This is a genomic window from Hoeflea prorocentri (genome assembly GCF_027944115.1).
GTDB lineage: Bacteria > Pseudomonadota > Alphaproteobacteria > Rhizobiales > Rhizobiaceae > Hoeflea_A > Hoeflea_A prorocentri.
Map to the genome: position 1 here is coordinate 283309 of NZ_JAPJZI010000001.1, position 57671 is coordinate 340979.

A 57671-nucleotide genomic window follows, 5' to 3' on the forward strand; every position below is an offset into this window, starting at 1 on the left:
CCTAAAGGGATTGGCACGCTCAGAATGAGGCCGAAAAACCCCGAAACAATGAGTGGAAATATCAAGCCAACAACTGCGTAAGAGGTTAGGTGCGCGCGTCCAGACAACTTCAGCAACCCTATCCCCACAACGGCGCCTGCGAGAGGTAAACCGATCAAGTAAGAGAGTGGCAGGCTTGCAAGTAACAGCAACAATCCAAGAAACTCGTTTAGTGATACAGCGCCGAACCGTGTGGTTAATTCGGTGTTTCGTGCACCAGCTCGAAATGTTCCCACAAAACCTATGATCGCAAACAGACCAACAAGTATTGTGCTGCAGTATGCGAGGAAACGTGGGCTTGATGGGTCAAAGACTGACCCATCATTGTCCGCCGGTAAATTGATGCCATAGGGAATTCCGATGGCGGAAAATCCCACTGAAATGGCGAAAAGCGAGACGTAAAGTAGGCCATCACCGCTAATTTTGGTCTTCATGGCTTGGCCTTCCCCGCCTCGCTCTTCGCCTTGTTGAGCGGTTTATTTTTTAGGAATGCCTGCAGTGTTCACGACATCATTCCACTTTGCTAATTCATTTGCCACATGCGCGCGCAGATCTTCAGGCGAACCGCCGTCAATTGTTGCTGCTCGACTTACGGCGAAATCCCGGAAGTCATCCGTTTCAAAAACCGCGTTAAGTGCCTTATTGATCTCTGCGACCTTTTCGTCTGAGATTCCCTTTGGTGCAAACATCCCGAACCAAGCCTGAACTTCGAAATCCGACATCGAAGCTCCGCCGACTTCTTGGATCGTTGGGACATCTGGAAGCTGAGGAGAGCGCTCCGCAGTAGTGACCGCCAGCGCTTTTACTGCACCTGACTGGATATGTTTGATAGCAGAAGGCGCGTTGTCGAACATCATATCGACCTGTGCACCAAGCAAAGCTGGAATGGCTTCACCACTACCTTTGTAGGGAACGTGAACGATATCAAGGCCCGTATTGGCCTTGAATAGTTCGCCGGACAAATGAACGGAACTACCTACGCCTGAGGAAGCAAAAGTGAGCTTCTCTGATTTAGCGAGTTCGAGCAATTCTTCATAAGTGTCTGCGGGAGAACTCGCAGGTACAACCAAAACGTTCGGGACGGAATATACCCGCCCGATAGGCTCAAAGCTGTCGACTGGATCATACTGCAATGAGGTGTAGATCGCTGGAGCGATGCCATGGGATGAGATCTGACCCAAGAAGAGGGTATTGCCGTCATTAGGCGCGCCAGCTGCTTTTGTTGTTCCGAGCGTGCCGCCTGCGCCTGGAAAATTCTGAACGACAATGCTCTCACCCGTCTGACTTGACAAAATGTCTGCAATTTTGCGGGCGGTCGTGTCCGTTGAACCACCGGCTCCATAGGAGACGATCAGTTCTATTGTTTCTGTTGGCCATTCATCCGCGGCGGATACCGCTGGGAACATCATTGTCGAGGCAATGATTGCTGCACTTAAACTCTTAACTGTTAGCTTCATATTTTTCCTCCCTAACGAAACAAAGTTCCGATAAAAGTTATTTTATATTTATATCAGGTGTCAAGTTCCGCGACATTGGGTCCAAAGATTTTCGATGTTTCGGACAAGCAGAACGTCCTTGAACAATGCTCAACGGAGTGATCGTGAGACAAATTTATGTAGTTGGAACAAACTTGCACCGGTGCCTGCGCGGTTAACAACGCAATGTCAGACCGCCATCTATCACGAGTTCTGTGCCCGTTATTGATTTCGCTCGATCCGAGGAGAGGAAGGAGACTGCGTGCGCCACATCCCATGCATCTCCCATTTTTCCGATAGGGACTTTACTATCGCGCTCGGCGATGAATTTTACTGCCTCTGAGGGGTCTTTGTTTTTCATCAATCTCTCTGTGACCAATGGAGTATTCATAAGACCGGGAATGACAGTATTGATGCGAACACCTTGGCGCGCGACACTTATTGCGGACGATCGGCCCAATTGGATGAGTGCGGCCTTTGCAGCCGAATATGCCACGGCATTGCTCTCTAGGCATCGGATGCCAGCGATTGAACCAACGTTGATTACCGAGCCGCTCTTCCGCTTTATCATAACAGGCAATACAAGCTTCAAGATTCTGAAGACGTAACCAACATTAAGCTCGAACTGCCGTAGCCAAGCTTCGGGAGCGAGTGTTAAAATATCGCCCGGAACCGAGCCGCCTACACAGTTCACCAGAATGTCTATCTGCCCGAGATGCCGCTGCGCGGCCAAAACGGAGTTTTCTAGCTCGTGTTGGTCGATGACATCGCAAACGATCTTTTCGAACGCCCCCACATATCGTTCCGTTTCCTGCAAGGCGGAAAGGTTCTGATCTATCCCGCAAACAGCTGCACCTTCAGCGCGCAGTACTGAGACTATCGCACGTCCATTTCCCCACCCGCTTCCGACTGATCCAGCCCCAACAATAAGTGCGCGTTTACCCGTTAGCATTGCGCCAGGCTTGTAATTTGTATCTTGCATTCTCTCCCCTGTCTGTCGTCTCGCGTTATGCAGTGCTCAAATATCTGCAATTCCGGCAGTCAAACCGCCGCAGACATAGAGTGTTTGTCCGGTGATGAAGCCTGAGGTTTCTTCAAGGAAGAACTGAACCGCCCGAGCAACATCAGCCGTCGTGCCTAACCGTCCCACTGGAATTGACGACACGAGTGCCCGCTCTTGTGGGCTTCCCTTGGGGTTAACTTTTTCAAAGAGTTCAGTTGAAATCGGGCCAGGGCCGACGGCATTTACGGTTATGTTGTGCTGTGCGAGTTCCAAAGCCCAAACCCGGGTCATCGAAATCATCGCGCCCTTCGTTGCGGCGTAAGCTGTCCGATTGGACTTCCCGAGCGCCGCCCGGCTCGAAACATTTACAATGCGCCCCCAGCCAGCTTCCTTCATTGTCTCTGCCACTGCCTTTGCGCAATAAGCCGGACCAACCATGTTCAGAGGGACCAGTTTCTCAAAATCAGCATCGGTGGTCTCTGAAAGCGAATGGGATATCGAAAATCCAGCATTATTGACCAACCCAACAATGCTGAATTCTTCCTTTAATTCTCCAACGGTATTCTCAATCTGATGCGCGTTCGTGAGGTCGACACGACGAAAAACGCAATCCTGGTCATCGCTGGGTTTTGCAATATCAAAATTGATGACGCTTGTGCTGGAGTCTGCCAGCGCCGCAATGACTGCAGCGCCAATCCCGCGTGATCCGCCAGTTACAATCACAGCGTTCGGTTTTTGACTAGCCAAAGATTCTCCCCCTCCTTCTAAGGTCGGTCCTATGCCAGGCGTTCCTGGCGTCGGATGGTCTAGATTCCGCTCGAACTTCATTGAGTAAATCGAGTGAAAATAGGAAATATTCCGTTTAACAGAACTTTTTCCCGTTGAAAAGGTATCCGAAGTGGTTCAGTATGCGTCGAATTTTGAGGCAGAGTTTCTCTGCACGGTATCAAAAGGGAGGAATATGGCCTTGCAAAATAACCCCATAGACAGCGCTGACACTGTCACCATGACAGGCGCTGAGGCGATAGTAGAAATTCTGGAATGCGCCAAGGTTGGCCCAATGTTTGGGATGGGTGGGTTTCAACTGCTTCCTTTCTACGAAGCAGTGCGCGTTAAGGGATTGAACCACCATCTGATCAATGATGAGCGCTGCGGATCCTTTGCTGCAGATTCCTATGCGCGCGTGTCTGGTCGGCCGGGAATTTGCGACGCAACTCTGGGCCCAGGAGCAACCAATTTTGTTACGTCATTGGTAGAAAGTTTGAATGCGGGCATCCCTCAAGTCGTTTTCATCGGGGATACCCATCGGGATCACTCCTGGAAAAATATGACTCAGGAATCCCGTCAGGTGGACATTCTGCGTCCTGCTGCAAAAGAAGTGATCCGCATCGAGAGGGCTTCACGTGTTCCTGAGCTTGTGCGCCGAGCATTTGCGGTGGCCACCTCTGGTCGACCGGGTCCTGTTGTCGTGGATGTGCCCGAAGATATCGCACATGATACTTACGAGTATCCTCTTTCCGATTTTTGGATCGACCTAACCACAACCCGCTTTCCCGCATACCGTTCCCGCCCAGATGCGGCGGATGTGGCGAAAGCTGCGGTAGCAATCGCAAAATCAAAGCGTCCTTTGATCTTGGCCGGTGGCGGTGTGCACATTGCACAGGCATATGACGCCCTGCAGGCTTTTGCTGAAGCACAAGCTATCCCAGTGGCGCACACTTTGTCAGGTAAGGGTGCGATTGCTTGTACCCATCAATTGTCTGTCGGCCTATTTGGTCGCTACTCGCGCATCGCCAATGCTCTCGTTGAGAAGGCTGATTGCTTTATTGTCGTCGGCTGCAAGATGGGAGAAATTGCGACCAAACGTTTCCAACTGTTCAATGACCCCTCTATTCCTGTCGTGCACCTTGAAGTGTTGCCCGAAGAAATAGGGCGAACCACGAAGTCTGATTTTCCTTTGATCGGTGATGCGAAATGCGGGCTGGAAGATCTCACCGCCGCACTCAGTCATTATGGCGCGGCCGCGCAGCGTGATCGGGCCGAGTACATACTTGAAATCGCGCCGCGCATGGAAAAATGGCGCAACGCCGCCAAAGACAAACTGCATGGTACAGGTAGCCCGATTGGAATGGGGCGCATGCTGACTGAGCTGAACAATGAAATGCCAGCGGAGTCCGTTCTGATCGCAGACGGTGGCTTCGCTGCGCATTGGGGTGGCCTTTTGTATGACACCAAAAAGGCCGGACGTCGGTTTGTAGCCGATCGTGGCTTTGCCTCGATCGGTTATGGTCTGCCCGGCGCAATGGGGGCCCAGCTTGCTGTTCCAGATCAGCCCGTTGTGGCCATTACAGGAGATGGTGGCTTCAACATGGTTCTTGGCGAGCTTGAAACCGCCATTCGAGCTAAAACACCGTTCACGCTGATGATCGTGAACAACGCGGCATCGGGTTATATCAAGTCGCTACAGCACGCGATGTATGGGTCCTATCAGTCCTCAGATCTTGTTGAAATGAACTATGCCGAAATCGCTAAATCCTTCGGCGCGCATGGCATTCGTGTTGATGATCCGGAGAAGCTTGCACCCGCCATTCGCGAGGCGAATGCCGAACGGTCGAAGCCATCAGTCATCGACGTCGTGGTCACTCGCGATCCAGCGAAGATGCTGCCAGGTGTTGATAGCAGAACAATCAAAGTCAAGAAGGGCGATCGACCCGTCTAGCATCCATCTCAATGGTGAAGCGGCAGCAACTTGCGTCGCGTCACCCTTAGCTTTCAACTTAACCGCATCCTTTCTCCATGACCGAAAACTCAAATAAATTGCCCGGAACTCTCAAGAACAGTGAACTTCTCTGCAACAGCGCGCTCATTGGTAACCGCTGGGTCCAAGCAGATGAAGTCCAGGTATCCTTCAAGGTCACGAACCCGTCGACTGGTGCTGTTCTTGCGACGTTGCCTGATCTAGGTGTTTCGGAGACGCGGGCTGCAATTGATGCCGCCCATATTGCTCAAAAGTCCTGGGCGGCGAAGACGGGTAAAGAACGCTCAGTGGTGCTGCGGCGGTGGCACGATCTCATGGTCGCCAATGTCGATGATCTCGGCGCTATCCTCTGCGCTGAGATGGGCAAACCCCTTGTCGAAGCCAAGGGAGAGATCCTCTACGGTGCGAGCTTCATCGAATGGTTTGCCGAGGAGGCAAAGCGCATCTACGGCGACATCATTCCCGGCCATCAGCCCGACAAACGCATCATGGTCCTGAAGCAGCCCGTAGGTGTTGTCGCATCCATCACGCCATGGAACTTCCCCAATGCAATGATCGCGCGTAAAGTGGCTCCTGCCCTTGCGGTCGGCTGTGCCTTTGTTGCTCGACCCGCAACTGAGACACCCCTTTCGGCACTGGCCATGGCCAAACTCGCTGAAGATGCCGGGCTGCCGGCAGGGCTCTTCTCGGTCATCACATCGACACGGAGTGCGGAGATCGGACAGGAGTTTTGCTCCAATGAAAAGGTCCGCAAACTCACTTTCACCGGTTCAACCGAAGTCGGTCGCATCCTGATGAAGCAGTCCGCCGATCAGGTGATGAAGACCTCCATGGAACTGGGCGGCAACGCCCCCTTCATTGTCTTTGACGATGCTGATCTTGATGCGGCCGTAGAAGGCGCGATGATATCGAAATACCGCAACAACGGGCAGACCTGCGTATGCGCAAACCGCATATATGTTCAGGCCGGAGTCTATGACGCCTTTGCCGAGAAGCTTGTTGCTGCCGTCGAGGAGATGAAGGTCGGCGACGGATTTGAGGATGGCGTCACTGCCGGCCCGCTGATCAGTGAGAAGGCTGTCGACAAAGTCGAGGACCACATCAAAGATGCGATCTCCAAAGGCGCATCGATTGTGACGGGTGGCAAACGACACGCGCTCGGTGGAACCTTCTTCGAGCCAACCGTGTTGAGGGATGTCACCCGAGAGATGTTAATTGCATCTGATGAGACTTTTGGACCAGTTGCTCCGCTCTTTCGCTTTGAAACCGTCGAAGATGTGGTCGAACAGGCCAATGATACGATCTTTGGCCTCGCATCTTACTTCTATGCCAATGATCTTTCGAAGGTCTGGCGTGTGGCAGAAGCGCTTGAATACGGCATGGTTGGTGTGAACACAGGATTGATCTCTACCGAGGTCGCGCCCTTCGGAGGCGTCAAGCAATCGGGCCAGGGACGTGAGGGTTCGAAATATGGTGCCGATGACTATCTCGAACTGAAATATCTCTGTCTTGGAGGCCTTTAAGCAACGAGCTATCCCTGAACCGCGTGCTCATCTTCCCAAGCAGCATGGCCACTCGGCCGGTGGGTAAAACCTCTTCCTGCTCACCGGCTTTTTTGGCGGAGACCATTGGTCCGGAAACGACGAGTCAACGTTCACATGTCTTTCTGCGCTGACGTCGATCAATTCTTCGCCGGGTAGGAGACGACGACCCGTCTTCCGGGCCTCAATCAGCGCACAACGCCTGAGTTGAAGGGTAAGGTTTTGATGGTCTCCGCCGAAACCAGCCGCTATGAACTCACAGTTGCCGCTTTCTTCACCGCCCGCCTCAAACTCCAGCCGGGTGAGGAGGAAAAGGCCAGCGGCAATATCCTGCTGCCGGGCACGCCCGTTGAGGCCCCCATCACAACCGACGACCGCACCATCCTTTCCTACCTCGTCAAACCTATTCAGGATCAAATCGCACGAGCGCTAAGGGAAGAGTGAGGGGTGAAGAGAAATGCAATGGCTGTTGGCAGAGGGCGTCCGTAAGCGGTTTGTCGATCCGCCGCTCTGCCAACAGGTTGCCAAACGCTTTTGTGGGACTGCGAAGGGTTGGCTTTTTGAAGTCTGACAGACAGGTATTTGACGTTGATGTTCCAACGCCGGATGACCAGGACGTCTCGATGACAAACTTCCCGAGCGGCGATACGACGGCCGATCCGGAAAGGGATCAAACCCGCCCCTGAAGCCATTAGATTGATAAGACTATCGAGTGTCGGTCTCGGTGGTTGCCAGCCCCCGCAACCCAGTTTGGTCTAGGAATATCCAGTTGGATCAAATATCAACCAAAACGGTTGGTGGTCTGCCATTTGTTGTTTGACCAGATATCCGTGATTTGGCAAGTGGATTCAGATTGTTCTGCAACCAACAATTCTTGAGATCATTGAAGCCGGAGTGGTTTAGGATGTCTACGCATTAAGTGCGGACAACCCGGAAGCACTTGAGAGAGGTGCACGGTATGACTATGCGAGATGTGTAATTTCTACCATTGAGCACCCGAGAAACGAGTAAAATTGTCTGCTTGATGCAGGATACGTCTTCACGGCTATACATACTGCGTTTCTACCTATGCGATTGTAGATAGCGAGTCCAGCGATTAAGTCACTTTCTTTCAATAATTAGAGCATTTGGGTGGGCAGACGTGGTGTTCTGTTGTTTCGTGGGCGTTCGCATGGTGCGGGCCGCCATAAATCAAGTTTGAGTTAAATCTCTTAAAAACAAAGATTTAAAACCTGCCCGGTTACTCAAATTCATCCGGGGTCAATAGAATTTCATTCTTCCTATATGACGGAATCATGAAGATCAGCTTGGTTTTCAAGCGCCGCCTGTGACATTTTACGTGTTGAAACACGGTGTAACCGCGCTGAAGTCGATTCCCTTATTGCAACCTTGAATTTTATCCCTAAGGTTGGCGGCGAACGAATCAGATGGGATTGCCGATTACTTGCGTTTGAAACTCGTTCGTCCCGCCAATTAACTTTGAAAGAGCTGAGATGTGATCTCTTTTTCAGACATTAAGATAGTTGTTGCAGTACTTATTCGAGAACCGTTTTTCTACCTGGCTATTTCTATAGTATCATTGAATACAATTATCAGCAATAAATATATATCAATTATTACTATATTTATATCAATTTCATTTTCTTATTCATATAAAATGTATCTAAGGTGCAATTCAAAAAATAGAAGCGGAATAGCTTCTAATGTTTCTGTAATAGTGATTTCTTCTGTTGTATATTTTTATATGATTATGTCGTATAGGAGTATTGCGGTGCAATTATTGGTCGCAATGTCTCTTTTGATGCCAGTAATATTAGTTATGCCCGATTTAAGGGCGAAGAATAACAAGTAAAAATAAATATCAAGGATATCCGGAATGTCATTCAATCAAAATGATCTAGATTCTGTTTCTCAATGGATGGACAATTACTTTGAGAATGAATTTCCGATAGATAATCCGCCATACTCCTTAACAAATTTCGCAATTTGGACGGCCGATATTTTAGCTGCAGTTGTGGATATCGGATCACATAGCATTAACACACCGCAATCGCTTGCGGCGCTCTCTCGCTTCCAGAACTTGATGGCGACGGCGGGGTTAGTGGGAGCAGTCAGTCTAGACGCAATTGCTGCAGTTCAAGCATACCATGCTGGCGATAAAGGACTAGTTGATGCCCATCTGACAAAAATTGCCACAGGTTTGGCAGGTGCCCTTGTGGCTGCAGCCACGGCCGTGGTTTTCGCTCCGGCCGCATCCGTGATTACCTGGGCCGCTGTCGGCTATGCGATTGCTACAATAATATACGACTATTGGGAATTTTCGCCGGACGAAATGCAGAGATTCGTGCATGGAATCGAGCTGGCTTTTCAGGATAGCTGGGCGTGGCTTCTAGATCAGATAGATTTTAGCTTCCTGAGTGCCCTGTTCTACGATCCTCTCGTTCTCGATCTGGATGGGGATGGCGTCGAGCTTTCATCTCTTAACGGTTCTAACGTCTATTTTGATTTTGACGCAGACGGACGTGCGGAGCGAACAGGCTGGGTAGCGGCCGATGACGGGTTGCTGGCAATTGATCTCAACGACAATGGCATTGTCGACGGCATAGGCGAACTCTTCGGCTCGGCGCAGACGGACGGTTTTGCAGTGCTGGAAATGTTCGACAGCAATGGCGACGGCATGATCGATGCCTCGGACGAAGCCTTTTCCAAGCTGCGCATCTGGCGTGACCTCAATCAGAACGGTGTGTCCGATGCCGGCGAACTGATGACACTTGCCGAAGCGGGCATTGAGAGCATCTCGCTGATCAGCAGTGAAGTGAATGGAACCAACAACGGCAACACGGTGGCGCGGCAGGCGGTCTTCAACTTCGTCAACGGGTCGACCGGCACAATCCAGTCGATCTTTTTCCAGACTGACCGTCAGGATACGGTCCTCGACAACACGCCTATCTTTACGGTCGATCCCGAGGTTGCCAAGCTGCCATCGCTACCGGGTTCCGGTCAGATTCACTCCACAGCCTATGTAGCGACCAACGATGCGGCCTTCGCTGCTGACTGGGCGGCGCTCACGAATGCCGCACCAAGTCTCACACACACGGAACTTCGCTCGCAGTTCACGGAATTGTTGCTGCGCTGGGCCGGTGTAGACGGCGAGATCGAGGGCTCTCGCGGTATCTATGTCGATGCGCGGCACCTCGCCTTTGTCGAAAAGTATTTTGGCAATACCTATCGTGAGGTCGATCCTCGTGACAACACTTTGACAAACTCGCCCGGTGTTCAGCGGTTCGGCGGCTATATCGAGTCAAATTTCCAATCCCTCGTGGATATCATGCTGACACTGTTCACAGCGCAGACTATGCCGAGTGCCATCCTGCGTGGCGTTGATATCGCTGATTTCCTTACCGGGCCATACTTTGCGCATGGTGTGCTCAACTTTTCTGCAGAACTGCCGGTGGATGCAGACCCATCAGCCACGCTCGGTAATGTCGGTGGCGCCGCCCAGTTGATAGCAGGCAATGTGCCTGCCGGACACGGAGACGCTGTCGCCTTTGTAGAAAAGGCCTTTGCAGCGCTCGAAGGTATGGTGCACATCTCCTTTGGCGGTGATCGAGCTGCTTATTCAGCTGCGATGGCAACAGGCATCGCCGCGATCACCGATGCTGGAGCGCGCGCAGTAGCGCAGTCGATTGTCGACGGCAAAGCGGTCTTCGGCTCGGATGATGCGGACGCCATCGTCGCTTTTGCAGGAGACAATGTTTTTTCAGGTGGGCTCGGGGACGATGTGCTTGTCTCCCATGAGGGCAATGACAGCTTCATTTACCGTAGCGGTGACGGAACCGACTACATCCGGGAGCTCTCAACCTCCCAGGCCGAAACCGATATGCTGGAACTCGTCGATCTGCTTCCCGATGCGCTGACCTTCGAGCGGGTTGGCGACACACTGCATATACTGACCGGCAATGCCGGCGACAGGATTGTTGTCGAGGATTTCTTCAGAAACTGGGGGTCTGAAAACCGGGGTATCGACCTGATCCGTTTTTCCGACGGTTCGGAGATGGACCGGGAGGACATACGCGCAAAGACCGTCACGGTCAGCGACGGGCGCAACAACACGGTTGTCGATTCAGCGAATGACGATGTGCTGCGCGGCGGCACCGGTCACCAGCAACTGCAGATTTCGACCGGAAATGATACGATCCTTTACGCAGAAGGGGACGGCCACGACACGATTGTCGATTCAAGCGGGCTTCAGGCCGAAAACGACACGCTCAAGCTGGCCGGGCTTTTGCCGGAAGACATTCAACTGTCGCGAGCCGGAGATTCGCTCATCATAACCGTTGTCGCCAGCGGCGAGACCATAACCGACACCAAATTCTTCCTGGAATCGGGCAACCCGGACAGCGTGAGCGGCTGGAATAATCACGGCTGGGGTATAGATCGTATCGAATTCGCAAACGGGGTGACCTGGAACCGGGAGGCGATTGCCCAGGAAACGGTGATCATGGGCAACGACAAGGTCAACGGGCTGGGCGGGTCCGGTCTCAACGACACCTTTGACGGCGGTGGCGGCAATGACGGTTTTTCCGGCGAAGGCGGAAGCGATACTTATCTCTGGTCCAAGGGCGACGGATCGGATTCCATCAGCGATGATGAAGCCTCGACAGTCCCGGTCGACAAGCTGGTGCTTCGGGATGTTGCTGTCAGCGAAGTCGCGATCTCGCGTGCGGGCAATACTTTGCGTGTTACTGTTCTTTCAACCGGAGAGGTGATTTCGGTCAGGGACCAGTTCGCCGGCATGGCGTCCATGACGGCCGATCCGTTCGCCAGCGGCAAGGGTATTGAATATCTGGAGTTCAAAAACGGGATAAGCTGGGACCGCGCCACACTCGCGGACAAGACGAAATATGGGTCCGTCGGAAAGAAGATCGATATCAAGACGACCTATGATAGCGGTAGTACTAGCGTCGGGATTCGGTATTTCGAAGACGAGTTCGGCCGTTATGGCGATATCGTTCTTGCAGATGAGACTGTCGGCGCGGCCGGCACCGGTGGAGGCGGTTCCCCCAGCAGCGGTGTCAGCACAATTTCGATGGCGGCGGCCGGTATTCAGGTTGGCCAGGACGCCGTAGTAGACGATCCAGGCCTAAGCATCACCATGCCGACAAATCCGGATGGTCCGCTGAACACAATAGCGATCGGCAGCGAAAAGCACGATCTGATGGTTTGGGGATGGACGGGCGCAGACCCGGGACCCATTGATCCTTATGATCCGGGGTCTGCGGAAACAGGTAGCGGCGGCAGTGGTACGATTGAATACGGCCCAACGGAAATCGAATTCAATTTCGACAACAGCGGTCACAACGTCATTTATGGCAAAGAAGGAAACGATACCCTTGTCGGCGGCGAGGGTAATGACACCCTGTTTGGCGGGGCCGACAATGATGTTCTGTTCGGCGACGGAGCTGTTGCCGGGGACACATCGCATGTCGGCCACGATATTCTCCACGGCGGGGATGGCAATGACATGTTGTTCGGTGGCGCCGGAAACGATGTCCTGAAGGGCGGCTATGGTGCCGATGTGCTTTATGGCGGCGACGGCTCGGATTACCTGGAAGCCTTTGGTGTTGAAAGCGATATTTTCCATGGCGGCCGCGGGGACGACCATATCAAATCGGATGGTTTCGGAGCGCAGGGCAGCGGAAGCGACATTTACGTGTACCGCAGCGGCGATGGCAACGATATTCTCGAGGAGACGGCATCAATCAGCGGTGAAACAGATGTCTTGAAGCTGGTTGATATCAATGCTGATGGTATCGAGCTGTCCAAGGCCAGCAACAATGATGACCTACTTATCAAGGTGATTGCAACCGGCGAAATTATCACCGACATAGATCACTTTCTGGACCTCGATTACACCAGTCCCGGGATTGAATTGATTGAATTTGCCGATGGATCAAGCTGGGACCGCGCGACAATATCGTCCAAGGCCTGGAACCGGGGCACAGATCTAAACGACTATATTTCGGATCCTTCGACTGGCGACAACATATTCTATGGCGGGCTGGGCGATGACTATCTGAAGTCCGTGAGGAACAATTGGCTTACCACGGGCAACGATACCTATCTCTACCGAAGCGGCGACGGCAATGATGTCATCGAAGACGGTTCAACAGAGTACGGTGAGACTGACAGGATCAAATTCGTCGATATAAATGCCGATGGTGTGGAGTTTTCAAAATCGACCGACAACCATGATCTGCTCATCAAGGTGCTGGCCACCGGTGAGGTAATCACGGCGCTGGATTTCTTCACAGTGAACGAAACTTCGCCGGGACTTGGGATTGAACTGATCGAATTTGCAGATGGGACGATCTGGGATCGGTCGACGATCATTCCGAAGGCGTGGAAGCGCGGCACAGAAACCAACGATTTCATTTCTGATAACGCGACTGACGACAATGTTTTTTTTGGCGGGTTGGGGGATGACTACCTAAAGTCGGTCAGGAATGTCTGGCTCGAAACAGGAAATGATACCTATCTTTATCGCAGCGGCGACGGCAATGATATCATCGAAGACGGTACCAGCACAGCAAGTGAAGTGGACACACTGAAATTCGTCGATATCAACTCGGACGGCGTCATGCTGTCAAAGTCGACTGACGGCGACGACCTTATTGTCAAAGTCATTGCGACCGGTGAGACAATTACCGCTCTTGACTCCTTTGAAACCGGTTTTTCGGCCGGCAAGGGGCTGGATCAGATCGAGTTCGCCGACGGCACGGTCTGGAACCGGCAAGCCATCCTTTATTGGTCGGGTCAGGGGTCTGTTTTCTTTGAGGGAACATCCGGTAACGACACTATTATCGGGTCGCGTTTCGATCAGAACCTCAGCGGTCTTGCCGGGGACGATGTGATCGATGGCCGGGACGGAAGCGATATCATCTTTGGCAATGAAGGGGATGACCGCTTGCTCCTCAGCCTTGCTAGCGTTGGTACATTGGACACGCTGGATGGCGGAGCGGACATCGATACCGTTGATTTTTCTTCCTTCAACGCGGCGGTGTCTGTTGACCTCGTTCAAAATGATGGGGAGGCGCTGACGTCAGATGGTGTTTCAGTTCATGGCAGCGTCACGCTCCGGCAAATTGCCACCTTGCAAAATATCGAGAATATTGATGGGTCCGAACATTCTGACTCCTTGTCGGGGGACCTGGGCAATAACAAGATCTCCGGCTTGGCTGGAGACGATTTCATCGATGGCCGTTCAGGCAATGATGTTCTGGAAGGCGGCCAGGGCAATGACACGCTCATCGGATATATCGGCAACGATACCCTCGATGGAGGAGATGGCGACGATGTACTGACAGGTGGCCTGGACAATGATCTTCTTATAGGCGGGACAGGCAATGACATATACATTTACGCAAAGGTCGACGGTTCAGACGAAATCATAGAAAGCAATGACCAGACCGATATAAACGAGCTTCATGTTTCTGATGCTGTTCCATTGGATATCCTTTTTGAGAAGCGAGGTCCGGATCTGGCATTGAAGTTTCACGAAACCGGTAATCAGATCATGATCCGGGATCAGTTCGCGACGGGCAAGCCTGGCATTTCGGTCTTCAAGTTCTCAGACGGTACGATTTGGGGAGTTGCTGATTTGTTGATCGCGGTGGCCGCAGGGCCGCGCCCGGAAAGCGACGATGTCATTGTCGGTGATAATGGAGCCAATGTCCTGGATGCCGGATTGGGCAATGACAGGCTGCACGGCAATGACGGCTCTGATACTTATATATTCTATCGCGGTGACGGTCAGAACCTGATTGAGGACAATGGCTGGCGCGATACCGACCGGCTGATCATTCATGACTATACGCCTGCGGAAACACTTTTTGCCTCCGCAAGCAACGACACCCTGATGATTACCTTCGTGGGAACCACCGACCAGATAACCATTGTCAATACTCTGGACGACAATGGCGCGGACGAAATCGAGCAGATCGTGTTTGACGACGGCACCATTATGAATATGGACCAGGTTCGTGTCATTTTGACCGCCAATCAATCGACCGATGGCGATGACACGATCACCGGTTTTACAAATAACAATACCCTGGAAGGCGGGCTGGGCAATGACCGGCTTCACGGAAAGGATGGATCCGACACCTATGTCTTCAACGCAGGCGATGGCCAGGACCTCATTGAAGACAATGGCTGGCGCGATACGGACCGACTGGTCATTCATGGATACACACCCGCCGAAACCAGTTTTGCCCGGACGAGCAATGACACACTGGTGATTACGTTCGCCGGCAGCACGGACCAGATCAGTATTGTCAATACACTGGACGATGACGGTGCAGACGAGATCGAACAGATCGTGTTTGATGACGGCACGATCCTTAATATGGATCAGGTTCGTGCAATCATGATCGCTGATCAGTCGAGCGATGGCGATGATACGATCATTGGTTTTTCCAATAACAATACGCTGCAAGGCGGCCTGGGTAATGACACACTGCATGGCAACGACGGATCAGATACCTATGTGTTCAATGCCGGCGACGGTCAGGATGTGATCGAGGACAACGGCTGGAGAGATACTGATCGGCTGGTTATCCATGGTCACAACCCCTCAGATCTTATCCTCTCGACCAGCTCCAACAACACACTGATTATCGGCTTCAACGGCAGCAGTGATCGAATCACGGTCGTCAACACCCTGAGCGGCGATAACCAAGATGCCATCGAGCAAGTCGTCTTCGATGATGGCACTGTTTATTCCATGTCGGATATGGCCAGCCTGGTCAGTAGTCAGGCTGCAACCGGAATGCAGATTAACGGAACTGCTGGCGACGATTCCCTAAGGGGTACCAATGGTGGTGACGTCATAGATGGCGGATTGGGCGCTGACTCGCTAGTGGGTGGGGATGGCGACGATCGCATCATCATAGATGAGAATGACGTCTGGTATTCCGGTGATGCCGGCATCGACACCGTGGTATACAACGGATCGGCCAATATCCAGTATGCACTGGAGCAAGGCCAGTTTGAGAACGCCGAGATGGGCTCCGGAAACGATACGATCTGGGGTGGTGCCGCAGACAATATCATCCACGGTGGGGCCGGTGATGACACCTTGCACGGCAATGGCGGCAATGACATCCTTGAAGGCGGAGCCGGAGCGGATTCCCTAATGGGTGGTGATGGTGATGACCGCATCATCGTTGATGAGTTCGATGTCTGGTTTGCCGGTGATGCCGGCGTTGACACCGTTGTTTACAATGGCTCGGCGAACTTCCAGTACGACCTTGATATGGGTGGTTTTGAACACGCCGAAATGGGGTCGGGCAACGACCAGATCTGGGGTGGAGTGGTGGACAACCATATCCATGGCGGTGCCGGCGACGATACAATCCAGGGCTTTGGCGGCAACGACATCATCGAAGGTGGTGCGGGTGCCGATTCGCTGATGGGTGGTGACGGTGACGATCGCATTATTGTGGATGAATTCGATGCGTGGATTTCAGGAGATGCAGGTATCGACACCGTTGTCTACAATGGATCGGCGAACTTCCAGTATTACCTCGACACAGGCGCATTCGAGCATGCCGAGATGGGGGCCGGCAACGACACCATTTGGGGCGGCGCATCGAACAATAACATCCATGGTGGTGCAGGCAATGATACACTGCTTGCCTATGCCGGTATCGATACCTTGAATGGCGGCCTTGGCAACGATACGCTGACCGGCGGCGCGGACACTGACAACTTCATCTTCGACGCTGATTTCGGCAATGATGTCATCACCGATTTCACGGCGGGTGCGGCGTCTGACGATGTGATCGAGTTCCGCGGGATTGCCGGTCTTGCGTCCTATGCGAACGTGCTTGTCAAAGCGGCCGACAACGGCACGGATACGACGATCACGCTGGATGTCGACAACACGATCGTCCTGCAGAACGTGCTGGTATCGGAGCTTCATTCCGACGACTTCCGCTTCGCGTAAACCGGTATGGTTTCCGGGGCGGGTGCGAGCGGGAGCGTTATTGCGCAGTGCCTCCGGGCGCTGCGCTCCGCTTTTGCCGGCATCGGCATGCTCAGCCTGCCGATCAACTTGCTTATGCTGACCGGCCCGCTCTTCATGCTGCAGGTCTATGACCGGGTGCTGGCGAGCGGCTCTGTGCCGACACTGGTGGTGCTCGCAGGTCTTGCCGGCGGGCTTTATGTTTTCTACGGGCTGCTTGAGGGCATCCGCTCGCGGGTACTGTTGCGCATCGGCCAGCGGCTGGACGCGCAGCTTTCTTCGACAAGCTACGCCTGTTCCGTCACGTTGCCGATCCTGATCGGCCGCAAGGCGGAAAAACTCGATCCGGTGCGCGATCTGGAATCGGTGCGCCAGTTCCTCGTCGGCCCCGGCCCGGCGGCGATCTTCGACATTCCATGGATGCCGGTCTATCTCGCCATCATCTTCATCTTCCATCCGATCCTCGGCTTTGTGGCGACGGGCGGTGCGATCCTCATCTGCGTTCTCATAGCAGCAAACGAGTTCTTCTCGCGCAGGCCTGCGGCGGAAGCCGGTCAGCATGCAGTGGAGCGAGCGCAGCTGGTCGAACAGGGCCGGCGCAATGCCGAGGCGATTGCAGCCATGGGCATGATGGGCACGCTGACGGAACGCTGGCAGGCCTTCAACGGCACGTTCCTTTCCAAGCAGCGGAAAGCCTCAGACGTTTCCAACGCCTTTGGCACGGCGATCAAGACCCTGCGTTTCATGCTGCAATCCGGGATTCTCGGTGTTGGTGCCTGGCTGGCGATCCTGCAGGAGATCACACCAGGTGTGATGATCGCCGCTTCGATCATGACCTCCCGGGCGCTTGCCCCGGTGGAGCAGGCCGTTGGCCAGTGGCGTGGTTTTGTGGCCGCGCGTCAGGGCTTCCGGCGGCTAAGGGAAGTGATCGAGAACCGGCCACAGGAGCCGGAGCGCATGGAACTGCCGCTGCCGGAACAGGCCCTTTCTGTTGTGAACCTCGTTGCCGGCCCGGTTGGCAATCCGGTCCTGCAGAATGTCGGCTTTGCACTGAAGGCGGGAGACGGGCTTGGTGTCATCGGCCCGTCCGGTGCCGGCAAGACGAGCCTCGCGCGTGCGCTGGTTGGGGTTTACCCTGTCCTGCGCGGTTCTTTGCGGTTCGACGGCGCCGATCTCTATCAATGGGCGCCGGAGCGGCAAGGTGCCTTCATCGGCTACCTGCCACAGGACATCCAGCTCTTTGCCGGAACGGTGGCGCAGAACATTGCTCGCTTCGATGGCGAGGCGGCGGCCGAGGATATCATCAAGGCGGCGCAACTTGCCGATGCGCATGATCTCATCACCGGCCTGCCAAATGGCTACGATACGGAGATTGGTGCAGGGGGCAATACGCTGTCGGGCGGTCAGATGCAGCGCATTGCATTGGCAAGAGCGCTCTATGGCAACCCGTTCCTTGTCGTTCTGGACGAGCCTAATTCGAACCTTGATGCTGACGGCGATGCGGCATTGACCAAGGCGATTGCCGCTCTTCGCGCTGCCGGGTCCATCGTCATCGTGATAGCCCACCGGCCAAGTGCACTTGCCGCCGTTGATCAAGTGCTCTTCCTGAAAGAAGGACGTGCGCAGGCCTTCGGGCCGAAGGACGAGGTTCTTGAAAAGGTGCTGGCCAAGACCGCGGTACCGGTCCGGGCGGTGTGAGGCAATCATGAACGACACGGATCAAACCATTGCCGGCAGCATAAGACATCACCTTTGGGGCGCGGGGCTCTTTCTGTGCGTGCTGCTCGTCTTCCTCTTCGGCTCGGCGGCCTGGATGCAGATCGCCGGTGCCGTGATTGCACCCGGAGCCATCGTCGTTGAAACCAATGTCAAAACCATCAAGCACAAGGAGGGCGGCATTGTTGACGAAATTCTGGTGCGCAATGGCGACCTTGTCGAAGCGGGCGATCTGTTGCTGCGGCTTGACGATGCTGTCACACGGGCAAACCTCGCGATCGTCAGCAAGCAGATCGATGAGCTGACGGCGACGGAGGCGCGGCTTCTTGCCGAGCGGGATGATAAAGAACAAATCGACTTTCCGGATGCGTTGGCACGGAAAGCCCACGATCCGGAAATCGCCCGCATCCTTGACGGTCAGCGCCGGCTGATCCGGGCGCGCACTGCCGGCCTTGAAGGGCGTATCCGGCAGCTCGAGGAGCAGATCAACCAGCTCGGTGCCCAGATCGATAGCCTTGAAATCCAGATCACTGCCAAGGGTGAAGAGATCGCCCTGATCAAGACCGAACTTGAAGGTCTCGAGGGGCTTCTAAAGGAGCATTATGTCTCCGCCAACCGCGTGCTGGCCGTGCGGCGTGACAGGACGCGGCTTTCCGGTGAACACGGCGCTCTGATGGAGGAGCGGGCGCGGGCCGAACTCGCCATCAGCGAGCGGCGGGTGCAGATTCTGCAATTGAAGGAAGATGCCCGCGCCGATGTGTTGCGGCAGCTACAGGAAACCCGCAGCGAGACGGCACGCCTGTCTGAACAAAGGGTGGCAGCAGAGGATCAGCTTTCCCGCATGGATATCCGCGCGCCTCGCTCAGGTTATGTCCACCAGCTGAACATCCACACCAAGGGCGGCTTCATCAGCCCGGCAGAGCCGATCCTGCTGATTGTACCGAAAGAGGATTCTCTCATCATCGAAACGCAGGTTGCCCCCACCGATGTCGATCAGCTCTTCACCGGGCAGGAGGCGACGATCCGCCTTCCGGGCCTCAACCAGCGCACCACGCCGGAGCTCAAAGGTGAGGTATTGACCGTCTCCGCCGAGACCAGCCGAGACGAGGTCACCGGCGCCGCGTTCTTCACCGCCCGCCTCAAGCTCCAGCCCGGTGAGGAGGAAAAAGTCAGCGGCAACATCCTGCTCCCCGGCATGCCGGTCGAAGCCCTCATCACCACCGATGACCGCACCATCCTCTCCTACCTCGTCAAACCTATCCAGGATCAGATCGCAAGAGCGCTAAGAGAGGAGTGAAGGGTGAAGAAAATTCCAATGGCTATGGCAGAGGGCGTCCATTAGCGGTTTGTCGATCCGCCGTTATCTGCCAATATCTTGCCACACGCTTTTGTGGACTTGTGAAGGGTTAGATTCTTGAAGTCCGGCAGCCCATGCATTGAACAAAGATATTCCAACGCCGAATGATCAGGACGTCTCGATGACAAACTCTCCGATTGGCGATGCTGCAGCCGATCAGGAAAAGGATCAAATCCCGCCCCTGAAGCCATTAGATCGATGAGACTATCGAATGTCGGTCTCGGTGGTTGCGTGCCCGTGATTTGAACTTTTCAGGCACCGTTGATGCTTCATGACCCTATTTGAGCCTACTACAGCCAAATTGCGCCAACTCCTCGACTTTGACATGTGTTTGACATCCGCCGCTTAGGTCGTTGATTTGGTTTGATTGGTGAAGGAATCATAATCCGCGTGTCGGGGGTTCGAGTCCCTCTCCCGCTACCAGGACTTTCAGCAGAAATTAGCCCTGTGATGAGGCATCCGTTTTTCGGGTGACCAATTCTGATCAACCCCTATGCAGATATGCCCGTTGTTTCGATTTCGGGCCTGGCATTCGGCATCATGTCCGCCAGCTGCCGTCATGCCGGATCATCAAGTCGGCAAAAGCGATAAACGGTATCCGGATCTGTTTTCCAGCAATGTGGTTGTAAGTCTTGGTAAAACGCTTTACCAATTATCTTGCACTGAACTTCGTAGCGACGAGCCAGGACCGGAGACGAAAAATGAAAATCGCGGTGATAACCGGTGGCAACAAGGGGCTGGGGCTGGCGCAGACACGGACGTTTCTTTCCGAAGGCTGTCAGGTTCATGTCGTGGCGCGCAGCGAAGGCGATCTCGGTTCGCTGACGGGCGATGTACATTTTCATGCGCAGGACCTGAGCAATTGGAGCGACACCAGCTATCTCGACGCAGTTCACGAGCGGGCAGGGCGCATCGACATACTGGTGAACAATGCGGGCATGCATCTCAAAAAGCCGGTCTGGGAAATTGAGGCCCGAGAGCTGGAGGCCCGGCTTGATATCAACCTCAAGGCGCTGTTCGCGGCTTGTGGCCAGTTCGTCAGATTGCAATGGGATAGCGGGGGAGCGATCGTCAATATCTCTTCCATGGGAGGCCTGATGGCCTTGCCTTCGGCCGCGGCCTATGTGACGTCCAAGACCGCGGTGATCGGCTTGACGCGGTCGGTTGCGGTTGATGCAGCCGAATTCGGCATAAGGTGCAATGCGGTTTGCCCTGGTTTTATCGATACGCAGATGACGCGGGCAGTGCTTGAAAAGGATCCGGCCCGACGCGACAAGATCGAAGGCCGTATCCCCGGCGGAAAATTCGGAACGCCGCAGGACGTGGCCGATGCGGTCTGGTATCTCGCCTCGGACCAGTCGAAATATGTCAACGGGGTCGCGTTGCCGGTCGACGGCGGCTACTCGATCGGATTTTAGAGCCATGACCTATTCAAGATCGGTTTTGCACGCGGCGCGCGATATCCGGATTGAAGTGGCCGAAATGCCCGGCGACATAGCGCCTGATCATGTCAGGCTGCGACTTGCCGTGGCCAGTATCTGCGGCACCGATATGCACTATTTCCGGCATTTTGCGAATGCCGGTTTCTTCCTCGATAATCCGGTGACGCTCGGCCACGAGGCCTGCGCCTATATCGAGGACGCCAACGGGCACAGTTTTGAGAAGGGCGATCTTGTCGCGATCAATCCGGTGATCGAATGCGGCACCTGCGAAAAGTGCCTGACCGGCGATATCAATATGTGTCCAGCCAAGCGCTTCCCGGGTTCGGCCACGACCAAACCGCATATTGACGGGTTTTTCCGCGAATATTTCGACTTTCCGGCGCGTTGTTGCCACAAGGTCCCGGACAGCGTAGCGCCCCATCACCTTACTTTCGCTGAACCGCTCGCCTGCGCAATGCACTCGGTCAACCGGGCAGGTGTCTCGGCCGGGCAGAAAGTGCTGGTCACCGGGTGCGGGCCCATGGGGCTCTTGGCGACCATCGGCGCTGCGGCCAAAGGCGCGGAAGTCGAGGTGACGGATTTGAAACCCGAGGCCATCGCGGCAGCGCAGGCCGTCGGTGCGAAGGGCGGTTTTCCAGTTGGAACGGAAACGCCGCCCGATAGCGGTTACGATGTCGTCATTGAAGCCAGCGGTTCGCCGCATGGTTATAATCAGGCGTTGGGCGCGGTTCGCAAACAGGGCGTGATCAGTGTCCTGTCGTTGATCCAGGCTTCCGAGACGCCCATCAATCTGCACCTCAACGCGCTCAAAGAGGTGACATCGGTCGGCTCGATCCTGTTTACCTCAGAATTTGGTGAAGCCGTGTCTCTTATCGCCGGCGGGACGGTTGATTTCGATGCGATTATCGCCGGGCGCTACCCGGTTTCCCACACGCAGGCAGCCTGTGATTTCATGGCCAATGGTGAGGCCGTCGGCAAGGTCCTCATTACGCCCGACGGTTAGTGGGCGTTCCGGTTGATTTCCGATGCTCCGGCATCGCAGGCAATGCGGATTATGTTCGCCACAGCCTTTGAGACGCCAGACGCGCACCCTCGGCCAGCGATTTGATCTTTGTCCAGACCACACGGTTTTCCACTTCGGTTTTGTAAATCGCCTGGCTTGAAAACCCGCAATCCGTGGAGGCAATCACGTTCTCGCGTCCGCATCGATCGGCAAAGCGGATAATGCGCTCGGCAATATATTCCGGGTGCTCCACGACGCTTGAGGCGTGGGTAATGACGCCCGGCAGAACGAGCTTGCCGTCCGGCAATTTGACATGTTCCCAAAGATGGTACTCGTGCTCATGTCTCGGGTTGCCGGCTTCAAACGAATAGGCTCCCGCGTTCACCTTCAGAACCTCGTTCACCATCATCGGCAGGTCGGGTTCGTGGACCCGCGGTCCCTGATTGATACCGTAGCAGGTATGGTAGCGTATTTTCTCTTCCGGAATGCCCCTGATCGAGTGGTTGACTGTCTCGACATAAAGATTCGCCTTGGCAATCCGCTGCTTGTCGTCCAGGGATTTGTCCATGTAGACATGCGGCAGAAACGGGTCGTCGACCTGCAGCAGAAAGCCGGCATCAATGATTGCATTATACTCGACCGACAGGGCGTCGGCGACGGCGTACATGTAGTCTTCCTGGCTGTCGTAGTGTTCATTATGGCCGACACCGGTGACTGCGGCGCTTGGCATGAAAGCCTCTTCCACCCCGTATTTTGTGCATGCGTCGCGTAGGTTCTTCAGATCTTTCTGCAAGTCTTGCTGACCGACATATTCAACCGGCCCAACACAGATCACAGGATGGGCCGGCGCTATCGCGCCGCCCAGATGCGCGCGGGCAAAGTAGTCCTCGTAATACTCCGGAAAGGCTTCCTTTTCAGCCCGGTAGTATCCGGTATCGAACCCCGGGCGCTGCTCGTACCCGGTCAGGCGTTCCTCGATGTAGATTGCATGGCCGGGCTTGGACATCTCCCCGTCGGCGACGATATCGATCCCGGCTTCAACCTGCAGGGCAATCATCTTGTCGACAGAGGCTGCAATTGCAGCGTCCAGCGCTGCGGCTTCGTATTCCAGGCCACCCGTCTTGAGCTTGAGAATGTCCAACAGCTCGTGCGGACGCGGCAGGCTGCCGACATGGGTTGTCAGGATACGATCCTTGCTGGTTCTCATCTGTTCTTCCCCCTGCCTGTCTGCGTTTGTTTTAAAAGCGTGCCAGGCGTCATCCGATGGAGGCCGCGAAACGCATGCCGCCGGGTGTGCACAAAGCGTCCGGCATCGAGCCCCTCCCCGGATTTCTCGATTTTAATCATCTGGTAATGCGCTTTACCATGTTTGACTTGAGCGGTAAATGTTTAATGTAGAGACGGAATCTGGAACGAGTGTAAGGCCGGTACATGGCGACGATGGCGCAGATCGCACGCAAGGCAGGGGTGTCCCCCGCCGTGGTTTCGCGTGTGATCAGCAATGACGCAACATTGAGGATTTCCAAGGAGACCCGGGAGAGAGTGCACGCGGCAATTCGCGAAATGAACTACTCCCCGAATGTGGCCGCCCAGTCCCTGGTTTCGTCGCGCACCGGAACGATAGCAATCGTCGTGCACGACATGGCCAACCCGGTCTATGGAGAGATTTTACGGGGCGCTCAGTCCGAGGCCGCAATTCAAAACAAGGCCATTGTTCTGGGCGATGCATCCGTCAGTCCGCAAAGCAACAGCCGGCTCGCGCAGCTGATCGGCGGGGGCGGCGTCGATGGTCTCATTCTTCAGGCGGCGGGCGTTCGCTCGGATGATTACATCACGCGCGCGGTGCACAATAAGGTTCCGATTGTCTTGTTGCAGGCCGATCTGGAGATCGACGCTCATCTGATATCGCTGCCGGATGAAGATGCCGCGTATTTGGCAACGCGGCATCTCCTGGACCTCGGTCATAAAAAAATCGCGTGTCTTGCCGGCGAACCCGGGCTGACATTTGCCGAAGCACGGCTGAAGGGCTGGCGTTCGGCAATGGGAGCGCTCTCACACGATCACCTGATTGCCCACTGTGCGCCCGATACAACTGCAGGTGAGGTTGCTATGCGCGAACTTCTTGAGCGTGATCAAGATGTCACCGGACTGGTCTGTTTCAATGTGGTGTCCGCAATCGGCGCACTGCGGGTTGCGCGTGCGGCCGGCTTTCGCATTCCCGAAGACCTGTCAATCGTCGCCATACATGACGTCAAGTTCGCCGAGGATTTGAAGGTGCCGTTGACCGTTGTGGCCATGCCGCTGTCCGAGCTTGGTCAGGAAGCCGTCAAAATGGTCTGCACACCGCCGCCCGAGCCGAAGAGCCGACTGTTGCTGGATCACAAGCCGGAACTGATCCTCAGGGAGAGCACAACCATTCCACGGACATGAAACAAGGTTTTTTTGATTGAAGTCAGCATCATTGACATGGGTTTGATTAGCCGCATAATAAGTGCGCAAAGTATTGAATACAATTATCGCTTGAAATTTTAACGATTTGCGTGCATCCTATAGTAGGTTCTCCAATGAACGCGGGTACGAAGTGGCGGAAGTGACCCTGTTTATTGACGACGTGTCGGCCAGTACCTTGGCGATCCCCAAACGCGTCATTCTATTCTGCCAACATCGTGAAACGCTGTGAGAACTGTAAGAGTTCGTAAGGTACAGCTCGCGACGATCCTTCAATGATTGATTGGCCGGCGCTTGGTCTTTTCACCGCAGTCCGGCGGTATGATACCGCCAGACTCGCAAAGACGAGTGTTTTGGGGTGTCTACAAAGAAGCGGTATGGTTCCGGGATTCGTCCCGGCTATTTGGCGCAATCGCTAATTGGGGTGAGCGTTGCAACGGCATTGATGCAGGGACGACCCGCCGGTGCGGGCGATGTTCCAGAAAATCCGGTTGTGACCGTCGGTGATGTCGCTATTTCCAGGCAGGCGAACGAGCTGACAATCACCCAGTCCTCGCGGCGTGGTATTATCGAGTGGGGCAGCTTTTCGATCGGGTCCGGCGTCGAGGTGTCGTTTGACAACGGCAGTGGTGCAACGCTCAACCGGGTCACCGGTTCCAGCATCTCCGCGATCCGAGGCAGGCTGACCGCGACCGGAGACCTCTTCCTGATCAACAGGAACGGCCTTGTTGTCGGCGCCAATGGCGTGATCGAGACGGGCGGCCGTTTCGTTGCCTCGACACTCGATATCGACAATCCCGATTTTCTTGATGCAGGCGACAACACATTTGCCGGCGACGGCGATGCTTCGGTGGTCAATCTCGGACGTATCGGCTCGCTGGGCGGCGACGTGGCGTTGATAGCGCATACCGTTGTCAACGCAGGAGCTATCAGCGCGCCGGGCGGCACGGTCGGCCTCGTCGCAGGGCGCGAAGTCCTGATGCGGGACGCTGCACTTGATAACGGTCTGTTCTCAGTCAAGCTTGGCGATGCCGATTCGTCGGTGAGCGAACAGGGCATGATCGCAGCCGCTGCTGCCGAACTGCGGGCAAATGGCGGCAATGTCTACGCTTTAGCAGGCAATACCGGAGGCACGATCAGCGCCAGCGGCGTTTCCTCGTCAGGCGGACGTATTTTCCTGACAGCGGGCAAGGGTGGCACGGTTAGGGTGACGAAGACCGTGAAAGCCACACGCGGGAACAATGGCGGATCCGTGTTCCTCAATGCCGACATCGTTTCGATTGCCGGCTTGCTCGATGCCAGCGGTGACGCCGGTTATGGCGGCTCCATCGATATCGGTGCAGACGACACGATCTCGCTTGCCGGCGCGAGGCTGGATGCCAGCGGTGTGTTTTCAGGCGGTGCCGTTCGTGTAGGTGGTGAACTTCGCGGTGGTCACGACATTGTTGAAGACGAGATCGACAATGCCCAAAGAGTGCTTGTGGATGCGGGCACGGTGATCGACACCAGTGCATCCGGCGGAGAGGGCGGCCTGGCCATCCTGTGGTCCGAAGCCGAGACTATATTCGCGGGGTCCATCGTGGGCGGCGGCGGCAAGGGCGGTTTTGCCGAAGTGTCCTCGCGCGGTCACCTGGCATTCACTGGAACTGTCGACACGGGCGGCGGCATGTTGCTGCTTGATCCGGAAAATATCGAGATTGGTGACAGCAGCACCTATGCCGGCTATTCGCTCATCACGCCAGCCGGATTGACGGCGGCGCTGGCGAGCAATGATGTCGTCGTGTCCACAGCGAACAACAGTGGCGGCGAGGGCCATATCGTCGTGACGTCCGGTGTTGTGTATGCAAGCGCCTATGACCTGACGCTTCTTGCGCATGGCGATATCACGCTGCTGAATTCGATCCAGAACTTCTATGACCCCAATCCCGCTGGTGATGGATTGACCTTCATTGACGGCGGAGATGTCAATCTCATCGCCGGCTGGGACGGCGCGAGCGGCTTTGCCGCTACGGGCGGCATGGAAACCGGTATGTTCAACTGGGGGTCGTTCGACATGTCGATTACCGGCGCCGCATTCGGTAACAGCTATGATGGTGGCCCGAGTTTCGGCTCGGTTGTTATCGGTGGTGGTGTACAAACGGTCGGTGTTACGGCCGGGTCACGATCGGGTGCAACAAATGTATATGGTTACGATGTTTCGCTGAGGGCAAACACCGGCGGCAACTACAGAAGCGCGCAGATCGGCTACCGGATCCGAAATGCATTTGCCACCCATTATGTGACCGGCGACGTTTCTGTTTCCGCCGTGAACGACATCACCGCGACCGGCGGGCCCGGCTCTCAGTACAACTTCGCGCAGATTGGTCATGTGGGGTCGGACACGTGGGTGAACAACACCGCCAAAAAGAGGGTTGAAGCCACTGTTCACCAGGCTGACGTGACCGTTGTTGCCGGTAACGATCTGTCGTTAACGGGTGGCAGAGTATTCAGCTACGCGCAAATCGGTAATGGCGGATATGCGGCCCGCGGCAACCATTCGGGCAATGTGGCGGTGACTGTCGGCGGAGACCTTTCCCTGAGCGGTGGCCTGGCTCATACATCCTTCACCCAGATTGGCCATGGTGGCCGTCGTTCGATCGGCAACCATGCGGGCACGATCATGGTTGATGTGGGTGGAAACCTGTCGCTTGCCGGGGGCAGGCCGCAAGCTCCCGCTCAAATCGGACATGGCGGCTATCAAGCTAGCGGAGACCGGTCCGGAGATATCACGGTTGATGTCGACGGCGATCTGTCTTTGAGGGGTGGTGCTTATGCCGATACCTATACGCAGATCGGTCATGGGGATGTAGCGTTGAGTTCCGCCGGCGACCGATCCGGTGCAATAGCGGTCACCGCTCTCGGAGAAGCCAGCATAGAGGACGGTTTAGGTTCGAATGCCAAAGCGCGCATCGGTCATGTGAGTGCGTTGGGCACTATATCCGGCGCCGCCCTGTGGTTGGAAGCTGCGGCGCTGGACGCCGACAGTTTCGCCACGGTCGGCTCCGGTGGAAGCGGCACCATTGCGTCGGGATTGCTCCCCACCATGCTGGCGGGCGGCGATGCGACGATCCTGCTAACGGATAGCGGTGCGACATTTGACGGTGTGCATGCGATCAATTCGGGTAATCTGCTGGTTGTGCGCGCGGCAAACGATTTGACATTTTCCTCCGGATCGAGCCTGTCCAATACCGGTGGCGGCGACATTGTTCTGGCCGCGGGTCAGAATTTTCACAATGACGGCGGTTCAATGACGCCAATCTCGACGACAGGCGGACGCTGGCTTGTCTATTCGACCCGGCCGGATTCAAACAACAATGACACGCAGATAACCAACTACGATTTCGCCGCCTTTGGTGCCAACTTCAACGCGGCATACCCGAGCCCGGCAAGCTATACCGGCAGCGGACTGATTTATTCCGTGTCACCGTCGCTTACGATCCTGGCCAATGACCAGTCGTTTGCCTATGGCGGCAGCTACGATGCCAGCAGCTGGTCCGTGGCGGCGACCATCGGGGGCATTCCGGTGCCCGATGCATCGGACTACGAGACGCTGGTTACCTTTGCAGGGGGCGTTACGGTGGGCGACACCCTTTCTTCCGGTGCCTACAGCGCTGACGGTTTCGTAAACGTCGGAACATACGCCAACGCCCTTGCCGTCAATGGTGTGGCGTCGCTCAGCGGAGTGAGTGGCTGGTCGCTTGCAACGCAGACCGGAACACTCGCCGTCAATCAGGCGCCCATCGCGGTTGCACTTTCGGATCGCTCAAAAACATATGATGGCGCGGTATATGGCGCAGGTTTCGGCCCTTCCTATTCCGGGTGGGTCGGAACGGACACGGCGGCGCTGGTCAGCGGGGCTCCGAGTTACAGCTATACGGGCGGCGACGGCAGCGGCCTGAATGCCGGCGTCTATACGGTGACGGCAAATGGGGTCACCGAAAACAGCGGCAATTATAGCTTCGACTACAGCGATACGGCCACGCTGACGATCAATCCGGCGCCGATCACAGTCGCGCTTGACGATCAGTCCAAAACCTATGACGGGTCGACCTATTCGGGTGCGGTCAGCTATTCGGGATGGATCGGTGCGGATACGGCAGGATTGATCACGGGCGGACCGAACTACGGCTATTCGGGCGGTGACGGAAGCGGCGCGAACGTCGGGACCTATACAGTCACGGCCAGCGGGGCGACTGAGAGCAGCGGCAACTACAGCTTCGACTATAGCGATACGGCTTTGCTGGTGATCAATCCTGCTAGGATTGCTGTCGCCCTTGGCGATCAGTCGAAAAGCTATGACGGGTCCGGTTATTCCGGCGCGGTCAGCTATTCGGGGTGGATCGGTGCCGATACAGCGGGATTAATCACGGGCGGCCCGGGCTACAGCTATGCTGGTGGCGACAGCAGCGGCGTGAACGCCGGCAACTATACGGTGACAGCTGGCGGGATTACCGAAAGCAGCGGCAATTACAGCTTTGACTACAGCGATACGGCCACGCTGACCATCAATCCGGCGACGATCGCGGTGACACTTGCCGATCAATCCAAAACCTATGACGGCACTGTCTATAACGGGGATTTCGGCGTTTCCTTTTCGGGGTGGGTTGGTTCCGATACCTCCGGGCTGATTACAAACGGGCCAAGCTACAGCGTTTCCGGTGGTGACGGCAGTGGTGTGAACGCCGGTGTCTATACGGTCACGGTCAGCGGGGCGACCGAAAGCAGCGGCAACTACAGCTTCGACTTTAGCGATACGGCTTTTCTGGCGGTCAATCCGGCGGCCATCGCCGTTACACTCGCGGATCAATCGAAGACCTATGACGCCTCCGGCTATTCGGGCGCCGTTTCCTATTCGGGTTGGATTGGCTCTGATACGCAAGCTCTGGTCACAGATGCGCCGAGCTTCAGCTATGCGGGCGGTGACGGGAGCGGCGTGAATGCCGGGACTTACACGGTCACGGCCGGCGGTGTGGCCGAGAGCAGCGGCAATTACAGCTTCGACTACAGCGATACAGCAGCTCTGATGGTGGATCAGGCCATGTTGTCTGTCACTGCTGACGACCGATCGGCGAACTATGACGGATTTGCCTATGACGAGGGTTTCAGCGTCAGCTATTCCGGTTTCATCGGTGAGGAGGACGAGAGCGTGCTCTCCGGAGCTCTGATCTACAGCGGGAGCGCTGTCGGCGCCATTGATCAAGGCAGCTATACCATTTCAGCGTCGGGTCAGACTTCGGGCAACTATTCGATCGCCTATACTGATGGCACGCTGACGATCAACTCCTTTGTTACCGACCCGGGACCGGTTCAATCATCGGACATTGGACGCGTCCTGCGGACGGTCTCCTGTGCTGATGTGGCGGGCGGGGGATCCGGGCCAGGCGCAGCCGCCGGCGGCTGTGGTGGGCAGGCTGTTGGTATTGCGGATTTCCAGCTGCGGGGGTTCGTGGATGATCTGTAGCTGGTCCCGTCTGAAGATGAAGGCGCGGGCCGCGGCCCGCCTGCCGGATGCAATGTGTTTGCGAAAAAACGGAACTGGCTCGGAACTCTCAAAGGTGGCGTTTGACCGCATTTTTGGAACAGTCCTGACTTCTGCTGCTTTTGTGTTTGCGGCGACAGTGCAGCCGGCCATTGCCCAGCCGGTCGAGCAATATCCTGCGCCGGTCCTGAAGGGAGAGCGTATCTCAAGCCTTCCGGGCCACACCGAGGCGGAGCAGGAGGTCGACGATACGCCTCTTGGCGTGGACCTGTCCGGTGTCCTGATCGTGTCAGATCGCAACGCGCTTGTGCCGGTTACCGCCGTAAAGGGCGTCAAGGTCGAAAGCGACCGCGCCGTACTGAATGATCCGGCATTGCGCAAACGGCTTCAACCATTCATCGGCAGGCCGCTTTCGCTGCGGCTTGTCGCCCAGATACGCGATTCAGTCACGGCCTATGTGCGCAAGAAGGGTCGGCCGCTTGTTGCTGTCATTGCCCCGCCGCAGGAAATAACTGCCGGGGCGTTGCAGCTTTTGGTGATTCCCTACCGGCTCGGCGAGCGCCATGTGGAGCGGATTGCCACGGGTCACGAAATGACACCGCAAGACAAGCTGCTTGAAAGGGTCAGGCTTCGACCTGGCGATGAGGTCGATACGGACGGGCTTCTGAGTGACGTCAATTGGCTGCTACGTAATCCGTTCCGTTCCATTGGCGTGGTGTTCGAGCCGGGTGAAGCGGTTGATACGACGGACATGACCTTGCGGCTTACTGAAAGCAAACCCTGGCGGATCTTTGCCGGCACCGCCAATTCCGGAACCGAAGAGACCTATCGCAGCCGGGTGTTCGCCGGTTTCGTCGCGGCCAATCCAATCGCCTTCGATCACCGGATCGCCTATCAGATAACCGCTGCACCAAAGACGCTTTATTCGCAGGGTGAATTGTTCAATTTCGATGGCGACAAGGCCTACCTGGCGCACTCGGCAAGCTATTATCTTCCCCTGGATTGGCGTCATATTCTGACCTTCGACGCCAGTTACGTGCGCACACGATCTGATCTGGGCCTATTTTTCGACGAGGAATCGAAGACCTGGCAAGCACGCTTTGATTATGCCGTGCCAATGCTGAGGCTGAATGGCCAGCCGGACCTGTTCGCCGGCTTCGAGTTCAAGCGGCAAAAGAGCGATCTTCTCTTCCTTGGCGATTCTGTCAGCAGTTCCAACATCGACATTGCGCAATTCGTAATCGGCGCGCGCGGTCGAACGAACACTGCTCAAAACACGACACGCTATGATCTGGATGTTTATCTCAGTCCGGGTGGTCTCAGCAACGATAACACCGATGCGGTGTTTGCCGCCGTAACGGGCGATCCTCAGGCGAGTGCACGATACGTCTATGCCAATGTGGTTCTGGAACATCGCCAGGTGCTGCCCCGCGATTTTGCGCTCAACTTCAATTTTGGCGGCCAACTCTCCAATACTCTGCTGCCCCAAACCGAGCGTTTCGGTATCGGTGGAATAGGCAGCGTGCGCGGCTTCGAAACCAATGAGCTTTCCGGGGACAACGGTTTTTACGCACAAGGCGAAATCCGGTTGCCGTCGGTAGACGATCCCTATTTGCCGCTGCGGTTTAGCCCGTTTGCATTTTTCGACACCGGCAGCGTCGGCTCATGGAACGGCGGCACCACGGGTACGATTGCAAGTACCGGATTGGGCATGGACATCGATTTCACGGATCGGTTTCACGCCTCCCTCAATGCGGCATTTGCACTCACAAGCGGCTCGGATACAGCCGCTGGAGATGCGTGGATACATTTCAACCTGACGAGTTCATACTAGGAGGTGCAGGGCTTTGTATTCCAAGGTTATATCATTGTCGGTGGCGGCTGTATTGCTGGGTGCGGGAAGTTCCGAAGCACAACAAACGGCGCCGTCGCTTACGACAGCTACCTACGACGCCTGGACGGTCCGCTGCGCGGCGGTCAGCCAGGGCGAGGACGCACGGTCGATTTGCGAGCTTGTCCAGGCGGCAAGGCTGCGCGGCAGCGGACAGACTGTTTTGGAAACAGCGATCGGCAGGCTCAATCAGGCTGACCCCTTCAAGGTGGTCTTCAAGGTTCCCAAATCCGTGTGGCTGCGAAAGCCTGTAGTTCTGCTGTTGAATGAGGGCGTGGAAACCGAGTTTTCACTGAACGCCAGCTATATGCGCTGTAATGCGCAGGCCTGTATTGCCGATGTCGAAATCGACAAACATATGCTCGCGCAGGTCATCGGTGCCAGCAACGCAGCAGTAACCTTTACCGACATTGCGCAAAAACCGATCCGTATCCCCCTCACGATGAGGGGATTGGACGCCGCCTTTTCAGCGACATTCACATCAGGGGAATAACAGAGCAATGCCTTGCCGACAGCCCTGCTTCGTAATCCTGTTTTTGGCCCTCCTGTTGATCCTGTGGCCGGCTGGAGGTGTATTGCGTGCCGGGTCACTGCTTATTGAGGCTGCGCAGCCGCAGGGGTCGATGCCCGATGCTGATGTCAGGGTCTTCAAGGACTGGAGGGTGGTTTGTGCCGACAGAAGACCGCAGGATGATGCCCATGCCATCCGCGCCTGCACAATTCGTCCGTACCCTGATCCGTTCACAGAGCGGGGCGGTGTGATATCGCTGGTCGGACGGGTTGTGACGACGCCGACTTCGCGTGAGCCTCTCACCCTGTTTGTGCTCAAGACCCGGCAGGGGTTTCTCATTCCCAACGGCGTCGAACTGCGGATCGATCAGAAAAAGACTCATCTGCTTGCTTATCACTCATGCGATCGCGGTGCCTGTACTGTGCCCTTTGCCATGACCGGGGCTTTGAGGGAGGCGTTTGAGAAAGGCGGTCAGGCGCAAATCTCGGTTTCAACCAAGCAAGCATCCAAGACGCATGTCACCTTCTCCCTCCTCGGGTTTTCCGCGGCCATAAAGGCCTTTGAGGACAGCACCAGATAGACGTCGTGCGGGCCTAAACCGCGTTTTCAGATCTCGTGGATACGGATATTGGCCAGCATCTTGCGGAGTGTGCACAGGAAGGCCTGTCGTTCTGCTTCGTCGATGCCGGCGAACATCCGGTTGTGGCTTGCCTTCATCTGTGGCCAGAGGCGGTCATAGGCGGACCGGCCGGGTCCTGTCAGATAGATCCGGCTGGAGCGGTGGTCTTCGGTATCGATCTCGCGTGATATCAGGCCCTGTTCCAGTAATCCCTCCAGGGCCCGCGACAGGGTTGATTGCTCGACAACGGCATAGACGGCGAGTTCGCCGATCGACAGGCCGTCCTTGACCGACAGGACCGCCAGCGCCCGCATCTTTGCAGTGCTCAGACCAAGTGCGGATATCTCGGTGCGAAGATTGGCATTGTAACGGCCCATGATGCGGTTCATCAGATAGGGCGCAAATCCGTTGAGCCCGACTTCGGAAAGGTCGGGCAGAGTGTCTGTCAGTTCTTCGGCCTTGCTCATCACATGGTCCCGTGGCTGCTTTCTGACAGTCTTGCATAATTATATGAAATTTCAAGCTTTCGACCCGCACCCTGGCGCGTACCGTCAAAGAGCCCTTGAAATCCGAGCCTGGATGCCGATCAATGGCGCGGGCCGTACCGTCCTTCAAAACCAGAAAAGACCAGGATCAATGACCAAGATTTTCAAAACCGACCGGGAACTGCGCTTCGGGGACTGCGATATCTCCGGAACCGCCTATTTCCCGTCATATCTCGATATCCTCAATGGTGTGAATGAGGAGTTCTGGACCTTTATCGGCTATCCCTGGCACAAGATCATCTGGAAAGAGCGTTGGGGTACACCAACCGTCCATCTGAGTTGCGATTTTTCAAAGCCGTCCTATTTCGGCGAAACCCTTTCTTTTGAACTGGGTGTCGTGAAGGTTGGGCGGTCGTCCATGACAATCCGTCACCGTATCAGCTGCGGAGAAGAGATCCGCTGGTCCAGCAAACAGGTTCTTGCCGCCAGCGACCTGGACAAACACACCTCTATCCAGTGGCCTGATGCGGTTCGCGAGACCCTGCTTGAATGGCTGACCACCGAAGAAGAACTCGGATTTTAGGCCAGCCTACATCTGGCTCGGCAGGTAAAGCGCCAGCGCCGGTATGGCCAAAAGCAGGAACAGCCTGATGATGTCCACAAGCCAGAACGGCGTGACGCCGCGGAAAATCGTGCTGGTGGGCACATTACCGACAACGCCTTTCAAGACAAAGACGTTGAGGCCGACCGGCGGCGTAATCAGGCTGATTTCGGTGACGACCACGACAACGATGCCGAACCAGATCGGATCGTAGCCAAGGCTGATCACCAGCGGGAAAAAGATCGGAACCGTCAAAAGCAGCATCGACAGGCTTTCAAAGATGCAGCCAAGCGCGATGTAGATCAGCAGGATGAAGGCCATCACCTGCCAGGGCTGCAGGTTGTAGGCGGTAACCAGATCGTTCAGCGCACCTGGCAGTCCGGCGATGTTGACGAAGTTGGAGAAAATCCAGGCGCCAATCAAAACAGCAAAGAGGCTTGCTGCCGTGATCGCCGTTTCCATCAGGACTTCGATGGTTTGACGCAGGTTCAACCGCCGCCTTGCAAGGGCGATGAGAAAAGCGCCCATCGCACCCATGCCTGCCGCTTCGGTCGGCGAGAAGTTGATGTTCAGGGGCGCCACGTCGAAAAGCCCATAAAGGCCGCCGATCACCAGGAAAAAAAGCAACAGGACTGCCCAGACATCCCGCAATGCGCGCAGCCGCTCCGACCAGGGCGCGCGTGGACCGGCCGGACCGGCTTCGGGCGAACGCCAGACAAAAAACCGGACCGCGATGAGATAAAGAATAACGCCAAGCAGACCCGGGACGATGCCGGCTACAAAGAGCTTGCCGATCGATGTCTCGGTCAGGAGCCCGTAGATCACGAGGATCACCGATGGCGGAATGAGGATTCCGAGGGTTCCGCCGGCAGCAATGGACGCGGTGGACAGGCTGTCGGCATATCCGAACCGGCGCATTTCCGGCATGGCGACCTTGGCCATGGTTGCGGCAGTTGCGAGAGACGAGCCGGAGATCGCGGCAAAGCCGCCACAGGCGACAATCGTCGCCATGGCAAGGCCGCCGCGGAAGTGTCCCATAAAGGCATTGGATGCTGCATAAAGCTCGCGGCTGATACCACCCTTGTTTACGAACAGACCCATGAGAATAAAAAGCGGGATGACCGAAAGGCCGTAATCCTGGGAGGTGTCGATGATCAGGCGCGCCACCATGGAAATCGACGCGCGGAAACTTGTTTCAAGCATGAAGCCGATCATGCCGACAAAGCCCATTGCAAAGGCTATGGGAATACGCAGCAGCACCAGGACAAGAACCGCTGCAAAGCCGATAAGGGATACCGTCATATGGCTTCCTCGACCAGCCGCGGCATGAAGATCAGCAACAGTCCGCGAATGATGAGCACGAGCGCCGTTATGGCTGTCATCAGCGCGATGAACCAGCCGACATAAAAGAGCGGTGCGCCCAGATATTCCATGGTGTCTCCATAGGAGCGGCTGCGTTCGGCAAGGTCAAAGACGCGCCGGGCGGGCCAGATCAGAATGACGCCGCAGAATAGATCAACCGCTGCGTCCCGCCAGCGGGCCAGATTCAAGCGATAAAACAGAACATCGAGCAAATCGACGCTGATATGTGCGCTCCTGGCCGATACGACAGGAAGCACTGAAAACACCATGATTGCCATCAAAAGTCGCGTCAGGTCGGATGCGATTTCGATCGGCGCGTTGAGCACCGAGCGCAGCACAACATCGGTGAAGGTCAGCACCATCAGCACAAACAGCGCCAGGGAGGCCAATAGGCCGGGAATCCGTGCTGACAGGGAGAACAATCGCATCATGTCGGAAAATCGTTAAAGTCGCCGCCCCGTATTAAGGGGCGGCGGGTTTTCACAAGGTCAGTTTGCGGCCATTTCGGACTTGACCATCTCATATGCGGCCTGGGAGTCAATGCCCGCTTCCTGAAGTTCCGCCAGAACCTTGGCGGTGACATCTTTGGCAATGGCATCAAACTTTTCCTGATCGGCGTCAGAGGCCTCGATGATCTTGGCTCCCTCAGCTTCCCGCGTTGCTTCATAAGCAATCTGGTCGGATTTGTCCCAGGCTGCACCGGCCATGCGGCTTGCCGGTTCGCCGAAGACGTTTTCATCCAGGGTGGCCTGAACGTCGGCGGGCAGGCTGTCGAACGTTTCCTGGCTCATGATGATGGCGAAGGAACCGCGGTAGAGCCCGCCGGGCATGTCGTAAAGGTTCTTCGCGACCTCATTCAGCTTGAAGCCGACACGTTCGCCGACATTCATCGCAACGGCGTCCGCTGCGCCCGATTCGAGTGTCTCGTAGACCTTCGGGGCAGGCACGTTGATGCCGACGAGACCAAGTGCCGATCCCACATCGCCTGCGACGCCGCCGCCGATACGGGTCTTCAGACCGTCCAGATCCTCAAGCGAGGCCACATTGCTGCTGGTGTGAATCTGGCCGGGTCCATGGGTGTTCAGCGACACAACCTTTACGCCGCGATGTTCATTGAGTTTATCGAGATGCTCTTCATGGACGCGCCAATAGGCAACCGATGCTGCCTCCGCGCTGCCTTCATAGCCGGGCAGTTCGATCAGCTTGGTGGCCACGAACCGTCCGGGCTGATAGCCGTGAAAAATGATCGCCATGTCGGCTGCACCGTCGAGGACCAGGTCCATCTGTGCCGGCGGCGGAGCGAGGCCGAAAACCAGTTCACCGCTCACCTTGCCGTCGGTGGCTTCTTCCATCATGTCGACGAGACCGGCAAAAATCTCGGTGTTAATCCCGTGTGTCGGCGGCAGCCATGTTGATATCTTCAGCGTGGTGTCTGCAGCCCAGGCGACCATGCTCGTGCTGGCAAAAATCGCCGTTGCGGCGACGAGTCGTGCAAAATGTCTCATTTCCAACTCCCTATTGTGTGCCACTGCGGCCTTGCTGCAGTCGGCGTCCTCCATGTCTAGGTTCACACCGGTATCGGGTCTTTGTCAAGATATATGAATTTGCATGGAATTATCATTCAAGTCCCCAAAGGCCTTCAATGTTTGTTCTGACGTTGACTTATCTGCTTTAAAGAAGCTCATTCTTTCTTCCTGATCGGCACATGCCGACATATGCCAATCATTGACCAACCGGTCGGTTTATGTAACAAAAAAAGCCAGGCTTATCAAGCTCGCGGATTTCAGGGGACGATCGTTTTGCGCTCAGTCGCCGGGCGACACGTGTTCCAGGCTCCTCAGGAGGGCCTGAAGCGCGGGTTTGATGCGGGCTGCATCAGTATCCTCCAGGAGCCCGAGTAACCGGCTTTCATGGTCTCGCGCCTCCTGGACGAGTGTTTCGGCCAAGGCGCGACCGGCATCTGTCAGATGGACCCTGACCTTGCGCCGGTCGCCGTCATCGACGCGCCGCTCCACCAGACCCTTTTTGTCCATCTGGTCGACAATGCGGGTCAGGCGTGATTGTTCTGCAAGTGCGTACTCGGCAAGCCTCGTGATCATCAGCCCGTCCTGATCGGACAGGCAGGCCAGTACCCGCCATTCCGGCACGCGCAGTCCGTTTGCGCGTACACGGGCATGGAATTGAGCGCTTGCCGCCTCGCTTGAAGCGGCCAGGAGATAAAGCAGATAGGAGGGAACGAATGCGCCCTTTTGCTTGCCGCCCTTTGTCATGAATTCTTCCGATGCCATCGCGTTGAATCTGCGTGTTTACTGGATGCCACAATGACAAGCTGAAAAAAAGTCCGAAGAAACGATTGCGGGTTTATATGATTTTTCATATATTGTTGCCAGGAGGACCAAACACCCATGCTCAATCTGGTCGTCGACAGTATCCATGACGAAACGGATCGCATCCGTGTCTTTACGCTTTGCGAGGCATCCGGGGCCGAGTTGCCCGGCTATTTACCGGGCGCGCATCTGGATTTCGATCTCGGTGAACTTGGAACACGGTCCTATTCGCTGATCGATTGGAAATCTTCATTATCGACCAGGAATTACACGATTGCCGTTCAGCGTGAGGACGATGGAACCGGCGGCTCCAAAGCCATGCACCGGCTCGAGGCGGGGCGGGCCATAAAGGTTCTGCCACCCGAAAACGATTTTGAACTGCGTGATGGCGCTGCGCCGGTCCTGCTTCTTGCCGGCGGCATCGGTGTGACGCCGCTCATTTCCATGGCGAGTGCTCTGGACGCGCAGGCAAGGGACTTTGCCTTTCACTATAGTGCCAGAAGTGCCGGGGTCATGGGTTTCCGGGAACGGCTTGGTCAAGCCTTTCCCGACCATATGGTCTTTCATTTTGACGATCAGGCACCGCTTGATCTTGCAAAATTGATGTCGGCACAGCCGCCGGACACGCAGCTCTATATTTGCGGGCCCAAGGGAATGATCGATGCAGCGCGTGAGGCCGCGATCACGGCCGGACTGGCTGAAGCCAACATTCATATCGAGCTGTTTTCCGCGCCCGAAGCTCAATCCGGCGATGCATCGTTCGAGGTGGAAATCCATGACACTGGCGAAGTGTTCGTAATTCCTGCCGGAAAGACCATTATCGAGGTGCTTGAGGAAGCGGGCAAGGATCTGATGTACGATTGCCAGCGCGGCGATTGCGGTATCTGTCAGACCGATGTGATCAGCGGAACACCCGACCATCGCGATGTTGTGTTGTCGGAAGCCGACAGGGCGGCAGGTAAAGTCATGCAGATCTGCGTCAGCCGCGCCAAGTCGGGGCGTCTGGTTCTGGATCTCTAAGGGAGAGGATCAATGTACAAACAGCAGCCAAGGCAAATGGCCGCCGAAGATATCGAAGACCTGGTCCAGGGTTATCAGGTGCACCGCGATGTCTATATCAGCCGTGATGTGTATGAGCTGGAAATGCGGCACCTATTCACCAATAGCTGGGTGTTTGTGGGTCACGAGAGCCAGACCCCGAACAAGGGCGACTACTACGCAACCCAGATCGGCGATCAACCGGTCATACAGGTACGGCACTCGGATGGTGAGGTGAAGGTTCTGCACAACCGCTGCCCGCACAAGGGTGTGAAGATTGCCATTGATCGCGAGGGCAATACCGGAAAGTTTTTCCGCTGCCCCTATCATGCCTGGTCATTCAAGACCGATGGCTGCCTTTTGGCGATCCCGCTGAAAAAGGGATACGAAAATACAGGTCTCGACGAGACCGAAAACGTAAAGGGCATCAAACCGGTCGGCGATGTACGCAATTATCGCGGCTTCATATTTGCGAGGCTGGCCGATGAGGGCATCAGCTTCGAGGATTTCTTTCAGGGCAGCCTGTCATCGATCGACAATATGGTCGACCGTTCGCCGGAAGGCCGGCTCGAGATTGCCGGTCCGCCCTTGCGCTATATGCATCAGTGCAACTGGAAAATGCTCGTTGAGAACCAGACCGACACCTGCCATCCGATGGTGGCGCACGAAAGCTCGGCCGGCACTGCGGTTAAAATCTGGGAGAGCCTCGGCAATCCGGAGCCCCGCCCGCCGGCCATGGAGATCATCGCCCCATTCATGTCGCCCTACGAGTTCTTCGAGGACATGGGCATCCGTACCTGGCCGAACGGGCATGGCCACACCGGCGTTCATCACTCGATCCACTCCGACTATTCCGCCGTGCCCGGCTATTTTGAGGCCATGTGCGAGGCCTATGGCGAAGACCGCGCCAAGGCCATCATGGATGAGAACCGGCACAACACGGTCTATTTCCCATCGATCATGATCAAGGGACCCATCCAGCAATTGCGAAATTTCATTCCGCTCGGCCCCGACAAGACGCTTGTGGAGAGCTACATCTACCGGCTTGTCGGCGCACCGGACCATTTGCTGGCGCGCACCGCCATGTACAACCGTATGATCAATGCACCGACATCGATTGTCGGGCATGACGATCTGGAAATGTATGAACGCGCGCAGGAGGGCTTGCACTCCGAAGGGCTGGAATGGGTCAATGTCCAGCGCCTTTATCCGGGCGCGGAGGAGGACTTTTCCGAAGAGGCCGTCGAAAACGGCACCACCGAGCGGCAGATGCGCAACCAGTTCCATGCCTGGGCGAAGTTCATGACAGCGACCATGCCGCGCCGGACCGAACTGCAAGGGGAGGCCGGTCAGTGACGGATATCAGCAAAGATGAGTTGATCGACTTCATTTATGCCGAAGCGCGTATGCTCGATGAGGGCCGCTACGATGAGTGGATTGATCTGTGGCTGGCGGATGGCCACTACTGGATGCCGCTCGACTACAAGCAGACCGATCCGCATCTCGTCACCTCGTTCCTTTATGAAGATCTCTTCATGCTCAAGCTCAGGGTCGAGCGCTTGAACGGCGCGCGGACATTCAGCCAGAAGCCGAAGAGCCGGTGCCACCATGTCATTCAGCGGCCTTTTATTGACAGAACAGACCATGAGAACGGCGAATATGTCACGAACACATCGATGCATTACATTGAAACGCGCCTCGATGATCAGTTCCTGCTGGCGCTTACAGCGACCCATGAACTCAAACAGGTGGATGGCAAATTGCGCATCGCCAACAAACGGGTCGACCTGTTGAACTGCGATGCGGCTTTCGGCAACATACAATTGCTGCCATGATTTCTGATCGCTGTAACAGCGTTTATAACGCATTTGAGGATGCCGCCGGGCGATGGCCCGGTCGCGACCTGCTGCAGACGCTGCCGGGAACGGCAAAGGTCTATGGGATCCCCTCCGGCACAATGCGTTATGGCGAGGCCAAGGCCGCCGTGGATGAGCTCTCGGCACGGTTTGAGGCCAAGGGCTATCGCAGCGGAATGCGGGTCGCCGTTCTTCTGGAAAACCGTCCGGTCTTCTTCATTGTCTGGCTGGCGCTCAACCGGCTGGGCATTTCGATCGTTCCGATCAATCCGGATCTGCGTGCGGCGGAGCTCGAATATCTGATCGGCCACAGCGAGCCGGCGCTGATCATCGCCGTTAAACCGCGTCAGGACGAGCTGCGCAAAGCATCTGCGGCCGCGGGCATGGACCTGTCGGTCGTTGGGCCGCACGACCCATTGCCCGCGCCGCGCGGCAATTCAGTCGTTGCGCAAGAGGATGGCGGTGAGGCTGCGGTCCTCTATACGTCCGGAACGACGGGAAATCCGAAAGGTTGCGTTCTGCCGAACGCTTATTTTCTGCTGGCGGGCAATTGGTATGCGTCCGTCGGTGGCCTCGCCGCGCTTTCAACCGATGGCGAGCGGATGATCACGCCGCTGCCGGTTTTTCACATGAACGCGATGGCCTACTCATTCATGGCGATGATCGCCGTCGGCGGCTGCCTGATCGTGCTTGACCGTTTTCACCCCAGAAGCTGGTGGTCGGATGTGGCGCAATCGCGCGCCACCTGCCTGCATTATCTTGGCGTCATGCCATCGATGCTGATGGGAGCCGATCCGTCCTCCGGCGACAAGGAGCATTGCGTGCAATTCGGCTTTGGCGCCGGCGTCGATCCGAAGCTGCAGGCGGCTTTTGAAGACCGGTTCGGTTTTCCGCTGGTTGAAGCCTGGGCCATGACGGAAACAGGGGCCGGCGCGGTGATTGCCGCACACACGACCGACCGCCTTGTCGGACAGGCCTGTCTCGGCCGGCCGGGCCGGGAGGTCGCGTGCCGGATTGTCGACGAGGAGGGCAATGAGGTAACCACCGGTGCGCCCGGCGAGTTGCTGGTCCGGCGTGCCGAGGGCGATCCGCGCTATGGGTTCTTCTCGCACTACTACAAGGATCCGGAGGCCACCGAGGACGCGTGGCGGGACGGCTGGTTCCATACCGGCGATATTGTCCGCCGGAACGAACACGGCGACATGTTCTTTGTCGACCGGAAGAAGAACGTCATCCGCCGGTCCGGCGAGAACATCGCCGCCGTGGAGGTGGAATCGATTCTCATGCGGCATCCGCAGATCAAGGCCGCCGGTGTAACATCCGTTCCCGACCCGATCCGTGGCGATGAGGTTTTTGCCTGTCTTGTTGTTGATGATCCTTCACCGGATCTGGCTGTTGAAATCACCGAATGGTGCCTTGGTCAGATGGCCTATTACAAAGCGCCCGGCCACATTGCCTTTGTCGATACATTGCCGCTGACCGCGACACAAAAGGTCCAGCGCGCGCAGTTGAAAAGGCTTGCGGCGGACCTCGTCGGTCAATCCGGTACGACAGTCACCGCACATCTGAAAAAACGGCAGGCGGCCTGATGGCACGCCGCAAATCCTATGACGGAGTGGTGCTGACGGCGCCTTTTACGATGCCGTATCAACGCTATTCGATCGAATCCGCGCATTGGTGGATTGCCCGCGCCTTGCGCGGTTCGCTCGATGTGGCGGGTCTGAAACCCGGCGATATTGACGGCTTCACCGTGTCCAGTTTCACCCTCTTTCCCGACACCGCCGTGGGCCTGACCCAGCATCTCGGCCTTAGCCCGCGATGGCTCGACCATATCCCGATGGGAGGAGCCAGCGGGATCGTGGCCTTGCGAAGGGCGGCGCGAGCGGTGCAAGCGGGAGACGCGGACATTGTTGCCTGCGTTGCCGGAGACACCAATCATGTCGACAGTTTCCGGCTGATGCTGTCGAGCTTTTCCCGCTTTGCCTCCGATGCATCCTATCCTTATGGCTATGGCGGGCCCAATGCCAACTTTGCGCTGCTGACGGATCGCTACATGAATGAGTTCGGGGCGACGCGCGACGACTTCGGCCGTTTGTGTGTTGCGCAAAGGAGCAATGCGCTGAAAAATCCCGGCGCGCTGATGAAGAAGCCGCTGACGCTGGACGATTACCTGAAAGCACGGCCCATCTCCGATCCGATTGCACTGTTTGATTGCGTCATGCCCTGTGCGGGATCGGAGGCCTTTCTGGTGATGTCCGAGGATGAAGCCATAAAACGCAATCTTCCCTTTGCCCGGATCGGCGGCACAATTGAGCGTCACAATGCCCACGCGGATGACCCGATCCAGCTGCGTGGCGGATGGACGGTGGATATCGAAGAGTTGTGGGAGATGGCCGATTGCGGCCCGCAGGAGATTGATCTTCTTCAGACCTATGACGACTATCCGGTGATTTCATTCATGCAGATCGAAGATCTCGGATTTTGCGAGAAGGGTGCCGCAGCAGATTTCCTGCGTGAGCGCGATATGACGATTGCAGGCGATTTCCCGCACAACACGTCCGGCGGTCAGCTTTCGGCCGGGCAGGCGGGCGCCGCCGGCGGCTTCATCGGTCTCGTCGAGGCCATAAGGCAGGTGACGGGTCTGGCGCAGAGCACACAGGTGCCGGACGCCAAATGTGCGTTCATCTCCGGTTTCGGCATGATCAATTACGACCGGGGTGTTTGTTCAAGCGCGGCAATATTGAAGGCGGGCAGCGCATGACCGATCCGCTTCAGCCGCCAAAAAAGAAAAACCCGCAAAAGCGCACCGTGTCGCCGACGCGGCCGCCGGAGGCGCGAAGCCGTGCATTTCTCGGATTGAGCGCGGCGGCAGCCGAGGGGCGATTTGCGCTGCAACACTGCGCGGAATGCGGAGCGGTTCAGTATCCGCCGCGCGATGCCTGTTCGAGCTGCCTATCGACCGAGCTGGCCTGGAAAGACACCGACCCCGCAGGGTCAATCCTGGCTGAAACCACGATCCGGACCTCGATGAAACTCTATTTCAAGGAGAGGGCGCCCTGGCGCACCGGCACTGTCAAACTCGATGCCGGTCCGGTGGTTATCTGTCACCTTCATGGTGATTGCGCCCGCAATGACCGGGTCAATCTGCTTAACCGCCTCGACCGGTCCGGACAGGCCGTTTTGTTTGCCGTCCCGCAAGAACGGAGCCCAAATATGGAAGATGATCCCCAACTCAGGGCGATGACCAGCGATCCGAAACACCGCCGGGTCCTGATCGCGGATGCAAGGAATGCCAATGCACCGGCGCTTGCAAAGGCCCTGGTGGATGCCGGCGCTGCAACAGTTTTTGTCGGTGAAGCGGAAAGTTGGAGGCCTAACCCGGCTAGGGAAGCGCTCGAGGCGATTTCAAATGTTGTGATCCTGCCGCTTGATGTGACCGACACGGCCTCGGTTCAAGAACTCGCGGGAGAGATCGGCGGCAAGACGGATATCTTGATCAACAATGCCCGTTTTGTTCGTCCCGGCGGCGTGCTGGCGCGCGGTGATACCGCCTTTGCGCGCGATGAAATGGAGGTCAATTATCTGGGTCTGATGCGCCTTGCCCAGGCCTTCGGGCCGGGCATGTGCGGGCGAACGGCCGACGGTGACAATTCAGCGGTTGCCTGGGTGAATATCCTGTCCGTTCATGCGCTCTCCAACAGTCCGGATTATGGCTGTTTTTCAGCATCGAACGCCGCGGCGCGTTCGTTGAGCCAGAGCCTGCGGGCGGAATTCCGGGCGTCGGGCCTCAGGGTCATGAACGTCTATTGCGGACCGACAGAGGATGATTGGCATCAGCCGCTGCCGCCGCCCAAGGTGACGCCACAGGCGCTGGCACGTGTGGTGCTGCAGGGTTTGCGTGACGGTCTTGAGGAAACCTGTTGCGGTGATGTGGCAAAGGACCTTTACGAGCGGTACCGCGACAATCCCAATGTTCTGGAACGGGAAATGACCCTGGCGGGAGACGGCGCATGAGCCAGGCCATTCTTCAAGCGCTTTGCGAAAAGGTGTCCGAGGGCGGCATCGAGATTGTCGACCTCACCCATACACTGGACCCGGACTTTCCGGTCATTGTCCTGCCGCCCGAGTTCGGCCAGTGCGCACGGTTCCGGATGGAGGAAATCAGCGCCTACGATCATCGCGGTCCGGCCTGGAAATGGCACAATATCAGCATGTCGGAACATACCGGGACCCATTTCGATGCGCCGGCGCACTGGATATCGGGCCGCGATCTTCCGAACAACTCGGTCGACGCAATCGCGCCGGGCGATTTCATCGGCCCGGTCAATGTTATCGATTGTTCTGAAGGGGCGGGCAAAGACGATGACTTCGAATTGACCCCGGATATCATCAAGGCCTGGGAGGATGAGTACGGAACGATTGAGGCCAATTCCTGGGTGCTCATGCGAACCGACTGGTCGAAAAGGTCGGGTGCCGCCTATCTCAATATGAAGGACGACGGCCCGCACTCACCGGGACCGACCCCGGAAGGCATCCGGTTTTTGATCGAGCAACGTGATATCCGCGGCTTCGGAACGGAAACCGTCGGCACGGATGCCGGTCAGGCGAGCCATTATGAGCCGCCTTATCCGGCCCACTATTATCTCCACGGTGCCGGCAAATACGGCCTCCAGTGTCTCGCCAGTCTCGACCGGCTGCCGCCAAAGGGTGCGGTCCTTCTGGCTGCGCCGCTGAAGATCAAGAATGGAACAGGCAGCCCCTTGCGGGTTTTGGCGATGGTTCCGGGTGGCCGGTCATGAGTGAGTACACCGCTATTATTACCGGGGCCAATAAGGGGATCGGCGCGGACCTTGCGGCGCGTTTGCTGGAGAAGAATTACCGTGTCATCTCGGTCGCGCGGCACGCGCCCCAGGTTTCTCACCCGAACCTGTTTTCCGTGGAGGCCGACCTTCTCGACGAGGATGCTGTTACGAAGGCGGCAGCCGAGATCGCATCGACCCACAATGTAACCCACCTGATTCACAATGCCGGCCTGATCTGGCCGAACCTTGTCGAAGATGCAAAGCCGTCCGACATAACAGGGCTTGCCCAGCTTCATCTTGGCTCCGCACTGACCTTGCTGCAGGCCGTATTGCCGTCGATGAAAAATGCCGGTTTCGGGCGCATCATGTTCAATGGATCGCGAGCGGCGCTTGGCGTGCCAACGCGAACAGCCTACAGCGCCAGCAAGGCCGCCATGATCGGCATGGCGAGGACATGGGCGCTGGAACTTGCACCCCATGGCATAACTGTGAATGTGGTTGCGCCGGGGCCGATCCAGACGGACAATTTTTGGGGCATCGTTGAAAAGGGAAGTCAGCAGGAAACCGATCTGGCCAAGCGAATTCCCGTTGGCAGGCTGGGCCGTGTCGAGGATGTTTCAAACGCCTTTTTGTTCTTTTGCGATCCGGCCAACAGTTTCGTCACCGGACAGACGCTTTACGTGTGCGGTGGAGCAAGCGTTGGGACAATCACCATCTGACCATGGCACCCGGCACTGCTAAATGATGAGCTCTGTTGCAGCGTATGCGTTTCCGCGGGCCGCTGCAGTCAGTACCATGTCAGCATCCTGCAGGTTTCGTTCGACACAATGGCGCTGGCGCTCTCCTGTGTCATTCCGCCGTAGCTGTTGGCGGCGCGGTATTCCATGGTGAAAACATTGGTGCCGTCCGACGATACCGGTGTCGGCCGGGTCTCGATATGCCGGAAACTGGCGGGATCACTCAAATCTCGTTTTACCGCCCTCACCAACGGTTCGAAGGACGCATCCCATCTGGAAAGGCAGTGTTGCGCATAAACGTTGGTCGATGCGACATCTGTTGCATTATTGTCCCTGTTGTAGCCAATGAAATATCCGACGAGAAACAGGGCTGCAAACGCCAGTGCGCCCAGACCAACCAGCGCCGGCTTTCTCACACGTGGTGGATCAGACGGTTGCTCTTCGGCTTCCGCTTCGTTCGGTTTCCCGGCCCTGGCGTCGTTGTATTCCGCACGGGTGATCCTGCCAGCCCGGAGCATCCGCTTTAGCCTGACAAGGCCTTCATCCCCATAAGCCACGGTCAATCTCCGTGTTTGTCCGCCCGACAGATATTGGAGCATATTTGCGTAAATAAACCGTAATCGCTGCACCTGTGGTTGCAGTTCCGCCTTGTCGCGTATGACGTTGTTCGACGGCCGGAAATGACGGCGGTTTTACGGATTTTAATATTGTTTGTTCGTTTCGGCTGATCCGCTTGGCGACACCCCGCGTAATACCTCATGCCGGCGCACATGGATCAATAGTCTCACAGGAGAACTCGAAATGTTCAGACGTACCCTTATTGCCGCCATTGCTGTCGTGCCGCTTGCTTTCGGCACGGTTGCAGCCAAGGCCGCCGACATCGTCGATACGGCCGTTTCTGCCGGGAACTTCAACACGCTGGTCGCCGCTGTTCAGGCTGCCGGACTTGTCGACACGCTGAAAGGCGAGGGCCCGTTTACGGTTTTCGCTCCGACGGACGAAGCCTTTGAAAAACTGCCGGCGGGAACCGTCGAGGATCTGCTGAAGCCTGAAAACAAAGACCAACTGGTTGCCGTGCTGACGTACCATGTCATCCCGGGAAAGGTCATGTCGGGTGACATCGCAGGCAAGAAAATGGGCGTTAAAACCGTTCAGGGCAGTGAGCTGATGGTCGACGCCATGGATGGCGTCAAGGTGGACAATGCGTCTGTCGTGACCGCGGACATCGAAACGTCGAATGGCGTGATCCACGTTATCGACCAGGTCGTCCTGCCGAAATAGGTCACGGCACTTTCAATGGCGAGGCCGGGGAAAAACCGGCCTCGCCTTGAAAAAGACGCCTGGTGGATTCGTTTCCGGCGCGTCGGTGCCTGAGATGGCGCGCAAAACGTCCTCATACGGGGGCTTCCCTGCGAAACGGCAAACAGGATCAATCGCCCTTTCAAAAGGGTTGTAGATCGGAACGGAGATCAGGAGGGTGACCATTGTCACAACACGGTGTTCCTGACCTTCCGGTTTTGACCCGTTTTGAGCAGGTGGCCGACGGTTCGTTATACGCACGTCTTCCTGATGATTGGCAGATCGGCATAGCCGATGTTGTCGATTCGACCGGTGCAATTGCCAACGGGCATTACAAATCCGTCAATTTTGCAGGCGCGGCCACGATCAGCGCCGTTTCGAATTCCTCAGGCGGCAGACTGCCGCTTTTTGCATTTGGTGGCGATGGCGCGCAATTTGTTGTGCGACCGGAACAGGCGCAAGCCGCATCAAGTGCGCTTGCCCAGGTATCCCATTGGGTCAAAGGCCAGCTCGAACTGGATTTGCGTGTCGGCATGACCAGCATTGCCGCAATCCGGGCCGCCGGTTTCGATGTGCGGGCCGCTTACTGGCGGGCGTCGGATCACGTGCAATATTCGCTTTTTACCGGGGGTGGCCTCGAATGGGCAGAGAAGCAGCTAAAGGGCGGCCATTTCGCGATCAGGCCGACTGGCGATGAAGGTGACCCGGACCTGTCGGGTCTATCGTGCCAGTGGGGCCCTGTGATGTCCACGCGCGGCAAGATCATCTCATTGATCGTCAAGCCTGCTTCCGGTTCAAAACCTGCCGCTTTTGAGAAGGCGACGCGAAAAATCATCAAGGCTCTTGGCAAGGCAAAGGCGGTGAACCCCGTTCCTGATGCCGGTCCGGACGTGCGATGGCCCGGTGCTTCCATCGATCTGCAATCCAAGACAATTACCGGGTCCGGTTTTGACGCCTTGAAGAAGGCCTGGACGATTGTCCGAACGCTGTTTTACTGGTCACTGTTCAAGGCAGCTGCTCCGTTGCGAGGCCTCGCGCCAACCCGGTACCGCGCCGACATTTCTGCAAATTCGGATTTCCGCAAATTCAATGACGGACTGATGATGACCGTTGATTGTTCACCCGGTTCGATAGACGGTCTGAAGACTATTCTGGAACGGGCCGAGCGCGACGGGGTGATCCGGTTCGGCCTTCATGTACAGGACGAGGCGCTGATTACCTGTGTGGTTCCATCCGTTTTCGAAAGAAACCACATGCACTTTATCGACGGGTCGGGGGGCGGATATGCGTCGGCTGCGAAGCAATTGCGCGCCAATGGCCGTTCGTGACTTGACGCGACAATAGCCGGTTTCGTCAACAGGTTTTCTATCGGCTCCAATGAAGCCTGCGTATAACATACAAGAAAAAGGTTCGCGGTCCCGGTGCTTACGGCCGTTGTGTCCGACTTCTCGACGTAATGATATATATCTTTATTGTGCTTCTTTTAGTCTTATTTATGCACAGTACAGGTTATAATTGCCGAGCGGAGTATTTTACAAGTTAACCTATTTTTTACCGTAAAACAGATAGGTTTCTTGAACAGATGTCTTTGGTTGTAATGACTTCAACCATCCGGAATTCCCTCAAGTTCATGATGAATTTTCGCGGACACATTGTTTGCGAAAGGCTGGAGTACGGCTCGCCAAGGCGCCATCGGCGTATTGGTTGACTGTAAATCGTCGGTCAGGCATGTGCAGAGCGGCCACAATTGGCGATCTCTCGTTTGTCCGCCTGTCGATGAGGTAGCAACTTGGACCCTGGGAGACCGGCCGTGCTTTCATCCAATTCAGCATTAGTTCTCAGTGCTTTGCACAAATCACTGGCGATTATCGAGTTTGACCTGAATGGCAATATCCTCGACGCAAACCAGAATTTTTGTACAGCGCTCGGTTATGACCGTGCCGAGATCGTCGGCAAGCATCACAGCATGTTCGTCAAACCGAGTGAGGCTCAGAGCGCCGAATATCAGGAGTTCTGGTCGCGGCTGAGGAGCGGCGAGTTCCAGTCGGGTGAATACAGGCGGTTTGGGAAGGACGGCAATGAGGTCTGGATCCAGGCCACTTACAACGCTGTTTTGGGTCGAGGCGGAAAACCCTCCAAAATTGTAAAATGTGCAACGGACATTACCGAAGCCACATTGAAGGCTATGGAGGATGGCGCCAAGCTTGAAGCCATATCTCGTGCGCAGGCAATCATCGAATTCGATCCGACCGGCGTGATCCTGACCGCCAATGAGAATTTCTGTGCAACCGTTGGATACGGGCTGGAAGAGATCGTCGGTCAACATCACCGGATGTTTGTTGATCCCGAATATGCAAAGCAGCCCGAATATGACGCGTTCTGGAAGAGGCTGGCGGAGGGCGAATTTGTTGCTGAAGAGTTCAAGCGCTTCGGTAAGGGAAACAAGGAAATCTGGATCCAGGCCTCCTACAACCCGATTTTCGACGCGGACGGCAAAGTCATCAAAGTCGTCAAGTTCGCGACGGATATCACGGGCCGCGTGCATGCCGTCAACGAAATCGGCAAAAGTCTGACAAGGCTGGCGGAAGGAGATCTTCTGCAGCGCATCGAAGAGCCCTTCATCCCTTCGCTTGACAGTCTGAGAAGCGATTTCAACAACTCTGTCGAGAGGCTTGAGGCGGCGCTGAACCAGGTCGGGCTGAATGCCTCGGTGATCATGGGCGGAACGTCGGAGATAAAATCAGCGTCGGACGAGTTGGCAAGGCGGACGGAACAGCAGGCAGCATCGGTGGAAGAGACCGCTGCCGCGGTGGAGCAGATTGCCGCCACGGTAAAGACAACGGCGCAGCGTGCCGAAGAGGCAGGAAACCTCTCTCAAACGACCAAGTCGGAAGCAGAGAAGTCCGGTTCTGTCGTAGATGAAGCGGTTCTCGCGATGGATGAAATCAAGGACTCGTCCGACAAGATCGCCAACATCATCGGGATGATCGACGATATCGCCTTCCAGACCAATCTTCTTGCGCTGAACGCGGGCGTGGAAGCGGCACGGGCAGGTGAAGCAGGCAAGGGTTTTGCCGTTGTTGCGCAGGAGGTGCGCGAACTCGCTCAGCGCTCGGCATCAGCCGCAAAGGACATAAGGGCCCTGATCACCACATCCGGCGGACAGGTACAGTCGGGCGTTGATCTGGTTGCCGAAACGGGGCAGGCCCTGAAGTCCATCGTCAGCTCAATCGTTGAAGTGACCGACCATGTGTCGGCGATTGTCGAAGCATCGCAGGAGCAGTCCAACGGGCTGGATGAAATCAATCGCGCAGTCAACACGATTGATGAGGGCACACAGCAGAACGCCGCCATGGCCGAAGAGGCAACCGCCGCCAGCCATACGCTGGAATCGGAGGCGGTGGCCCTGTCGAATATGCTCAAACAGTTCAGGCTCACGGCCGCCAAATCGATTGCAGCAAAGACCGAAGTCCCGCAATCGTCGCCGGCCAAACCTGCCGCAGCAGCAATGCCTGCGTTTGACGGCAATGCGGCAGTCGACAGTGATAACTGGGCGGAATTTTGATCAACACAAGGCGCGCGACAGCTCTGTCGCGCGTTCCGTTTTGGCTTTCACGCCTCTTCCTGCATCCTCATGATCCGCCAGTTGCCGTGACGTATTGCCGCTGATGTCGATAGCGCAACCGCGGTTGAACGTTGTTATCCAGTCAAACGAACCGGTGCACTGCCGTTGCCGGCAGAGCTTGCCCGGCGGCGAGCCCGATTGTGCCTATTGGAGAAACACATGCCTGTCATTCATGATGCCGTCAGCCAGATCAACGGTATTGTCTGGGGCGTGCCGATGTTGGTTCTCCTTCTCGGCGTCGGCATATACCTGACGGTTGGTTTGAGGCTCCTGACACTTTTCAGGCTCCCGCTCGGCTTCCGACTGCTTCGCAAGGGCCTGGCACTAGGAGACGGCGAGGGCGAGATCAGCCCGTTTAATGCGCTGATGACATCTTTGGCGGCAACGATTGGTACCGGCAACATTGCCGGGGTTGCAACGGCTATTTTCCTGGGTGGTCCGGGTGCGATTTTCTGGATGTGGATGACGGCGCTTGTCGGAATGGCAACCAAATATGCCGAAGCCGTCTGCGCGGTGCACTACCGCAAGGAGGATGAACGCGGCAAGCATGTCGGCGGGCCGATGTACTACATCCGCTACGGGCTTGGCGAAAACTGGAAATGGCTTGCCGCGTGTTTTGCCCTTCTCGCCGGCATTGCAGGGTTCGGCATCGGCAATCTGGTCCAGTCAAACTCGATCGCTCACGCGCTTGAGGTGAATTTCAGCGTGCCGCCCTGGCTGACCGGTATGGTTCTTGTGTGTCTGGCGGGTGCCGTCCTGGTCGGCGGCATCGAGCGGATTGCGACCGTGGCCGGCAGGTTGGTGCCGCTTATGGCGGTGGCCTATATTCTGGTTTCTCTTGTTGTGCTGGTGATCCACGCGGCGGAGATCCCTGCTGCGTTTGGACTGATTTTCACACATGCGTTCTCACCAACGGCCGCCACCGGTGGATTTGCCGGAGCGGCGGTTTGGGCGGCCATTCGGTTTGGTGTTGCGCGGGGCATCTTCTCAAATGAAGCGGGGCTGGGCTCCGCTCCGATTGCCCACGCTGCGGCAAAGACCAAGGGGCCGGTCAGTCAGGGGCTGATCGCCATGCTTGGTACCTTCATCGATACGATTATCGTGTGCTCCTTTACCGCGCTTGCCATCATCGTGACCGGTGCGTGGACGAGCGGCGAGACCGGTGCGGCTTTGACATCACATGCTTTCAGCCTCGCCTTGCCCGGCCTTGGAGGGTACATCATCGCGATCTCGCTTGCGGTCTTTGCGTTTACCACCATGCTCGGCTGGAGCTATTACTGCGAGCGGTCCTTCCAGTATCTCATGGGTGTCCGGATCATCATGCCGTTCAGGATTGCGTGGTCTCTTGCGGCCTTAGTCGGCGCAACATCGCAACTGGGCTTTGTGTGGCTGCTTGCCGATACGCTGAATGCTTTCATGGCGATCCCGAACCTCATTGCCCTGGTTCTGTTGAGTCCTGTCGTTTTCAGGCTGACGCGTCAGTTTTTCGATACGCGTGGTGGTTCCGAAAACAATCCCTTCTGAGGCCGCGGGCTGTCGTCTGATGCGATTCGCACAAGATCCGGATGCCAGGGCAATTATTCCATGGTTTTGCAGGTGTTGACGGGTTTGCCGCGGCTCATCTAGATATGAGGCTTCCATGACTGCTGAACCACGCTCACTACTGACCTCGATGTTTGATGCCGCAATTGCGGCTGCGGACCCCGATTTGACCATTCGCGCCCATCTTCCCCGGCGTCAAAGGGGACGCACGGTGGTCGTTGGGGCAGGCAAGGGCGTTGCCCAGCTTGCCCGTGCATTGGAAAATCACTGGGATGGGCCGCTCGAAGGCGTGGTCGTGACGCGTTACGGGTTCGGCGTTGACTGCCGGCAGATCAAGGTCCTGGAGGCAGCGCATCCTGTTCCGGATGAAGCCGGGCTGGATGGAGCGACGCGATTGCTTGAGGCGGTGAGAGGGCTCGGACCGGACGATCTGGTCATCGCTCTGATATGTGGCGGCGCTTCGGCACTTCTTCCCTGTCCCGCCGACGGCTTGTCGCTGAACGAGGAAATCGAAGTCAACCGGGCTCTTCTTGCATCCGGCGCGCCGATTTCGGCGATGAATGCAATCCGAAAGCAGATTTCGAAGATCAAGGGAGGGCGGCTGGCAGCGGCAGCACATCCGGCGCGGGTCGTCAGTCTGATTGTATCCGATATTCCCGGAGACAATCCCGCCGATGTCGGATCAGGCCCGACGGTTGCCGATGCGACAACTGCACTGGATGCGCTTGGCGCGGTCGAGCGCTACCGGATTGCTCTGCCTTCCAGGATCATTTCGCATATCAAAGACGCGCGTTCGCCGGCTCCGGCACCTGAGGATCCGGCATTGCAAGACCATGAACATGCGGTCATCGCCTCGGCCGGTGTGTCGCTTGAGGCGGCAGCGAAAAAGGCACGGGAAATGGGTCTTGAAGCGGCAATCCTGTCGGACTCCATTGAAGGTGAGGCACGGGAATCGGCGCATGTGCATGCCGCAATGGCAAGGGAGATCGTCATGCGCAACCGGCCTTTCAAAAAGCCGATTGTTCTGCTTTCCGGCGGGGAAACGACGGTAACGCTCAGAGGCGAAGGAAAGGGTGGGCGCAACACCGAATTCTTGCTGTCTCTGGCTCTTGATATTGACGGGCTTGCCGGAATTGACGCTCTTTGTGCCGATACGGACGGGATAGACGGATCGGAAGACAATGCCGGTGCCTTCGTCAATGGTGACAGCGTATCGGACATGCGCCGGGCCGGCCTCGATCCGGTTGCGCTTCTGGCGGACAATGATGCATGGTCCGCCTTTCATGGCATCAATGCCTTGTTCGTGCCCGGACCGACGGGCACCAATGTGAACGATTTCAGGGCCATTCTGGTGCGCTGACCCGGCGCAAATGGCGTTAATCGAACTTGGTGATTGTTACGCGTTCCAGCCGTTTGACTGCCTGCTGGAGCTGTTCGCGCTCGTCGATCAGATTGAGGGCGACGGCAATGCCGGCCTTGTTCACACCGAGATCGTGGTAGAGGCGCCAGGCGGTGCGCACCCGCGTGATGCTGATCGCGGAGAAACGCCAGCCGGCCGGCGCCTGACCTGCCGGGTCCAGAATACCCTCATCGACAAGTTCAACCACCCATTCGGCGCGCACGCCGCATGACCGGCACAGTTCAGCGAGGCTGACGGCCTCGATCACCTCGGCGGAAACCACTTTTGTCGTCTTGACCATGGTCCTAAACCCCCAGCTTTGCGCGCGGATCGAAATTCATCTGGCTTGCCATTTGTTCGTAAAGGGCACGATCTTCATCATTGTTCACCGGCGGAACCGCGATCTGCAGCACGGCGTAGAGATCGCCGGCGGGGTTTCCCGGAATGCCGCGCCCCTTCAGCCGAAGCTTCTGTCCGGCCCTTGCATTCTTGGGCACGGTCAGTTCGACAACGCCGTTTGGCGTCGGAGCCTTGACCTTGCCGCCGAGCGCGGCTTCCCACGGCGCAATCGGCAGGTCGAAATAGACGTCGCGACCCTCGACCGAATAGGCAGAATCCTCGTTAAACCGGATTTCCAGATACAGGTCTCCTGCGCGCCCTTTTCCGATGCCGGGCGTCCCCTGTCCGGCAAGCCTTATGTGTTGTCCTTCGGTGATGCCCTTCGGGATTTTCACGCGGATTGTCCGGTCCTTGACGGTGACATGGCCGTCCTGATCCATCTCCGGAGCGCGCAGCGAAATTGTCCGCGTTGCGCCCTCATAGGCGTCTTTCAGGTCTATGGTGATGCCGGCATGATGGTCCTGGCCCTGTGCATGAAACGAATGCCGGCTGCGCGGCTGGGCGCCCGGGCCCGCGGCCCTGCCAAAAAGCGATTCAAAGAAGTCGCTGAACGCAGCCTCGTCGGCTTCCGTGTACCCGCCGCCTGAAAACTCAAATCCCTCATTCCAGTCCGGCGGCGCCTGGAAATCCTGTCCGGCTTTCCAGTTGGCGCCGAGCTGATCATAGGCAGCGCGTTTTTCCGGATCCTTCAGGACCTCATACGCCTCGCCTGCCTCTTTGAACTTTTCTTCCGCGCCCGGCTCCTTGTTGACGTCCGGATGGTATTTGCGGGCGATCTTGCGGTAAGCCCGTTTGACCTCATCCTGGGTGGCGTTGCGCTCCAGTCCGAGCGTTTCGTAATAATCCTTGAAATCCATGCGAATTTTCCGGTGCCGGTATGCTGTACTGCTGCGTTGAATCTGACGACCGCTCAGCCTTGCTCCAGGCAACTCTGAATTGTTCCAATGCGTTTGTCCAGATGCGCAAAGGCGAGCGGACGCGCTATAATATCGCAATGGAGACCGGCCGATCCGGTTTGGGTAGAGGTCAGTGACATGAAGCCTTCAGGCGGGATTAAAACCGGATATGACAGCGTGCGCGCGACAGGCACGCAAGGCATTGACGTATCGCGTTACCAGGGAGGAATTGACTGGGCGCAGGTATCAGCTGCGGGAACCCGGTTTGTCGCCATAAAGGCGACCGAAGGCGCGTGCGACTATGCCTATTGCAGCCATTTTGAGACAAATGCCGGGCAGGCCCGCAACAACGGTCTCGCTGTGGGTGGATATCACTTTTTCAGCCCATCTTCCGATGGCAAGGAACAAGCCGATTATTTCCTCCGGATTGCGCAGCCGGCTGCAGGCGATCTGTTGCCCATGCTGGACCTTGAACAGAGCGGAGACGCATCTGCCGCGCAGATTGCCGCGGGCGCGATGGGCTGGCTGCAGACCGTTGAAGGGGCGATCGGCAGGAGACCTTTTTTGTACACAACCGCCAGTTTCTGGAATGAGATCGGTGCACCGAAGGGATTTGAGGCCTATCCTTTGTGGATCGCCGACTACGGCGTCGCCACCCCGGCTCTTCCTGATGGATGGGCGGATTATACCGTCTGGCAATACTCACAGCAGGGCAAACTGGCCGGGGTTTCCGGTCCAGTAGACCTCGATATTCTCAAGAGACCGCTGCGGTCAGTGCTGCTTTGACTGTTTCTGTCCGGGTCAGGGAACGAGAACTGCTGCTCCGTTGAAGTTTCCTGCACGCAGATCGGCGAGTGCGCGATTGGCCTCCGCAAGGGGATAGGAGTGCGTTTCGATCTTGATCGGCGCCTTTGCTGCAAGGTCAAGAAACTCGGTTCCGTCCTGCCGGGTCAGATTGGCGACCGAACGAAGCATCCGTTCCTCCCAGAGGATCGAGTAGGGAAAGGAGGGGATATCGCTCATATGGATGCCCGCGCAGACGACGATGCCGCCTTTTCGTACAGCTCGCAGCGCATCCGGTACCAGGCTTCCGACCGGGGCAAAAATGATTGCCGCGTCGAGTTCTGCAGGCGGATTGTCCTTTGATGATCCGGCCCAGGTGGCGCCCAGCGCGCGGGCAAAGTCCTGTGCGGCCCGATCGTCCGGGCGGCTGAAGGCATAGACCTCTCGCCCCTGATGGACGGCAAGCTGAATGAGGATATGGGCGGCGGCGCCGAAGCCGTAGAGGCCGAGCCGCTTGGCATCGCCGGTCATGCGGTAGGAACGATACCCGATAAGGCCGGCGCACATCAGCGGCGCCAGGGCGGCGGGATCGCCTTTATCGGGCAAGGCGAAGCAATACTGTGCGTCTGCGACGGTGTATTGCGCATAGCCGCCGTCGATCTGATAGCCGGTGAAACCCGGCGCGTCGCAAAGGTTCTCCTCGTCGGCCTGACAATAGGGGCATGTGCCGCAGGTATGGCCGAGCCAGGGAACGCCAATGCGCTGTCCGGACTTTAAGCCCCTGACGTCCTGGCCGGTTTCCACAACCGTGCCGATAATTTCATGGCCGGGAATGATCGGCAGTTTCGGATCGGTGAGATCACCGTCAACAACATGAAGATCGGTGCGGCAAACGCCGCAGGCATGGACCTTGATCAGCACCTGGGTCGGGCCGGGTGACGGTATCGGCACATCGCGCAGGACGAGCCCGGTTTTGGGCTGCTCCAGCACCATAGCCTTCATTTGGTTTTGCTTGTCCATGATTGTTCCGTTCCGCCAGCCATCGTGCCGACAATCAACAGTGCCTCGTAGCCAACGGTACCGCAATAGGGACCCATAGGGGTACGATGAATGTACCCGGTTCCTCCGTGCGACAGACCCGCAAGCTGCGCAAAAAGTGCGGTTACGAACGG

41 protein-coding genes and 1 pseudogene (1 of these 42 running past the window's edge) are annotated in these 57671 nt (G+C 56.6%); 28 read left to right on the forward strand and 14 right to left on the reverse strand.

What is annotated here, in order from left to right:
• The 4 genes from OQ273_RS01370 to OQ273_RS01385 form a co-directional block, all read right to left on the reverse strand.
• Window positions 1-473: the 5' portion of a hypothetical protein gene (locus OQ273_RS01370; RefSeq protein ID WP_267988673.1), read on the reverse strand. 10 nt of this gene lie to the left of the window's left edge; the window shows 473 of its 483 coding nt (coding positions 1-473); its start codon is at window positions 471-473; its stop codon lies beyond the left edge, outside the window.
• A 42-nt stretch (window positions 474-515) separates the two neighbouring features.
• Window positions 516-1496, reverse strand: a complete 981-nt coding sequence (locus OQ273_RS01375) for a Bug family tripartite tricarboxylate transporter substrate binding protein (RefSeq protein WP_267988674.1) — start codon at window positions 1494-1496, stop codon at window positions 516-518.
• A gap of 193 nt (window positions 1497-1689) precedes the next feature.
• Window positions 1690-2496: an SDR family NAD(P)-dependent oxidoreductase gene (locus OQ273_RS01380; protein WP_267988675.1), complete on the reverse strand. Its 807-nt coding sequence runs from the start codon at window positions 2494-2496 to the stop codon at window positions 1690-1692.
• Window positions 2497-2532: 36 nt separating this feature from the next.
• Window positions 2533-3264, reverse strand: a complete 732-nt coding sequence (locus tag OQ273_RS01385) for an SDR family NAD(P)-dependent oxidoreductase (protein ID WP_267988676.1) — start codon at window positions 3262-3264, stop codon at window positions 2533-2535.
• 214 nt (window positions 3265-3478) lie between these two features.
• Here OQ273_RS01385 and OQ273_RS01390 point away from each other — a divergent pair, with 214 nt between their 5' ends.
• From OQ273_RS01390 to OQ273_RS01425, 8 genes and pseudogenes are all read left to right on the forward strand, one after another.
• Window positions 3479-5236 (forward strand): thiamine pyrophosphate-binding protein, encoded by a 1758-nt coding sequence (locus OQ273_RS01390; protein ID WP_267988677.1) that lies wholly within the window; start codon window positions 3479-3481, stop codon window positions 5234-5236.
• A 77-nt stretch (window positions 5237-5313) separates the two neighbouring features.
• The gene (locus tag OQ273_RS01395; protein WP_267988678.1) at window positions 5314-6798 is read left to right on the forward strand and encodes an NAD-dependent succinate-semialdehyde dehydrogenase; all 1485 of its coding nucleotides are present in this window, start codon (window positions 5314-5316) and stop codon (window positions 6796-6798) included.
• Between the two features lie 195 nt (window positions 6799-6993).
• A pseudogene (locus OQ273_RS01400) lies at window positions 6994-7260 on the forward strand (beta-barrel domain-containing protein); the annotation flags it as partial.
• 1771 nt (window positions 7261-9031) lie between these two features.
• The gene (locus tag OQ273_RS01405; protein ID WP_267988680.1) at window positions 9032-16825 is read left to right on the forward strand and encodes a calcium-binding protein; all 7794 of its coding nucleotides are present in this window, start codon (window positions 9032-9034) and stop codon (window positions 16823-16825) included.
• A 6-nt stretch (window positions 16826-16831) separates the two neighbouring features.
• Window positions 16832-18541, forward strand: coding sequence for a type I secretion system permease/ATPase (locus OQ273_RS01410; protein WP_267988681.1), 1710 nt, complete (start codon window positions 16832-16834; stop codon window positions 18539-18541).
• Window positions 18542-18548: 7 nt separating this feature from the next.
• The gene (locus OQ273_RS01415; RefSeq protein WP_267988682.1) at window positions 18549-19856 is read left to right on the forward strand and encodes an HlyD family type I secretion periplasmic adaptor subunit; all 1308 of its coding nucleotides are present in this window, start codon (window positions 18549-18551) and stop codon (window positions 19854-19856) included.
• Between the two features lie 761 nt (window positions 19857-20617).
• Window positions 20618-21334, forward strand: coding sequence for an SDR family NAD(P)-dependent oxidoreductase (locus tag OQ273_RS01420; RefSeq protein ID WP_267988683.1), 717 nt, complete (start codon window positions 20618-20620; stop codon window positions 21332-21334).
• 4 nt (window positions 21335-21338) lie between these two features.
• Entirely contained in the window at window positions 21339-22361 is a 1023-nt protein-coding gene (locus tag OQ273_RS01425) for a zinc-dependent alcohol dehydrogenase (RefSeq protein ID WP_267988684.1), read from the forward strand.
• A 49-nt stretch (window positions 22362-22410) separates the two neighbouring features.
• Here the strand turns inward: OQ273_RS01425 and OQ273_RS01430 are convergent, their stop codons facing one another.
• On the reverse strand, window positions 22411-23568 hold the full coding sequence (locus OQ273_RS01430) for a uroporphyrinogen decarboxylase/cobalamine-independent methonine synthase family protein (RefSeq protein WP_267988685.1): 1158 nt from the start codon (window positions 23566-23568) through the stop codon (window positions 22411-22413).
• Window positions 23569-23792: 224 nt separating this feature from the next.
• On the opposite strand from OQ273_RS01430, the gene OQ273_RS01435 reads away from it, so the two are divergent.
• From OQ273_RS01435 to OQ273_RS01455, 5 genes are all read left to right on the forward strand, one after another.
• Window positions 23793-24791: a LacI family DNA-binding transcriptional regulator gene (locus OQ273_RS01435; protein WP_267988686.1), complete on the forward strand. Its 999-nt coding sequence runs from the start codon at window positions 23793-23795 to the stop codon at window positions 24789-24791.
• Between the two features lie 463 nt (window positions 24792-25254).
• Window positions 25255-30309, forward strand: a complete 5055-nt coding sequence (locus OQ273_RS01440; protein ID WP_267988687.1) for a beta strand repeat-containing protein — start codon at window positions 25255-25257, stop codon at window positions 30307-30309.
• The gene (locus tag OQ273_RS01445; RefSeq protein ID WP_267988688.1) at window positions 30299-32161 is read left to right on the forward strand and encodes a ShlB/FhaC/HecB family hemolysin secretion/activation protein; all 1863 of its coding nucleotides are present in this window, start codon (window positions 30299-30301) and stop codon (window positions 32159-32161) included. Before OQ273_RS01440 ends, OQ273_RS01445 begins: the two co-directional genes overlap by 11 nt.
• 13 nt (window positions 32162-32174) lie before the next feature.
• The gene (locus tag OQ273_RS01450) at window positions 32175-32711 is read left to right on the forward strand and encodes an invasion associated locus B family protein (protein ID WP_267988689.1); all 537 of its coding nucleotides are present in this window, start codon (window positions 32175-32177) and stop codon (window positions 32709-32711) included.
• Between the two features lie 130 nt (window positions 32712-32841).
• Window positions 32842-33309: an invasion associated locus B family protein gene (locus tag OQ273_RS01455; protein WP_271292082.1), complete on the forward strand. Its 468-nt coding sequence runs from the start codon at window positions 32842-32844 to the stop codon at window positions 33307-33309.
• Between the two features lie 26 nt (window positions 33310-33335).
• Here the strand turns inward: OQ273_RS01455 and OQ273_RS01460 are convergent, their stop codons facing one another.
• Window positions 33336-33815, reverse strand: a complete 480-nt coding sequence (locus OQ273_RS01460; protein ID WP_267988691.1) for a MarR family winged helix-turn-helix transcriptional regulator — start codon at window positions 33813-33815, stop codon at window positions 33336-33338.
• Window positions 33816-33984: 169 nt separating this feature from the next.
• Here OQ273_RS01460 and OQ273_RS01465 point away from each other — a divergent pair, with 169 nt between their 5' ends.
• Window positions 33985-34416, forward strand: a complete 432-nt coding sequence (locus OQ273_RS01465; protein WP_267988692.1) for an acyl-CoA thioesterase — start codon at window positions 33985-33987, stop codon at window positions 34414-34416.
• A 6-nt stretch (window positions 34417-34422) separates the two neighbouring features.
• On the opposite strand, the gene OQ273_RS01470 is transcribed toward OQ273_RS01465, so the two are convergent.
• The 4 genes from OQ273_RS01470 to OQ273_RS01485 form a co-directional block, all read right to left on the reverse strand.
• Window positions 34423-35736, reverse strand: a complete 1314-nt coding sequence (locus tag OQ273_RS01470; protein WP_267988693.1) for a TRAP transporter large permease — start codon at window positions 35734-35736, stop codon at window positions 34423-34425.
• Window positions 35733-36227, reverse strand: coding sequence for a TRAP transporter small permease (locus OQ273_RS01475; RefSeq protein WP_267988694.1), 495 nt, complete (start codon window positions 36225-36227; stop codon window positions 35733-35735). The genes OQ273_RS01470 and OQ273_RS01475 overlap by 4 nt, the downstream gene beginning before the upstream one ends.
• Window positions 36228-36284: 57 nt before the next feature.
• Window positions 36285-37301 carry a TRAP transporter substrate-binding protein gene (locus OQ273_RS01480; protein ID WP_267988695.1) on the reverse strand — a complete coding sequence of 339 codons (1017 nt, stop codon included), beginning with the start codon at window positions 37299-37301 and terminating at the stop codon, window positions 36285-36287.
• A gap of 300 nt (window positions 37302-37601) precedes the next feature.
• Complete coding sequence (locus tag OQ273_RS01485) at window positions 37602-38066, reverse strand: MarR family winged helix-turn-helix transcriptional regulator (protein ID WP_271292083.1); 465 nt, start codon at window positions 38064-38066, stop codon at window positions 37602-37604.
• Window positions 38067-38201: 135 nt separating this feature from the next.
• On the opposite strand from OQ273_RS01485, the gene OQ273_RS01490 reads away from it, so the two are divergent.
• The 8 genes from OQ273_RS01490 to OQ273_RS01525 are packed head-to-tail and all read left to right on the forward strand — an operon-like array spanning window position 38202 to window position 46538.
• On the forward strand, window positions 38202-39143 hold the full coding sequence (locus OQ273_RS01490) for a PDR/VanB family oxidoreductase (protein WP_267988697.1): 942 nt from the start codon (window positions 38202-38204) through the stop codon (window positions 39141-39143).
• Between the two features lie 12 nt (window positions 39144-39155).
• Window positions 39156-40517 carry an aromatic ring-hydroxylating dioxygenase subunit alpha gene (locus OQ273_RS01495; protein ID WP_267988698.1) on the forward strand — a complete coding sequence of 454 codons (1362 nt, stop codon included), beginning with the start codon at window positions 39156-39158 and terminating at the stop codon, window positions 40515-40517.
• Window positions 40518-40567: 50 nt separating this feature from the next.
• Window positions 40568-40996, forward strand: coding sequence for an aromatic-ring-hydroxylating dioxygenase subunit beta (locus OQ273_RS01500; RefSeq protein ID WP_276562356.1), 429 nt, complete (start codon window positions 40568-40570; stop codon window positions 40994-40996).
• Window positions 40993-42606, forward strand: coding sequence for an AMP-binding protein (locus OQ273_RS01505; protein ID WP_267988700.1), 1614 nt, complete (start codon window positions 40993-40995; stop codon window positions 42604-42606). The genes OQ273_RS01500 and OQ273_RS01505 overlap by 4 nt, the downstream gene beginning before the upstream one ends.
• Window positions 42606-43778: a thiolase family protein gene (locus OQ273_RS01510; RefSeq protein WP_267988701.1), complete on the forward strand. Its 1173-nt coding sequence runs from the start codon at window positions 42606-42608 to the stop codon at window positions 43776-43778. The genes OQ273_RS01505 and OQ273_RS01510 overlap by 1 nt, the downstream gene beginning before the upstream one ends.
• Window positions 43775-45031: an SDR family NAD(P)-dependent oxidoreductase gene (locus OQ273_RS01515; RefSeq protein ID WP_267988702.1), complete on the forward strand. Its 1257-nt coding sequence runs from the start codon at window positions 43775-43777 to the stop codon at window positions 45029-45031. The genes OQ273_RS01510 and OQ273_RS01515 overlap by 4 nt, the downstream gene beginning before the upstream one ends.
• Complete coding sequence (locus tag OQ273_RS01520; RefSeq protein ID WP_267988703.1) at window positions 45028-45816, forward strand: cyclase family protein; 789 nt, start codon at window positions 45028-45030, stop codon at window positions 45814-45816. The genes OQ273_RS01515 and OQ273_RS01520 overlap by 4 nt, the downstream gene beginning before the upstream one ends.
• Window positions 45813-46538 carry an SDR family NAD(P)-dependent oxidoreductase gene (locus tag OQ273_RS01525; protein ID WP_267988704.1) on the forward strand — a complete coding sequence of 242 codons (726 nt, stop codon included), beginning with the start codon at window positions 45813-45815 and terminating at the stop codon, window positions 46536-46538. The genes OQ273_RS01520 and OQ273_RS01525 overlap by 4 nt, the downstream gene beginning before the upstream one ends.
• 68 nt (window positions 46539-46606) lie before the next feature.
• On the opposite strand, the gene OQ273_RS01530 is transcribed toward OQ273_RS01525, so the two are convergent.
• A complete protein-coding gene (locus tag OQ273_RS01530; protein WP_267988705.1) occupies window positions 46607-47113 on the reverse strand; it encodes a hypothetical protein in 507 nt (168 codons plus the stop codon).
• A gap of 244 nt (window positions 47114-47357) precedes the next feature.
• Between OQ273_RS01530 and OQ273_RS01535 the strand changes: the two genes are divergently transcribed.
• From OQ273_RS01535 to OQ273_RS01555, 5 genes are all read left to right on the forward strand, one after another.
• The gene (locus OQ273_RS01535) at window positions 47358-47837 is read left to right on the forward strand and encodes a fasciclin domain-containing protein (RefSeq protein WP_267988706.1); all 480 of its coding nucleotides are present in this window, start codon (window positions 47358-47360) and stop codon (window positions 47835-47837) included.
• A gap of 203 nt (window positions 47838-48040) precedes the next feature.
• Complete coding sequence (locus OQ273_RS01540; RefSeq protein ID WP_267988707.1) at window positions 48041-49183, forward strand: DUF3095 domain-containing protein; 1143 nt, start codon at window positions 48041-48043, stop codon at window positions 49181-49183.
• Between the two features lie 482 nt (window positions 49184-49665).
• Entirely contained in the window at window positions 49666-51420 is a 1755-nt protein-coding gene (locus tag OQ273_RS01545; RefSeq protein ID WP_267988708.1) for a methyl-accepting chemotaxis protein, read from the forward strand.
• Window positions 51421-51639: 219 nt separating this feature from the next.
• Complete coding sequence (locus OQ273_RS01550) at window positions 51640-53004, forward strand: alanine/glycine:cation symporter family protein (RefSeq protein ID WP_267988709.1); 1365 nt, start codon at window positions 51640-51642, stop codon at window positions 53002-53004.
• A gap of 115 nt (window positions 53005-53119) precedes the next feature.
• On the forward strand, window positions 53120-54382 hold the full coding sequence (locus OQ273_RS01555) for a glycerate kinase type-2 family protein (protein ID WP_267988710.1): 1263 nt from the start codon (window positions 53120-53122) through the stop codon (window positions 54380-54382).
• A 16-nt stretch (window positions 54383-54398) separates the two neighbouring features.
• On the opposite strand, the gene OQ273_RS01560 is transcribed toward OQ273_RS01555, so the two are convergent.
• Together OQ273_RS01560 and OQ273_RS01565 are read right to left on the reverse strand one after the other, a co-directional pair.
• Window positions 54399-54722: a chaperone modulator CbpM gene (locus tag OQ273_RS01560; RefSeq protein ID WP_267988711.1), complete on the reverse strand. Its 324-nt coding sequence runs from the start codon at window positions 54720-54722 to the stop codon at window positions 54399-54401.
• Window positions 54723-54726: 4 nt separating this feature from the next.
• Window positions 54727-55677, reverse strand: coding sequence for a DnaJ C-terminal domain-containing protein (locus OQ273_RS01565; protein ID WP_267988712.1), 951 nt, complete (start codon window positions 55675-55677; stop codon window positions 54727-54729).
• A gap of 177 nt (window positions 55678-55854) precedes the next feature.
• Between OQ273_RS01565 and OQ273_RS01570 the strand changes: the two genes are divergently transcribed.
• Window positions 55855-56502 (forward strand): glycoside hydrolase family 25 protein, encoded by a 648-nt coding sequence (locus OQ273_RS01570; protein WP_267988713.1) that lies wholly within the window; start codon window positions 55855-55857, stop codon window positions 56500-56502.
• 15 nt (window positions 56503-56517) lie between these two features.
• Here OQ273_RS01570 and OQ273_RS01575 read toward each other — a convergent pair whose 3' ends face one another.
• A complete protein-coding gene (locus OQ273_RS01575) occupies window positions 56518-57501 on the reverse strand; it encodes a zinc-dependent alcohol dehydrogenase family protein (protein WP_267993007.1) in 984 nt (327 codons plus the stop codon).
• Between the last annotated feature and the right edge of the window lie 170 nt (window positions 57502-57671).

Excerpts from the sequence above, each read along its gene's own strand:
- OQ273_RS01420 (WP_267988683.1), top strand. The coding sequence starts at position 20,618 with ATGAAAATCGCGGTGATAACCGGTGGCAACAAGGGGCTGGGGCTGGCG.
- OQ273_RS01575 (WP_267993007.1), bottom strand. The coding sequence starts at position 57,501 with ATGAAGGCTATGGTGCTGGAGCAGCCCAAAACCGGGCTCGTCCTGCGC.
- OQ273_RS01470 (WP_267988693.1), bottom strand. The coding sequence starts at position 35,736 with ATGACGGTATCCCTTATCGGCTTTGCAGCGGTTCTTGTCCTGGTGCTG.
- OQ273_RS01460 (WP_267988691.1), bottom strand. The coding sequence starts at position 33,815 with ATGAGCAAGGCCGAAGAACTGACAGACACTCTGCCCGACCTTTCCGAA.
- OQ273_RS01375 (WP_267988674.1), bottom strand. The coding sequence starts at position 1,496 with ATGAAGCTAACAGTTAAGAGTTTAAGTGCAGCAATCATTGCCTCGACA.
- OQ273_RS01485 (WP_271292083.1), bottom strand. The coding sequence starts at position 38,066 with ATGACAAAGGGCGGCAAGCAAAAGGGCGCATTCGTTCCCTCCTATCTG.
- OQ273_RS01475 (WP_267988694.1), bottom strand. The coding sequence starts at position 36,227 with ATGATGCGATTGTTCTCCCTGTCAGCACGGATTCCCGGCCTATTGGCC.
- OQ273_RS01560 (WP_267988711.1), bottom strand. The coding sequence starts at position 54,722 with ATGGTCAAGACGACAAAAGTGGTTTCCGCCGAGGTGATCGAGGCCGTC.
- OQ273_RS01535 (WP_267988706.1), top strand. The coding sequence starts at position 47,358 with ATGTTCAGACGTACCCTTATTGCCGCCATTGCTGTCGTGCCGCTTGCT.
- OQ273_RS01520 (WP_267988703.1), top strand. The coding sequence starts at position 45,028 with ATGAGCCAGGCCATTCTTCAAGCGCTTTGCGAAAAGGTGTCCGAGGGC.
- OQ273_RS01410 (WP_267988681.1), top strand. The coding sequence starts at position 16,832 with ATGGTTTCCGGGGCGGGTGCGAGCGGGAGCGTTATTGCGCAGTGCCTC.
- OQ273_RS01510 (WP_267988701.1), top strand. The coding sequence starts at position 42,606 with ATGGCACGCCGCAAATCCTATGACGGAGTGGTGCTGACGGCGCCTTTT.
- OQ273_RS01505 (WP_267988700.1), top strand. The coding sequence starts at position 40,993 with ATGATTTCTGATCGCTGTAACAGCGTTTATAACGCATTTGAGGATGCC.
- OQ273_RS01570 (WP_267988713.1), top strand. The coding sequence starts at position 55,855 with ATGAAGCCTTCAGGCGGGATTAAAACCGGATATGACAGCGTGCGCGCG.
- OQ273_RS01425 (WP_267988684.1), top strand. The coding sequence starts at position 21,339 with ATGACCTATTCAAGATCGGTTTTGCACGCGGCGCGCGATATCCGGATT.
- OQ273_RS01430 (WP_267988685.1), bottom strand. The coding sequence starts at position 23,568 with ATGAGAACCAGCAAGGATCGTATCCTGACAACCCATGTCGGCAGCCTG.
- OQ273_RS01465 (WP_267988692.1), top strand. The coding sequence starts at position 33,985 with ATGACCAAGATTTTCAAAACCGACCGGGAACTGCGCTTCGGGGACTGC.
- OQ273_RS01440 (WP_267988687.1), top strand. The coding sequence starts at position 25,255 with ATGCAGGGACGACCCGCCGGTGCGGGCGATGTTCCAGAAAATCCGGTT.
- OQ273_RS01555 (WP_267988710.1), top strand. The coding sequence starts at position 53,120 with ATGACTGCTGAACCACGCTCACTACTGACCTCGATGTTTGATGCCGCA.
- OQ273_RS01445 (WP_267988688.1), top strand. The coding sequence starts at position 30,299 with ATGATCTGTAGCTGGTCCCGTCTGAAGATGAAGGCGCGGGCCGCGGCC.
- OQ273_RS01565 (WP_267988712.1), bottom strand. The coding sequence starts at position 55,677 with ATGGATTTCAAGGATTATTACGAAACGCTCGGACTGGAGCGCAACGCC.
- OQ273_RS01480 (WP_267988695.1), bottom strand. The coding sequence starts at position 37,301 with ATGAGACATTTTGCACGACTCGTCGCCGCAACGGCGATTTTTGCCAGC.
- OQ273_RS01415 (WP_267988682.1), top strand. The coding sequence starts at position 18,549 with ATGAACGACACGGATCAAACCATTGCCGGCAGCATAAGACATCACCTT.
- OQ273_RS01500 (WP_276562356.1), top strand. The coding sequence starts at position 40,568 with ATGCTCGATGAGGGCCGCTACGATGAGTGGATTGATCTGTGGCTGGCG.
- OQ273_RS01515 (WP_267988702.1), top strand. The coding sequence starts at position 43,775 with ATGACCGATCCGCTTCAGCCGCCAAAAAAGAAAAACCCGCAAAAGCGC.
- OQ273_RS01380 (WP_267988675.1), bottom strand. The coding sequence starts at position 2,496 with ATGCAAGATACAAATTACAAGCCTGGCGCAATGCTAACGGGTAAACGC.
- OQ273_RS01435 (WP_267988686.1), top strand. The coding sequence starts at position 23,793 with ATGGCGACGATGGCGCAGATCGCACGCAAGGCAGGGGTGTCCCCCGCC.
- OQ273_RS01390 (WP_267988677.1), top strand. The coding sequence starts at position 3,479 with ATGGCCTTGCAAAATAACCCCATAGACAGCGCTGACACTGTCACCATG.
- OQ273_RS01455 (WP_271292082.1), top strand. The coding sequence starts at position 32,842 with ATGCCCGATGCTGATGTCAGGGTCTTCAAGGACTGGAGGGTGGTTTGT.
- OQ273_RS01525 (WP_267988704.1), top strand. The coding sequence starts at position 45,813 with ATGAGTGAGTACACCGCTATTATTACCGGGGCCAATAAGGGGATCGGC.
- OQ273_RS01550 (WP_267988709.1), top strand. The coding sequence starts at position 51,640 with ATGCCTGTCATTCATGATGCCGTCAGCCAGATCAACGGTATTGTCTGG.
- OQ273_RS01490 (WP_267988697.1), top strand. The coding sequence starts at position 38,202 with ATGCTCAATCTGGTCGTCGACAGTATCCATGACGAAACGGATCGCATC.
- OQ273_RS01495 (WP_267988698.1), top strand. The coding sequence starts at position 39,156 with ATGTACAAACAGCAGCCAAGGCAAATGGCCGCCGAAGATATCGAAGAC.
- OQ273_RS01395 (WP_267988678.1), top strand. The coding sequence starts at position 5,314 with ATGACCGAAAACTCAAATAAATTGCCCGGAACTCTCAAGAACAGTGAA.